The 56,444-nt window shown below is 61.9% G+C and carries 60 protein-coding genes and 1 riboswitch (2 of these 61 only partly in view); of the genes, 35 read left to right on the top strand and 25 right to left on the bottom strand.

Going from position 1 to position 56,444, the window contains the following annotated elements:
* The 5 genes from H6979_08340 to H6979_08320 form a co-directional block, all read right to left on the bottom strand.
* Nucleotides 1–202 carry the 5' portion of a type IV pilus secretin PilQ gene (locus tag H6979_08340; GenBank protein MCP5139851.1) on the bottom strand. Its footprint begins 1,985 nt before the window's first position, so only the first 202 of its 2,187 coding nucleotides appear in the window; it begins with the start codon at nt 200–202; its stop codon lies beyond the left edge, outside the window.
* 102 nt (nt 203–304) lie between these two features.
* A complete protein-coding gene (locus H6979_08335; protein ID MCP5139850.1) occupies nt 305–826 on the bottom strand; it encodes a pilus assembly protein PilP in 522 nt (173 codons plus the stop codon).
* Between the two features lie 18 nt (nt 827–844).
* A complete protein-coding gene (locus H6979_08330) occupies nt 845–1,564 on the bottom strand; it encodes a type 4a pilus biogenesis protein PilO (protein ID MCP5139849.1) in 720 nt (239 codons plus the stop codon).
* Nucleotides 1,561–2,169 carry a PilN domain-containing protein gene (locus tag H6979_08325; protein ID MCP5139848.1) on the bottom strand — a complete coding sequence of 203 codons (609 nt, stop codon included), beginning with the start codon at nt 2,167–2,169 and terminating at the stop codon, nt 1,561–1,563. Before H6979_08325 ends, H6979_08330 begins: the two co-directional genes overlap by 4 nt.
* 1 nt (nt 2,170) lies before the next feature.
* Nucleotides 2,171–3,205 carry a pilus assembly protein PilM gene (locus tag H6979_08320; protein MCP5139847.1) on the bottom strand — a complete coding sequence of 345 codons (1,035 nt, stop codon included), beginning with the start codon at nt 3,203–3,205 and terminating at the stop codon, nt 2,171–2,173.
* Between the two features lie 338 nt (nt 3,206–3,543).
* Nucleotides 3,544–3,671, bottom strand: a riboswitch (cyclic di-GMP riboswitch).
* 53 nt (nt 3,672–3,724) lie between these two features.
* On the opposite strand from H6979_08320, the gene H6979_08315 reads away from it, so the two are divergent.
* Both H6979_08315 and H6979_08310 read left to right on the top strand, forming a co-directional pair.
* Complete coding sequence (locus H6979_08315) at nt 3,725–6,265, top strand: penicillin-binding protein 1A (protein MCP5139846.1); 2,541 nt, start codon at nt 3,725–3,727, stop codon at nt 6,263–6,265.
* On the top strand, nt 6,252–6,890 hold the full coding sequence (locus H6979_08310; GenBank protein MCP5139845.1) for a hypothetical protein: 639 nt from the start codon (nt 6,252–6,254) through the stop codon (nt 6,888–6,890). Before H6979_08315 ends, H6979_08310 begins: the two co-directional genes overlap by 14 nt.
* A 9-nt stretch (nt 6,891–6,899) precedes the next feature.
* On the opposite strand, the gene H6979_08305 is transcribed toward H6979_08310, so the two are convergent.
* From H6979_08305 to H6979_08285, 5 genes are all read right to left on the bottom strand, one after another.
* Nucleotides 6,900–8,207 (bottom strand): citrate synthase, encoded by a 1,308-nt coding sequence (locus tag H6979_08305; protein ID MCP5139844.1) that lies wholly within the window; start codon nt 8,205–8,207, stop codon nt 6,900–6,902.
* Nucleotides 8,208–8,391: 184 nt separating this feature from the next.
* The gene (rpmE, locus tag H6979_08300) at nt 8,392–8,595 is read right to left on the bottom strand and encodes a 50S ribosomal protein L31 (protein MCP5139843.1); all 204 of its coding nucleotides are present in this window, start codon (nt 8,593–8,595) and stop codon (nt 8,392–8,394) included.
* A 329-nt stretch (nt 8,596–8,924) separates the two neighbouring features.
* Nucleotides 8,925–9,527, bottom strand: a complete 603-nt coding sequence (rdgB, locus tag H6979_08295) for an RdgB/HAM1 family non-canonical purine NTP pyrophosphatase (GenBank protein ID MCP5139842.1) — start codon at nt 9,525–9,527, stop codon at nt 8,925–8,927.
* Nucleotides 9,528–9,549: 22 nt separating this feature from the next.
* Nucleotides 9,550–10,329: a ribonuclease PH gene (gene rph / locus H6979_08290; GenBank protein ID MCP5139841.1), complete on the bottom strand. Its 780-nt coding sequence runs from the start codon at nt 10,327–10,329 to the stop codon at nt 9,550–9,552.
* 37 nt (nt 10,330–10,366) lie between these two features.
* Nucleotides 10,367–11,140: a serine/threonine-protein phosphatase gene (locus tag H6979_08285; GenBank protein ID MCP5139840.1), complete on the bottom strand. Its 774-nt coding sequence runs from the start codon at nt 11,138–11,140 to the stop codon at nt 10,367–10,369.
* Nucleotides 11,141–11,287: 147 nt separating this feature from the next.
* Between H6979_08285 and H6979_08280 the strand changes: the two genes are divergently transcribed.
* The 7 genes from H6979_08280 (at nt 11,288) to ubiA (ending at nt 18,903) form a co-directional block, all read left to right on the top strand.
* Nucleotides 11,288–12,154: a YicC family protein gene (locus H6979_08280; GenBank protein MCP5139839.1), complete on the top strand. Its 867-nt coding sequence runs from the start codon at nt 11,288–11,290 to the stop codon at nt 12,152–12,154.
* 5 nt (nt 12,155–12,159) lie between these two features.
* Nucleotides 12,160–12,816: a guanylate kinase gene (gmk, locus tag H6979_08275; protein ID MCP5139838.1), complete on the top strand. Its 657-nt coding sequence runs from the start codon at nt 12,160–12,162 to the stop codon at nt 12,814–12,816.
* A 110-nt stretch (nt 12,817–12,926) separates the two neighbouring features.
* Nucleotides 12,927–13,226 (top strand): DNA-directed RNA polymerase subunit omega, encoded by a 300-nt coding sequence (rpoZ, locus tag H6979_08270; GenBank protein ID MCP5139837.1) that lies wholly within the window; start codon nt 12,927–12,929, stop codon nt 13,224–13,226.
* 68 nt (nt 13,227–13,294) lie between these two features.
* Nucleotides 13,295–15,469 carry a bifunctional (p)ppGpp synthetase/guanosine-3',5'-bis(diphosphate) 3'-pyrophosphohydrolase gene (locus H6979_08265; protein ID MCP5139836.1) on the top strand — a complete coding sequence of 725 codons (2,175 nt, stop codon included), beginning with the start codon at nt 13,295–13,297 and terminating at the stop codon, nt 15,467–15,469.
* Nucleotides 15,470–15,493: 24 nt separating this feature from the next.
* Nucleotides 15,494–15,874 (top strand): RidA family protein, encoded by a 381-nt coding sequence (locus tag H6979_08260; protein MCP5139835.1) that lies wholly within the window; start codon nt 15,494–15,496, stop codon nt 15,872–15,874.
* Entirely contained in the window at nt 15,855–17,939 is a 2,085-nt protein-coding gene (gene recG, locus H6979_08255) for an ATP-dependent DNA helicase RecG (GenBank protein ID MCP5139834.1), read from the top strand. The genes H6979_08260 and recG overlap by 20 nt, the downstream gene beginning before the upstream one ends.
* A 52-nt stretch (nt 17,940–17,991) precedes the next feature.
* Nucleotides 17,992–18,903: a 4-hydroxybenzoate octaprenyltransferase gene (ubiA, locus tag H6979_08250; protein MCP5139833.1), complete on the top strand. Its 912-nt coding sequence runs from the start codon at nt 17,992–17,994 to the stop codon at nt 18,901–18,903.
* A 47-nt stretch (nt 18,904–18,950) separates the two neighbouring features.
* Here the strand turns inward: ubiA and H6979_08245 are convergent, their stop codons facing one another.
* A complete protein-coding gene (locus tag H6979_08245; GenBank protein MCP5139832.1) occupies nt 18,951–19,592 on the bottom strand; it encodes a ComF family protein in 642 nt (213 codons plus the stop codon).
* A 98-nt stretch (nt 19,593–19,690) separates the two neighbouring features.
* Here H6979_08245 and bioB point away from each other — a divergent pair, with 98 nt between their 5' ends.
* From bioB to H6979_08215, 6 genes are all read left to right on the top strand, one after another.
* Nucleotides 19,691–20,677: a biotin synthase BioB gene (gene bioB / locus H6979_08240; protein ID MCP5139831.1), complete on the top strand. Its 987-nt coding sequence runs from the start codon at nt 19,691–19,693 to the stop codon at nt 20,675–20,677.
* A 21-nt stretch (nt 20,678–20,698) separates the two neighbouring features.
* A complete protein-coding gene (locus tag H6979_08235; protein ID MCP5139830.1) occupies nt 20,699–21,604 on the top strand; it encodes a methyltransferase domain-containing protein in 906 nt (301 codons plus the stop codon).
* 135 nt (nt 21,605–21,739) lie between these two features.
* Nucleotides 21,740–22,555, top strand: a complete 816-nt coding sequence (coxB, locus tag H6979_08230) for a cytochrome c oxidase subunit II (GenBank protein MCP5139829.1) — start codon at nt 21,740–21,742, stop codon at nt 22,553–22,555.
* Nucleotides 22,556–22,582: 27 nt separating this feature from the next.
* Nucleotides 22,583–24,175: a cytochrome c oxidase subunit I gene (ctaD, locus tag H6979_08225; GenBank protein MCP5139828.1), complete on the top strand. Its 1,593-nt coding sequence runs from the start codon at nt 22,583–22,585 to the stop codon at nt 24,173–24,175.
* 124 nt (nt 24,176–24,299) lie between these two features.
* The gene (locus tag H6979_08220) at nt 24,300–24,878 is read left to right on the top strand and encodes a cytochrome c oxidase assembly protein (protein ID MCP5139827.1); all 579 of its coding nucleotides are present in this window, start codon (nt 24,300–24,302) and stop codon (nt 24,876–24,878) included.
* A gap of 28 nt (nt 24,879–24,906) precedes the next feature.
* Nucleotides 24,907–25,770, top strand: coding sequence for a cytochrome c oxidase subunit 3 (locus tag H6979_08215; protein MCP5139826.1), 864 nt, complete (start codon nt 24,907–24,909; stop codon nt 25,768–25,770).
* Nucleotides 25,771–25,791: 21 nt separating this feature from the next.
* Here the strand turns inward: H6979_08215 and H6979_08210 are convergent, their stop codons facing one another.
* Entirely contained in the window at nt 25,792–26,001 is a 210-nt protein-coding gene (locus H6979_08210) for a twin transmembrane helix small protein (protein MCP5139825.1), read from the bottom strand.
* Between H6979_08210 and H6979_08205 the strand changes: the two genes are divergently transcribed.
* From H6979_08205 to H6979_08180, 6 genes are all read left to right on the top strand, one after another.
* Entirely contained in the window at nt 25,985–26,734 is a 750-nt protein-coding gene (locus tag H6979_08205; protein MCP5139824.1) for an SURF1 family protein, read from the top strand. The two genes, H6979_08210 and H6979_08205, sit on opposite strands and share 17 nt — an antisense overlap.
* A 2-nt stretch (nt 26,735–26,736) precedes the next feature.
* Nucleotides 26,737–27,318, top strand: a complete 582-nt coding sequence (locus H6979_08200; GenBank protein MCP5139823.1) for an SCO family protein — start codon at nt 26,737–26,739, stop codon at nt 27,316–27,318.
* Nucleotides 27,319–27,327: 9 nt separating this feature from the next.
* Nucleotides 27,328–28,347: a COX15/CtaA family protein gene (locus H6979_08195; GenBank protein ID MCP5139822.1), complete on the top strand. Its 1,020-nt coding sequence runs from the start codon at nt 27,328–27,330 to the stop codon at nt 28,345–28,347.
* Between the two features lie 3 nt (nt 28,348–28,350).
* Nucleotides 28,351–30,528, top strand: coding sequence for a DNA helicase II (gene uvrD, locus H6979_08190; protein MCP5139821.1), 2,178 nt, complete (start codon nt 28,351–28,353; stop codon nt 30,526–30,528).
* Between the two features lie 64 nt (nt 30,529–30,592).
* A complete protein-coding gene (gene trkA / locus H6979_08185; protein ID MCP5139820.1) occupies nt 30,593–31,954 on the top strand; it encodes a Trk system potassium transporter TrkA in 1,362 nt (453 codons plus the stop codon).
* Between the two features lie 34 nt (nt 31,955–31,988).
* Nucleotides 31,989–33,440: a potassium transporter gene (locus H6979_08180; protein MCP5139819.1), complete on the top strand. Its 1,452-nt coding sequence runs from the start codon at nt 31,989–31,991 to the stop codon at nt 33,438–33,440.
* Between the two features lie 7 nt (nt 33,441–33,447).
* On the opposite strand, the gene H6979_08175 is transcribed toward H6979_08180, so the two are convergent.
* The 5 genes from H6979_08175 to H6979_08155 are packed head-to-tail and all read right to left on the bottom strand — an operon-like array spanning nt 33,448 to nt 39,042.
* On the bottom strand, nt 33,448–34,422 hold the full coding sequence (locus tag H6979_08175; protein ID MCP5139818.1) for a dipeptide ABC transporter ATP-binding protein: 975 nt from the start codon (nt 34,420–34,422) through the stop codon (nt 33,448–33,450).
* The gene (locus tag H6979_08170; protein ID MCP5139817.1) at nt 34,419–35,417 is read right to left on the bottom strand and encodes an ABC transporter ATP-binding protein; all 999 of its coding nucleotides are present in this window, start codon (nt 35,415–35,417) and stop codon (nt 34,419–34,421) included. Before H6979_08170 ends, H6979_08175 begins: the two co-directional genes overlap by 4 nt.
* A complete protein-coding gene (locus tag H6979_08165) occupies nt 35,414–36,304 on the bottom strand; it encodes an ABC transporter permease (protein ID MCP5139816.1) in 891 nt (296 codons plus the stop codon). The genes H6979_08170 and H6979_08165 overlap by 4 nt, the downstream gene beginning before the upstream one ends.
* A complete protein-coding gene (locus tag H6979_08160; GenBank protein MCP5139815.1) occupies nt 36,301–37,251 on the bottom strand; it encodes an ABC transporter permease in 951 nt (316 codons plus the stop codon). Before H6979_08160 ends, H6979_08165 begins: the two co-directional genes overlap by 4 nt.
* 3 nt (nt 37,252–37,254) lie before the next feature.
* Nucleotides 37,255–39,042, bottom strand: coding sequence for a hypothetical protein (locus tag H6979_08155; GenBank protein ID MCP5139814.1), 1,788 nt, complete (start codon nt 39,040–39,042; stop codon nt 37,255–37,257).
* Between the two features lie 180 nt (nt 39,043–39,222).
* Here H6979_08155 and H6979_08150 point away from each other — a divergent pair, with 180 nt between their 5' ends.
* From H6979_08150 to H6979_08125, 6 genes are all read left to right on the top strand, one after another.
* On the top strand, nt 39,223–39,669 hold the full coding sequence (locus H6979_08150; protein MCP5139813.1) for a D-tyrosyl-tRNA(Tyr) deacylase: 447 nt from the start codon (nt 39,223–39,225) through the stop codon (nt 39,667–39,669).
* A 125-nt stretch (nt 39,670–39,794) separates the two neighbouring features.
* A complete protein-coding gene (gene tatA, locus H6979_08145; GenBank protein MCP5139812.1) occupies nt 39,795–40,040 on the top strand; it encodes a Sec-independent protein translocase subunit TatA in 246 nt (81 codons plus the stop codon).
* Between the two features lie 24 nt (nt 40,041–40,064).
* A complete protein-coding gene (gene tatB / locus H6979_08140) occupies nt 40,065–40,433 on the top strand; it encodes a twin-arginine translocase subunit TatB (GenBank protein ID MCP5139811.1) in 369 nt (122 codons plus the stop codon).
* A complete protein-coding gene (gene tatC / locus H6979_08135) occupies nt 40,426–41,202 on the top strand; it encodes a twin-arginine translocase subunit TatC (GenBank protein MCP5139810.1) in 777 nt (258 codons plus the stop codon). The genes tatB and tatC overlap by 8 nt, the downstream gene beginning before the upstream one ends.
* A 22-nt stretch (nt 41,203–41,224) precedes the next feature.
* Nucleotides 41,225–42,748, top strand: a complete 1,524-nt coding sequence (locus H6979_08130; protein ID MCP5139809.1) for a peptide MFS transporter — start codon at nt 41,225–41,227, stop codon at nt 42,746–42,748.
* Nucleotides 42,749–42,809: 61 nt separating this feature from the next.
* Nucleotides 42,810–43,121, top strand: a complete 312-nt coding sequence (locus H6979_08125) for a DUF1330 domain-containing protein (protein MCP5139808.1) — start codon at nt 42,810–42,812, stop codon at nt 43,119–43,121.
* Between the two features lie 32 nt (nt 43,122–43,153).
* On the opposite strand, the gene H6979_08120 is transcribed toward H6979_08125, so the two are convergent.
* Complete coding sequence (locus H6979_08120) at nt 43,154–43,570, bottom strand: PaaI family thioesterase (protein MCP5139807.1); 417 nt, start codon at nt 43,568–43,570, stop codon at nt 43,154–43,156.
* 62 nt (nt 43,571–43,632) lie between these two features.
* On the opposite strand from H6979_08120, the gene H6979_08115 reads away from it, so the two are divergent.
* On the top strand, nt 43,633–44,121 hold the full coding sequence (locus H6979_08115) for an HIT family protein (GenBank protein ID MCP5139806.1): 489 nt from the start codon (nt 43,633–43,635) through the stop codon (nt 44,119–44,121).
* Nucleotides 44,122–44,154: 33 nt separating this feature from the next.
* Here H6979_08115 and crcB read toward each other — a convergent pair whose 3' ends face one another.
* Both crcB and H6979_08105 read right to left on the bottom strand, forming a co-directional pair.
* A complete protein-coding gene (crcB, locus tag H6979_08110; protein ID MCP5139805.1) occupies nt 44,155–44,538 on the bottom strand; it encodes a fluoride efflux transporter CrcB in 384 nt (127 codons plus the stop codon).
* Nucleotides 44,539–44,540: 2 nt separating this feature from the next.
* Nucleotides 44,541–45,680 carry a peptidoglycan DD-metalloendopeptidase family protein gene (locus tag H6979_08105; GenBank protein ID MCP5139804.1) on the bottom strand — a complete coding sequence of 380 codons (1,140 nt, stop codon included), beginning with the start codon at nt 45,678–45,680 and terminating at the stop codon, nt 44,541–44,543.
* 164 nt (nt 45,681–45,844) lie between these two features.
* On the opposite strand from H6979_08105, the gene H6979_08100 reads away from it, so the two are divergent.
* From H6979_08100 to H6979_08085, 4 genes are read left to right on the top strand one after another with little or no spacing between them, the layout of a single operon-like run.
* Nucleotides 45,845–46,210, top strand: coding sequence for a rhodanese-like domain-containing protein (locus tag H6979_08100; protein ID MCP5139803.1), 366 nt, complete (start codon nt 45,845–45,847; stop codon nt 46,208–46,210).
* Between the two features lie 16 nt (nt 46,211–46,226).
* The gene (grxC, locus tag H6979_08095; GenBank protein ID MCP5139802.1) at nt 46,227–46,487 is read left to right on the top strand and encodes a glutaredoxin 3; all 261 of its coding nucleotides are present in this window, start codon (nt 46,227–46,229) and stop codon (nt 46,485–46,487) included.
* A gap of 20 nt (nt 46,488–46,507) precedes the next feature.
* Nucleotides 46,508–46,990 (top strand): protein-export chaperone SecB, encoded by a 483-nt coding sequence (gene secB / locus H6979_08090; GenBank protein MCP5139801.1) that lies wholly within the window; start codon nt 46,508–46,510, stop codon nt 46,988–46,990.
* Between the two features lie 17 nt (nt 46,991–47,007).
* Entirely contained in the window at nt 47,008–48,075 is a 1,068-nt protein-coding gene (locus H6979_08085) for an NAD(P)-dependent glycerol-3-phosphate dehydrogenase (GenBank protein MCP5139800.1), read from the top strand.
* 9 nt (nt 48,076–48,084) lie between these two features.
* On the opposite strand, the gene H6979_08080 is transcribed toward H6979_08085, so the two are convergent.
* A complete protein-coding gene (locus H6979_08080; protein ID MCP5139799.1) occupies nt 48,085–48,549 on the bottom strand; it encodes a tRNA (cytidine(34)-2'-O)-methyltransferase in 465 nt (154 codons plus the stop codon).
* On the opposite strand from H6979_08080, the gene H6979_08075 reads away from it, so the two are divergent.
* Nucleotides 48,497–49,528 carry a dihydroorotate dehydrogenase gene (locus tag H6979_08075; protein MCP5139798.1) on the top strand — a complete coding sequence of 344 codons (1,032 nt, stop codon included), beginning with the start codon at nt 48,497–48,499 and terminating at the stop codon, nt 49,526–49,528. The two genes, H6979_08080 and H6979_08075, sit on opposite strands and share 53 nt — an antisense overlap.
* Here H6979_08075 and ntrC read toward each other — a convergent pair.
* The 4 genes from ntrC to glnA all read right to left on the bottom strand — a co-directional run bounded on the left by ntrC (nt 49,525) and on the right by glnA (nt 54,060).
* On the bottom strand, nt 49,525–50,931 hold the full coding sequence (gene ntrC, locus H6979_08070) for a nitrogen regulation protein NR(I) (protein MCP5139797.1): 1,407 nt from the start codon (nt 50,929–50,931) through the stop codon (nt 49,525–49,527). The genes H6979_08075 and ntrC overlap by 4 nt on opposite strands.
* Nucleotides 50,928–51,998: a PAS domain-containing protein gene (locus H6979_08065; protein ID MCP5139796.1), complete on the bottom strand. Its 1,071-nt coding sequence runs from the start codon at nt 51,996–51,998 to the stop codon at nt 50,928–50,930. The genes ntrC and H6979_08065 overlap by 4 nt, the downstream gene beginning before the upstream one ends.
* Nucleotides 51,999–52,024: 26 nt before the next feature.
* A complete protein-coding gene (locus H6979_08060) occupies nt 52,025–52,558 on the bottom strand; it encodes a DUF4124 domain-containing protein (GenBank protein MCP5139795.1) in 534 nt (177 codons plus the stop codon).
* Nucleotides 52,559–52,650: 92 nt separating this feature from the next.
* Nucleotides 52,651–54,060 (bottom strand): glutamate--ammonia ligase, encoded by a 1,410-nt coding sequence (gene glnA, locus H6979_08055; protein MCP5139794.1) that lies wholly within the window; start codon nt 54,058–54,060, stop codon nt 52,651–52,653.
* 326 nt (nt 54,061–54,386) lie between these two features.
* On the opposite strand from glnA, the gene glyQ reads away from it, so the two are divergent.
* Both glyQ and H6979_08045 read left to right on the top strand, forming a co-directional pair.
* Entirely contained in the window at nt 54,387–55,310 is a 924-nt protein-coding gene (gene glyQ, locus H6979_08050; GenBank protein ID MCP5139793.1) for a glycine--tRNA ligase subunit alpha, read from the top strand.
* Nucleotides 55,311–55,328: 18 nt separating this feature from the next.
* Nucleotides 55,329–56,444, top strand: partial view of a glycine--tRNA ligase subunit beta gene (locus H6979_08045; protein MCP5139792.1) — the 5' portion only. The gene runs 990 nt beyond the window's last position; only the first 1,116 of its 2,106 coding nucleotides appear in the window; it begins with the start codon at nt 55,329–55,331; its stop codon lies off the right edge, out of view.

The following is a 56,444-nucleotide window of genomic DNA, read 5'->3' as shown; positions in this document are numbered from 1 at the left end:
CGGACGCGGCGCCGGATGTCAGCAGGCGCAGTTCGAGGCGATTGCCTGACAGCGACTGGACCTCGATGTCCTTCAGCTGGTTTGCTGCCGGCGCAGCCTGGGCCAGCGCGACAGACACTCCGGTCAACGCGATTGCCAGCGCGCCGATCCATGCGGCAAGGACGCGACTGACGGTATGCCGCCTGCCGGTTGGTCCTGCCATCTCAATGCCCCTGGTCGTGCTCATCATCCCGTACTCCCAACCATATTCTTGCGTCGGCAACTCAAATTCCGTGGCCCGCCGTGCGGGCACGGAAACCCCGCCTCAATTTCCAAGCGCGATAGAGGCCGACCGTTTGTAGAAGCCACCCATGCCATCCGGCACCAATTCCTCAACCTGGATCTCTGCTTGCGTCACGGCAACGACGCGGCCGTCGTACTGGCCGATATAGTTGCCGGGCAGAACCTTGTGCAGCAAACCGTCTCTGGTCTGCACCAAGCCGTAAGTAGCCTTGCCCTGACTCAGCGTGCCTGCCATTGAAAGCGTATCGAGCGGGAACTGCTCCAGATACTCCTTGGGGCGGGCCGAATCCGGACGCGGACCCGTTATACCTGCGCGACCCTGCGGCTGGTCCGGGACGAACGGCGAACGCAGCGACTCGGCCGCGTAGCTGAAGGTCTCGTATGGCTTGACCTGCGGCAAGGCTTCAATGCGGCCACCCGGCCGCGCCTTGACCGTGTCGATGTACTTTTCAAGATCCGACTTGCTGCCACCGCAGCCGGTGAGCAGTGCGGATGCGAGCAGGATCCCGGCACCGGCCTGCCGGAAGCGAAAGCTGTACAGCATGGATAGAACCCTGATCATCTAGCCTTTCTTCCCCGACTTCGCCTTGGCCGGCTTTATGCCCTTGCTGTTCTCGCGGGTCGTTCGGGATTTCTTGCCGCGCGGCCCCTTGGCTGCAGCCTCGGCATCCGCCGCAGCCTGCAACTCCTCCTCATCCAGATAGCGATAGGTTTTCGCGGTGACGTTGAGGACCAGCTCGTCAAAGCCAGGGTTCTTGCCCTTGGGTGTGATCTCGATATCGTGCAGCGTCACGATACGGGGTAGCGCAGCGATGTCGCTCACGAAGCGGCCGAACTCATGATATGAGCCTGACAGGCGGATCTTGATGGGCTTTTCCGCGTAGAAATCCTTGCGGACTTCTTCTGCCGGCTGGAACAGCTCTTCCTGCAGGCCGGCACCGCGGCCGGTCTGGGAGATGTCCACCAGCAGATTGGGGATTTCAGTCTTGCCGGGCAACTGCCGGAGCATCGTGCCGAAGGAGCGCTCAATTTCGGCAAGCTGCGCCTTGTACGCAGTGAAATTGGCTGCCTTGCGTTGCTTGCTCTCGAAGGTACTGCGCAGCTCACGCTCTTCGGCCTGCGCTTTTTCGAGTCTCGGCATCTGGTTTTGCCAGACAAAGGTCCAGAAACCGCCGGCACCGGCAATCACGAACAGCAGCGCGATGAAGAATGCCTGGATCGGGAACGGCCAGCGGCCGATGTCGTTGATATCCAGGTTGCGGAGATCGTCAAGGAAGTTCATTTTGCGACCCCCTCATCATCCGCCTTGGACACCTGGCTGGCCGTCACCACAAACTGCGATGAGCGACCGGCAAACTCGCCGGTCTCCTGCGGCACGCCCTTCTTGTTTTTCGCTCCTGCCTCACGCACCTCAACGACCTCAAGGTCAGGCTGCGTGAACCATGGTGACTTGTCGAGATTGCGCATGAAGGCGGATACACGGGTATTCGATTCGGCATCACCGCGGATTTCCACGCGCTTGCCGGACTGCTTCACCGAGGTCAGGCGCACACCGTCAGGCAACGTCCTCACCAGCTCCTCGAAGACATGCACGATTTCCGGCCGGCTGCGCTGGAGCTGCTCGATGATTTCCATGCGCGCCAGCAGCCGCTCTTTCTTGGCTTCAAGATCGAGGATCTCGGCTATGCGTCCATCGAGCAGCTTGATCTCGTCTTCGAGCAGCTTGTTGCGGGCCTGCTGGTTGCTGACCACCCCGTCCATGACGAGGTTCGAGACGAGAATCACCAGGCCGGCAGCGGCGACGGCCGCACCCAGGCCGATAAAGAACTGGTTGCGCCGCTTGGTGCGCAGTTCATCGCGCCAGGGCAATAGGTTTATGCGTGGCATATCAGTCGAAACTCCGAAGCGCGAGCCCACATGCGGTCAGCAGTGCAGTGGAGTCCTTGCGGATACCCTGTGATTTGGCCCGGCTGGAGATCTTCATCTGGCCGAGTGGATCACCGATCTCGGTTGGTATGCCGACCTTGCTTGAGATGACGTCTGCAACACCCGGTATGTTTGCGCAGCCACCGCAGACCAGAATCTGGTCAGGCTGCTCGCGACCGCCGCCGGACGCGAGGAAGAACTGCAGCGAACGGCTGACCTGCTGGGTCATGTCATCCATGAACGGGTCCAGCACTTCGGGCTGGTAGTTCCCCGGCAGTCCGCCCTCTTTCTTGGCGCGCCCTGCATCTTCGAGGCTGAGGCCATAGGTGCGCATGATTTCCTCGGTGAGCTGCTGCCCGCCGAAGGAGAAGTCGCGCGTGTATATGACCCGCATGTCCTGCAGGACGCTGAAGGTTGTGTTGCTGGCACCGAAATCGACGATGGCGATCTGATGCTGCATGCCTCCGTCCGGCATCTGGTGCATGAGCAGGTGGCAGGCGTTCTCGAGCGCAAAAGGCTCCACGTCGACGACGCGGGCCACAAGACCCGCTGCTTCGACTGCGGCTTTTCGCTGATCGACATTCTCGGTACGGGTTGCGACCAGCAGGATGTCGAGCATTTCGGGATCCGTTGCCGAAGGCCCCATCACCTCGAAATCAAAACTGACCTCTTCCATCGGGAAGGGAATGTACTGATCGGCCTGGATCTCCACCTGGCCTTCGAGCTCACGCGCGGTGAAGCGCCGTGGCATCTGGATGATCTTGGTGATGGCGGCATCGCCGCCGATCGCGATGGCCGCATCTTTCGAGCTGGTGCCCGCACGCTTGACCGCGCGGCGAATGGCCTCGCCCACGGCCGGCGCATCGACGATCGTTTTCTCGTTGATCGAGTTAGGTGGCGTTGGCTCCGCAGCATAGCTCTCCGCACGGAAAGTCTTGCCGCTCTGAGACAACTCAACGAGCTTGATCGATGAAGTTGTTATGTCAAGGCCAATCAGAGGCCTGGAACGTGAACCGAAAAGCACAGCTTTTCCCTTCTAAACCCGGAAGTTGCGCGAACAAAGTCTTCGGCACGTCACGAATTGCATTTAACCATATATCACTGCCGATAGAAACGCGATGTGACGACCGTCACCTGTTCAGAAACACCGCTGCCATCAACCGGCGAAGGCAGACTGCGACGCTTCCGATCCAGAAGCCCGATCAGCGGATAAGCAATGCATGGGGAACAGCGCGCTCTGGCCGCGGGTCACGATCTGGATCGCACCCGAACCGGCAAGCACAGAAGAGTCGTACGCAGAGGGTACAGATGACGGATACAGCAGAAAATCCGTAATCTGGCGGCCCCGCTGTCGTAGGATCCTGCGCTTGCGGCGGCGCCCAAACACGGCGCAATTCCTCAAGCAGTCCCGTAGACCGGTAGCTTTGCGTCCCCACCTTTCAGTAGGTTTGCCCAAAAACCGCGGCCAATATGCATAATCGTTACCGGCCGCGCAAGGTACCTTTCCCGCTTCTCAATGAAATTTCTGATTCGAGTCCTGCTGGCACTGCTCGGCATCGTGCTTACCGGTGCCATCGCCGGTGGCGTAACCGCCGGTACAGCCTGGTATTTTCTTTCGCCAGGCCTGCCTTCTGTCGAGCACATGCAGGACGTTCCACTGCAGGTACCACTGCGCATCTATTCCCGTGACGCACGTCTCATTGCGCAGCTCGGAGAGTACCGCCGCATTCCGGTCCGCTACAGCGAGATTCCGGCGGTGGTCGTGCAGGCCGTGCTTGCCGCAGAAGACGACCGCTTCTTTGAACATCCGGGTTTTGACTATGAAGGTCTGATGCGTGCGGGCAGCCACCTCGTACTGACCGGCAGCCGGACGCAGGGCGGAAGCACCATCACCCAGCAACTTGCGCGGGCCTATTTTTTGAGTCCCGAACGCACCTTCGTACGCAAGGCCAAGGAACTTCTGCTGGCGCTGAAGATCGAGCAGGCCTTCAGCAAGGAAGAGATCCTCGCCCTTTACCTCAACAAGATTTTCTTCGGCCAGCGCGCTTACGGTATCGCGGCGGCAGCTGAAGTCTATTTTGGCAAACCGCTCGATCAGCTGTCTGTGGCGGAAGCTGCAACCATCGCCGGCATACCCAAGGCACCCTCGTTGCTGAACCCGGTGTCTGACCCGGTACGTGCAGGGGAACGCCGAGCCTATGTGTTGCGCCGGATGCTGGAACTTGAGTTCATCGACGAGATTGCATACCGGAAAGCGCTCGCCACACCGGTCGAGTCGCAGCTGCACGTACCCGCGGCCGAGCTCGATGCGCCCTATATCGCGGAAATGGTGCGAGCTGAAATGGTGACCCGTTTCGGCACGGACATCACCAGCCAGGGCTACCGGGTAACCACGACCATCGACAGCCATCTGCAGAACAGCGCGGACCGCGCACTGCGCACTGCCTTGCTGGAGTACGACCGGCGACACGGGTACCGCGGTCCCATTGCCCATGTGGACAAGGCCCTGCCGACAGACGATGCGGGACGACAGCAGCTGCTGGACGCATACCCGGTGCATCCGGATCTTTACCCGGCCCTGGTGACGCGCCTGCACCCGGACAACTCGGCAACACTGTACATACACGACGTGGGCCTGGTCACCATACCGTGGGCCAACCTGAAGTGGCGACGCTATGTGGATGACGCGAGCGTCGGCCCGGCCCAGAACGCCGTTGCGGAGATCGTGTCGACCGGCGATATCGTCTATCTGCTGCGTACCGTCAGCCGTGGCTGGCTGCTCGCACAATTGCCGGAGGTACAGGGTGCGCTGGTTGCGCTGGACCCGATGGATGGCGCGATCGTGGCACTGGCTGGCGGCTACGATTTCTTTGCCAGCAAGTTCAACCGGGCAGTGCAGGCAAAACGCCAGCCAGGCTCGTCATTCAAGCCATTTGTCTACTCCGCTGCGCTGGAGAACGGTTTCACGCCGGCGACGATCGTCAACGATGCACCAGTGGTGTTTGAGAACACCGGCACCGATGCCGACGAATGGCGGCCACAGAATAATTCCGGGCAGTTTTACGGCCCTACCCGGCTACGCGAAGGGCTGGTCAAATCCCTGAATCTGGTCACCATCCGCGTTCTGCTGAGTGTCGGCGTTGCCAGGGCAATCAATTACATCCGGCCATTCGGCCTGCCGGACAGCGCCATGCCGCCAAACCCGACCATGGCACTCGGCAGTGGTGAAGCCACACCACGGGACATGGCCGCCGGCTTCGCAGTCTTCGCGAATGGCGGCTATCGCGTCGAGCCCTACCTGATCGAGCGGATCGAGGATGCCTACGGGACGGTGATTTTCCAGGCGCCCACCCGAATGGTCTGCGCGAGCTGTGCGCCACGCTGGTTCGGCCCGAACAGGCCGCAGGCTGAAACCAGTGTCGACGCAACGCCCGTGCAGACCAGGACAGGTCCGGAGATTCCCGCTTACCTGGATGCGGAAGAGATGATCGCGCATGCCGGGACCTGGCACCCGACGGCAATCGAAGCGCCGGAGTTCATGTCGGCCGCCCGCCGGGCACCACGGATCATCACCGCCGAGAATGCCTACCTGGTCTACGACATGATGCGCGACGTGATCAGGCGCGGCACCGGCGTACGCGCTCGCGCGCTTGGCCGTGAAGATATCGCAGGAAAGACCGGAACCTCGAATGACCGCCGCGATGCGTGGTTCAGCGGCTTCAACGGCCAGCTGGTCGCCACTGCCTGGGTGGGCTTTGATCAGGAGCGAAGCCTTGGACCTCGTGAGGAAGGCGGCCGGACCGCACTGCCCATGTGGTTGTACTTCATGGCCGATGCCTTGCACGGCGTACCGGAGACACCGCTACCGCGACCGCCAGGCATCGTGACCGCACGCATTTCCGCCGAAACCGGAATGCTGGCGTCCTCAGGCGAGCCCGGCAGCATGTTTGAACTGTTTCGCGAATCCGACCTCGAAATACTGGATGCTGCCAGCAGCCTGGCAACAGGCCGCGGGCAGCAGGCTGCGCCAGCGGGAAACGAGAATGAGATTTTCTGACCGTGACCGTCCGGATCATCAGCGCCTGGCTCTCGCCGTTGAAGCGGCGCGGATAATCCAGGAAGAAGGCCTGCTCGATTTTCGCAGCGCCAAGGCCAAGGCAGCGGCGCGCCTCGGGCTGGGACGACGGGCCCACCTGCCAGACAATACCGAGATAGAGGCTGCGCTCGCCGAGCGCAACCGGATCTTTCACGGCGAAACACTTCCGGAGCTGCTCTCGACACTGCGCCAGGCAGCCTTTGAACTGATGCGCGACCTCGACAGTTACCGGCCGCGACTCGTAGGCGATGTACTGAGCGGCAACGCCACGATTCATAGCAGCGTTGATCTGCATCTGTTCAGCGATACCACCGAAGCAGTCGGTACCAGCCTGGAGTCACTGGGGCTCGGCTACCGGATAACCGCCCGGCGTCATCGGCTCCGCCACGACAAGGTGGAACAGTTTCCCGGCTATCGCTTCAGCGCACATGGCTGCGATTTCAGCAGCACGGTATTCCCGGTGCGTCTGCGAGGCCATGCGCCGCTGAGCCCCGTAGACGGGCACCCCATGCGACGGGCAGGTATCCGCGAACTGGCGGCGCTGCTGGAACCGCCGGCGGAACCGGGTGCATCAACCTCAGGCTGAGCAGCGTACTCAGCGCTTGCTGACGTCCAGATAGTCGCGGCGCGTAGGGCCCGTATAGAGCTGGCGCGGCCGGCCAATACGCCCATCCGGATCGGTGATCATTTCCCGCCAGTGCGCCACCCAGCCAACGGTCCGCGCGATGGCAAACATCACGGTGAACATGGACTTGGGTATACCCAGCGCCCGATAGATGACGCCGGAGTAGAAGTCGACGTTCGGGTAGAGCTTCTTTTCGATGAAGTAGGGATCCTTCAGCGCGATCTCTTCCAGCTGCAGGGCCAGATCGAAGAGCGGCTGGTTCCGGCCCAGACGCGCAAGCACCTTGTGACAGGTCTCACGGATGATCGTCGCCCGCGGGTCATGGTTCTTGTACACGCGATGACCGAAACCCATCAGACGGAACGGATCGTCCTTGTCCTTCGCCCTGGCGATGTACTTCGGGATATTGGCAACCGTACCGATCTCTTCGAGCATCTTGAGTACGGCTTCATTGGCCCCGCCATGCGCAGGCCCCCAAAGCGCCGAGATACCGGCCGCTATAGCAGAGTAGGGATTGGCGCCCGAACTGCCCGCCATGCGCACCGTCGAGGTGCTGCAATTCTGTTCATGGTCAGCATGCAGGATAAACAGCAGGTCGAGGGCTTCCGCGGCGACGGGATCGATGTGATAGTCCTCTGCCGGCACCGCAAAGAACATGTGCAGCAGGTTCGAGCAGTAGTTCAGGTCGTTGCGCGGATAGGTAAAGGGCTGGCCCAGGGAATGCTTGTAGGCAGCCGCCGCAATCGTCGGCAACTTGGCGATGATCCGGTGCGCGAAGATATCGCGATGGCGCGGATCGTGGATGTCCGTGGTGTCATGGTAGAAAGCAGACATCGATCCGACCACGCCGGTAACCATGGCCATCGGATGTGCGTCGTAGTGAAAGCCGTTGAAGAGACGCAGGATGGTCTCGTTCAGCATCGTATGGGTGCGAATGGAGCGATCAAATTCAGCCAGCTGGGTCCGCGTAGGCAGATCGCCATACAACAGCAGCCATGCCACTTCAATGAAGGAACTCTTGCTGGCCAGCTGCTCGACCGGGTATCCCCGGTACATGAGGATGCCCTTGTCGCCGTCGATATAGGTGATCTTGCTTTCGCAACTGGCAGTTGAGCCGTAACCGGGATCGTATGTAAACAGGCCCTGGGAGGTGAACAGGCTGCGGATATCGACGACATCCGGGCCCGTGGTTCCGGAACGCGCTGCGAGTTCAAACTCCTTGCCCGAGCTGGTCTCCCTGACGATATAGCTTCGTCCGTTCTGGTTAGCGTCGCTCATGTGATTTATCCGGCTCCCAGGTTTGTATTGCGACGACGAAGTTCAGCCGCCGTACCGCCTAGACAGCACCGGGACCAAACAGCGCCACATTATAGGGAACGAGACCAGACCATGCACGAGCCGGTGCAGGTCATCGCGGGATGTCAGCGTTTGAGGGTGCTGAAAAAAAACGGCGCGGCTGAAATCAGGCGCGAGCGTATTTGCGGCGGAACTTGTCAACCCGTCCGGCGGTATCCAGCATTTTCTGCTTGCCGGTATAGAACGGATGACAGGCAGAACAAACCTCGATACTCAGATCGCGTCCAAGCGTGGACCGGGTAAGGAATTCGTTGCCGCAGCTGCAGGCTACTTTGATTTCCGCGTAGGCGGGATGTATGTCGGCTTTCATGATCGCTGGCACCGCTGGTGGGGATTCGCCCGAAGACCGGTACGGCCAAAGGGCGCCGAAGAATAGCGACTAGCCTTCCCCATGGCAAGCCGGGATGTTATCCACAAAAGCTGTGGATAACTCTGTGGAGACATTGATTTCATGCGGCTGCGGCTGATGCGACCCGCGGAAAGCTGTTGTTTTGGCGAAGAAATAGCCAAAACAACAAGTCTTTTGAAAACAATGGCCTAACGCGCATTGATAGGTACCGAACTTAATACCACGACTCTATCCCCATGATATTTGACCCCTCCCGCCGCCTTGTGCATAAGAGCTGCCGCGGCAGCGACTCAGTCCAGCTTTGACAGCACCTCCTGCAGCCGTCGCAGCGCCGCCCGGCGATGGCTGCGCCGGTTCTTTTCGGCCGGATCCATGCTGGCGGCGTGTTTTCCGCTCTCAAGATCGATGAACACCGGGTCGTAACCGAAGCCTTCCGTGCCGCGACAGCTTTCGGCAACTCTTCCCTCCCAGACGCCTTCCGCAACCAAGGGTGATTCATCATCCGCATCGCGCACGAAAACCAGGCAGCAGCGATACCGCGCCGTGCGCTGTGCGACGGGTACGCCAGCCAGTTCGGCAAGCAGCTTTTCATTGTTGGCCGTATCGAGGGCGTCGGCACCAGCGTACCTGGCGGAATAGACGCCGGGTGCGCCGTTCAGGGCATCGACTTCAATACCTGAATCATCCGCGAGAGCCGGCAGCCCTGTTACCGCGGAGGCATGCCGGGCCTTCAGCAACGCATTTGCGCAGAAGCTCGTGCCGGTCTCCGCAGCCGGATCAACGCCGAGCGCGGATTGCGCGATCAGCTGCCAGCCGGAACCGAGTAGCTGCTGGAACTCACGGATCTTGCCGGGATTGCCACTGGCCAGTACCAGCTTGCGTGGCGCTGACATGTTTCACCCGCCGGACTCGACCTCAGCCGGTCCGCCCCTGGTTGCCGGGCTTCTGCCGGACGCGCCAGTCATCGATCGCAGCCGTCTGCGCCACCATGATCTCGCGGATGCCGGTCGCTGCAAGGTCGAGCAGCGTGTTGAGTTCATCGCGGCGGAAAGCATGCCCCTCGGCGGTACCCTGCACCTCGATGAAACTTCCGGCTTCATTCATCACGACGTTCATATCGGTTTCGGCGGCAGCATCTTCGGCGTAGTCGAGATCCAGAACCGGCTGGCCACGGAAGATTCCGACCGACACGGCGGCGACCTGGCCGTGCAGCGGGCTGGTCGCGATGGCACGATTGCGCAGCAGCGATTCGATCGCAATCGACAGCGCCAGAAAGCTGCCCGAGATCGCGGCGGTTCGCGTACCACCATCGGCCTGCAAGACATCGCAATCGAGAGTGATCGTCCGCTCACCGAGCGCTTCGAGATTGGCTGCCGCACGCAGCGAGCGGCCGATAAGGCGCTGGATTTCGAGGGTTCTGCCACTCTGCTTGCCCTGCGCTGATTCGCGACGCATGCGGCTGTGTGTCGAGCGCGGCAGCATGCCGTATTCGGCGGTAATCCAGCCACGCCCCGTATTGCGCAGAAAGGCTGGTACGCCGGATTCGACGCTGGCGGTACAGAGCACGCGCGTGTCGCCGAAACTCGCCAGCACGGAACCCTCGGCGTGGCGGGTAAAGCCGGTCGTAAAACTGACCGGGCGCATTTCGGCAGCCAGACGGCGACTCGGCCGCGGCGATATATCCGTCTCAGGCATCTGATCCAGTCCTCGTGTGCCCCTTGCGGGCTTCAGCTCATTCCAGAAAACGCAGCGCAACTGCAGATGTGTTGTCGCTGTGCGGGCTGCTGATGCGTACCGACTGTTCGCCGATGCGGCGCAGACCGGCAGCGAGCGCCTCGCCATCCGTACCCAGGCTGGCCAGCCGCTCATCGCCGAGTCCGGACCACAGCCCGTCAGAACAGGCGACCAGAATATCGCCACGCTCAAGGCGCTTCTGGCGCGTGATCGTCATGCCCGGCAACCAGGTATCGCCGCCCAGACAGCACTCCACGTAGTTGCGCATCGGATGTGCCGCGATATCCGCCTCTGTGATGACGCCGTCCTGGAGCAGGAGCTCCACATGGCTGTGATCCCGGGTACGCTCCAGCACCTTGCCTTCGCGGAGGTGATAAACCCGGCTGTCGCCGACGTGGGCAAAAAATGCGGTGCCGTCCTGCACGAGGCATAGTGCACAGGTCGCGCGCGGACGCGCCTCCATGGACAGGCTCGCGCCCAGCAGCACGAGATTGGCATGTGCCCGTCCGATGGCCAGATGCAGAAAACCGATCGGATCGAAAACCGGATGCCGGATACGGCCAAAGGCATCCCGGATGGTTTCGGCGGCGAGCTTTGCTGCGCCGGCCCCGTCGGAATGGCCGCCCATGCCGTCTATGGCGATGAGCAATACCGACTTCTCTCCCGCAATAACCAGAACCCGGTCCTGATTTTCTTCCCGATTACCGATCAGGCTCAGATCTGCATACTCGACTCGCAAGGCGACCTCACCCGGAAAAGCCCATGTGTACAAGAAAACTGGGGTGCGGAACTACAATGTACCGCTGCGCATGACAGTCTAAGCGCCGCCCCACGGCGATGCACACAATCTTTGCCATAAAGCAGAGGCACAGCCATAGCCCATATACTGGGCCAGCCATTTTCAGCCGGAGTACCGCACTTGATCCGCAGCATGACGGGTTTCGCACAGTCCGATACCGCTACCCCTCAGGGTGTCCTGCTCTGGGAGCTGCGCTCGGTAAATAACCGCTACCTCGAAGTCCAGCTCAGGCTGCCTGAGCTGTTCCGGCCCATCGAGAACGAAGTGCGGCAGCTGGCGGCTGCGCGGCTGGGACGCGGCCGCATCGAAGCCAGCCTCACCCTGCGGAATCCCCAGGGACAGCAGGCGGCCAGTCAGCTCAACCTCGCGCTGGCACGGCAGATCATCGGTCACGCGCGGGCCCTGGCCGATGAGATCCGGAATACGGCGGCGCTGAACCCGCTCGAACTGTTGCGCTGGCCCGGGATCCTCGAGCAGGAAGAACAGGATTTTTCCGCCCTGTTGCCGAAGGCGATCGCCGGGTTTGACGCGGCATTGACCGACCTCGACGATGCCCGCGCGCGGGAAGGCGCGCGCATCGGGGAAATGTTCGAGAGACGGCTGGCCGAAATCGAAAGTAGTGTCGCGGCTGTCGTCGCTCGCCTGCCCGCCGTGCTGGCGCGCATCCGCGAACGGCTGGCCGAACGTATCGAGGCACTGGGCATCCCCGCCGACCGCGAGCGCCTGGAGCAGGAGATCGCGTTGCTCGCGCAGAAACTTGATGTCAGCGAAGAACTGGACAGACTGACCGCCCATATCGCGGAGTTCCGCAGCAATCTGCGCTCCGGCATCCCGGTCGGGCGCCGACTCGATTTCCTGGTGCAGGAATTCAACCGTGAGGCCAATACCCTGGCCTCCAAGTCTGCCGACGCAGATACGACCAGGCAGGCCGTGGATATCAAGGTGCTGATCGAGCAGATTCGCGAGCAGGTTCAAAACGTCGAGTAAGGCTGATGTCTGTGCCGGATTTGCCGCAAACGGAAAACAGCGGGCCGACGACCGGCACGCTGTTCGTGCTCTCTGCGCCCTCCGGCGCGGGAAAGACCACGCTGGTCAAGGCGCTGATGGCGCGCGACCCGGCACTCTGCTTCTCGGTGTCATTCACCACGCGCAAGCCACGCCCCGGCGAAGTACCGGAGCGCGACTATTTCTTCGTCGATGCGGCACGCTTCGGGGAGATGGTCGCGGCCGGCGAGTTTCTGGAACATGCCCGCGTGTTCGGCAACCTCTATGGCACCAGCCGCGCACAGGTCAATGCGATACTCGCCGAGGGGCGGAACGTGCTGCTCGAGATCGACTGGCAGGGTGCGCGGCAGATCCGGAAGAACGCGCCGCACTGCTGTTCGATCTTCATCATGCCGCCCAGCGCAAACGAACTCGAACGCCGCTTGCGCAGCCGGGCGACAGATTCTGACGACGTGATCCGGCAGCGCCTCAACCAGGCCTTCGACGATATGGCGCACTGGCACGAGTTTGACTACGTCGTGATCAATGCCGACCAGCGGCAGGCCTGCGATGACCTTACCGCGATCATCGAGGGCCATGGACAGCACCTGTCCACGAAGTCTCCTGAACGCGCCGCAGCGGTCCGGGCGATTCTCGCCAGCTGAGCAGGTCCGCCCACACACTTAGACCAAGTTGGTATAAGCGATTGCGGCGCGTCTTGTGCCGCGGCTAGAGTCTGCATCCAGTCATCCGCAGCGCAACCCAGGAACACCAAATGGCCCGCATTACCGTCGAAGACAGCCTGCAGAACGTATCCAATCTGTTCGAACTGGTGCTGGTGGCCGCCAAGCGCGCCCGCCGCATTGCGAACGGTGCCGAGCCGCTGGTCGAGCGGGAGAACGACAAGCCCACGGTCATCGCGCTGCGCGAAATCGCTGAAGGCCTCATAACCCGGGATCTGCTCGCCGAAGCAGACCAGACACCGGAAGACCGTCTGGCCATCGAGCAGGCCGAGATGGCACTGGCCGAAGTGCCGCTGCGGCTGGACCAGCTGGATGATGATATGCCGGACTGATACGGCGATTTTCAGGAATTGCCGTTGAGGCCACGCCGGCCGGCAGGGAGGGCGCTAGAATCCCTGCCATGGACTACGCTGCCACCATTCTCAATCACCTGCCGCTGACGCGTCGCACCAGCGGGCTGGCCGGTCTGCTCGCCAAGACCTCCTACCTGACCCGCCAGCAGCTCAAGCTGATTTCCGAAGCACATGCCTTCAGCGCCAGCCGCCATGAAGGACAAAAGCGGCAGTCCGGCGACGCCTACATCACGCATCCGCTCGCTGTGGCCGGCATCCTTGCCGACCTCCATCTGGACTACCCGAGCATCGCGGCCGCGCTTCTGCACGATGTCATCGAAGACACGCCAACAGCCAAGGATGAAATCGCCCAGAAGTTCGGCGCCGAGATCGCCTCGCTGGTCGATGGCGTCAGCAAACTCGAGAAGCTGAACTTCAACAGCCGCAGCGAAATGCAGGTCGAGAGCTTCCGCAAGATGATGCTCGCGATGGTGCAGGACATCCGGGTGATCCTGCTCAAGCTCGCCGACCGCCTGCACAACATGCAGACCCTGGACTCGGTGTCGCCGGAGAAGCAGAGCCGTATCGCCCGCGAAACCCTGGAAATCTACGCGCCGATCGCCAACCGCCTCGGCATGAACTCGCTCAAGACGGAGCTGGAGGATCTGGGCTTCCGGTATGCGCACCCGTTCCGCTATCGCGTACTCGACAAGGCCGTACGCCGGGCCGAGGGCAACCAGCGCCAGTTCGTCAAGAATATTTCCGAGAAGCTCAATCGGGCGCTGCGCGAAGCGGGTCTGAACGCGACCGTGACCGGGCGCAAGAAACATCTTTACAGCATCTACCGGAAGATGGAGACCAAGAAGCGCTCGATGGCCGACATCGCGGATGTCTTCGGCTTTCGCGTCGTCGTCGACTCAGTGGATGAGTGCTACCGCGTGCTGGGCGTTGTACACCAGATCTTCAAGCCGATGCCCGGGCGGTTCAAGGATTACATTGCGATTCCGCGCATCAATGGCTATCAGTCCCTGCACACCAGCCTGTTCGGCCCCAGCGGTACGCCGATCGAGGTGCAGATACGTACCACCGAGATGGCGCGCGTTGCCGAAACAGGTGTTGCGGCCCACTGGCATTACAAGGAAACCGACCAGGAAGTACCGCCGCCGCAGGCGCGTGCCCGCGAGTGGCTGGCCAGCATCAACGAGATGCAGTCTTCGGCCAACTCCGAAGAATTCATGGAGCACGTCAAGGTCGACCTGTTCCCTGATGCCGTCTACATCTTCACGCCCAAGGGCGAAATCATGCGTCTGCCGCGCGGCGCAACCTGTGTGGACTTTGCCTATGCGGTGCACACGGATGTGGGCAACCGGTGTGTTGCCGCCAAGATCGACCGGCGACTGGTGCCCTTGCGCACCCAGATCGAAAATGGCCAGACCGTCGAGATCATCACGGCCAAGACGGCCCGACCGAATCCGAGCTGGGTCAATTTTGTGGTCACCGCGAAAGCGCGTACCGCCGTGCGCCAGTACCTGAAGAACCTGCGCCAGAACGAAGCCCAGGATCTGGGTCGCCGGTTGCTCGATCAGGCCATGCGTGACGCCGGTACACCCTTGCGGAAGATAAGCAGTGAACGAATGCAGGCGCTGCTGACCGAACTAAAGTTGAAGAGCGCCGACGAACTGTTCAGGCAGCTCGGACTGGGGGAGCGTCTGGCACCGCTGGTCGCCAAGACCATCCTGCAACCCGCCGCCGTCGCGGGCAGCAGCACCGGGGCGACTCCGGCGCCGGCTTCGGCACCGACACCGATTGCCATTGCCGGCACCGAAGGGCTGGTGGTGTCGTATGCGCGCTGCTGTCACCCGATCCCGGGCGACGCGATCATGGGCTATCTGAGCGCCGGCCGCGGCGTGGTGATACACCGCAACGTCTGCGGCAACCTCAGCGAATACCGGAAGCAGCCGAACAAGTGGATAACGGTGAGCTGGCAGCCCGGCATAGACCGGGAGTTTTCTGCGGAAATACGCATCGATGTGGACAACCGGCCCGGTGTGCTCGCTGAAGTTGCCAGCCGGATCGCGGATGCGGGCTCGAACATCGAACAGGTTTCCATCGACGAGCGCCACGATGATTCGGCGGCGATGCTGTTTTCGATCCTGGTCCGCGACCGCAAGCAGCTGGCGCAGGTCATCCGCAGCATACGGCGCATGAAAGTCGTGAAGAAACTGAGTCGCACCTGTACCTGATCCTGTTCCGGAGTCTTATTTGTCATGCCCAGACAAGCCATCAACAGCCAGAATGCACCTGCTGCAATCGGCACCTATTCGCAGGCGATCCGCGCCGGAGACGCCGTGTACCTCTCGGGTCAGTTACCGCTTGATCCTGCTACCGGGCAACTCGTCGAAGGCGATATGCGCGCGCATGTCCGCCAGGTCTTCACCAACCTGGCCGCCGTCGCCGCAGAGGCCTGCACCTCGCTGGACAGCGCCGTAAAGGTCACGGTATTCCTGACCGATCTGACGCACTTTGGCATCGTCAACGAAGTGATGGCCGAGTTCTTCACGCAGCCCTATCCTGCCCGTGCGGCCATCGGTGTCGCCTCCCTGCCGCGCGGCGCTGCTGTCGAGGCGGATGCAATCCTCGTCCCCTGAACTCCGCTCGCTGCGCGGGGTCGGACCAGCCGCAGAAGAACGTCTGCTCCGGCTCGGCATCAGCCGGCCGCTGGACCTGCTGTTCCTGCTCCCGCAACGCTATGAAGACCGCACGCGACTGACGGCCCTGGGCGCGCTCCGGCCCGGCCAGCGGGCGGTTGTCGAAGGTGTGATCGCCGTGGCCGACGTCGCCTTTCGGGGACGACGCAGCCTGCTGGTGCGCATTACGGACCGCACCGGTCAGCTGACGCTGAGGTTCTTTCATTTTTCACGCGCCCAGCAAAACAGTCTCGTCGCCGGCACCCGATTGCTCTGTTTTGCTGAAGTACGGTCCGGCCCGCTGGGCCCGGAAATGGTGCATCCCGAGTACCGGGTACTGCAGCCCGGCCAATCCGCACCGCTTGAAGACCGTCTGACACCCGTATATCCCACGGTCGAGGGCCTGGCCCAGTTCCGGATCCGCGACCTTACCGACCAGGCGCTGAGCCGGTATCTCGATACGCTGCCAGATGCGCTGCCGGAGGCGGAGACTGCAGGCCTGCACATGCCTGCACTGCGCGATGCACTGCAATTCGTCCATCGGCCACCCGCGGGCGCCGATCTGCAGTTGCTCGGCGCTGGCATGCATCCGTGCCAGCGCCGCCTCGCGCTGGAAGAAATGCTGGCGCATCACCTGAGCCTGCGACAGATCCGTGAACGCGCGCGCGAGGATCGCAGCATCGCCCTGCCGGCAACACTGCCGGCTGCCGTCAGCCTGCGAGAGCGCTTCGTGCAAAGCCTCGGTTTCGCACTGACCGGCGGACAGCGGGCCGCACTTGCGGATATCGATACCGATCTCGCCCAGCCCCATCCGATGATGCGCCTGGTTCAGGGTGACGTGGGCTGCGGCAAGACGGTGCTCGCGGCAGCAGCGGCGCTCACGGCCATCGCGCACGGCCACCAGGTTGCCATCATGGCGCCCACTGAGTTGCTGGCCGAGCAGCACCGCAATACCTTCCGGCGCTGGCTGGAGCCGCTCGGCCTCGCTGTGGTCTGGCTGTCGGGCAGCCTGCGCAAACGTGCGCGCGAGCAGGCCCATGCAGCGGCGGCCGATGGCTCGGCACAGCTGATAGTCGGTACGCATGCGCTGTTCCAGTCGGACCTCAGCTATCGCAGCCTGGCGCTGGTGATCGTCGATGAGCAGCACCGCTTTGGCGTCCATCAGCGGCTGCAGCTGATGGACAAGGGCGCCAGCGATGTGGCGCGCCCGCACCAGCTGGTGATGACCGCGACACCGATTCCGCGCACGCTGGCCATGACCATCTACGCCGATCTCGACACCTCGGTCATCCGCGAACTGCCGCCCGGTCGGCAACCGGTCACGACCATCGCCTTGCCTGACAAGCGACGTGCCGAAGTGGTGACTCGCGTACGCGACGCCTGCCTCGCCGGCGCACAGGCCTACTGGGTCTGTCCGCTGATAGAGGAATCGGAACATCTCGAATCGCAGGCCGCCGAGCCAACCGCAGCGGCGCTCGCCGAAGCGCTGCCTGAAATCCGCATCGGCCTGATTCACGGGCGGATGAGCGGGACAGAAAAGGAGCGGGTGATGAAGGCCTTTGTGGCCGGCGAGCTCCAGCTTCTGGTCGCAACCACCGTCATAGAGGTCGGCGTGGATGTACCCGGTGCCAGCCTGATGATCATCGAGAACGCCGAGCGCCTCGGTCTGTCACAACTGCATCAGCTGCGCGGGCGGGTCGGGCGAGGACGCGACTCCAGTACCTGCGTCCTGCTATACAAAAGCCCGCTGGCCGAAATGGCGCGCGCCCGACTGGAGGTATTGCGCGCCACCAACGACGGCTTTGAGGTGGCACAGCGCGATCTGGAGCTGCGCGGACCCGGTGAGGTGCTTGGCACGCGGCAGACGGGGCTGATGCAGTTGCGGGTCGCCGATCTGGTCCGCGATGCTGACCTCGCGCCGGCGGTGCAACGGATCGCGCGCGCACTGCTGGCTACAGGAGCGCCAGCCGTGGAAGAACTCGGACATCGCTGGATCGGTACGGGCGACCGATACGGCGCGGTCTGATTTCCTTGCCGGCGGCGAACCAGGCTCGGCTAGACTTGGCCCGGGAGTTCCTATGACCTCAGATTCATTGCACGGCATCACCCGACTGGGCACAGGGCTTATCGATCAGGCCCGGCAATATGCGCGGCTCATGCGCCTCGACCGGCCGATCGGTATCTGGCTTTTGCTGTGGCCAACGCTCTGGGGGCTCTGGATTGCGGGCAGCGGACGCCCGCAGGCACGCGACTTCATCGTCTTCGTGAGCGGCGTGATCGTGATGCGTTCAGCCGGCTGCGTGATCAACGACTTTGCCGACCGGCGGATAGACGGCAAGGTGCAGCGCACCCGCGACCGGCCGCTCGCCGCCGGCAAGGTCGCGCCCGTCGAGGCACTCGCGCTGTTTGCGGTGCTCGGGCTGATCGCGCTGGCGCTATTGCTGTTGCTCAATCCACTGGCGCGCCTGCTGGCACTCGGGGCTGCGGCGCTGACCGTCATCTATCCCTTCAGCAAACGCTGGCTGGCCGCACCGCAATTCCTGCTTGGCGCGGCTTTTGGCTGGGGTATCCCGATGGCTTTTGCCGCCGAGACCGAGGCGGTGCCGCGCCTCGCCTGGCTGCTGTGGCTGAGCGTGGTGGTCTGGGCAGTGATCTACGACACCATGTATGCGATGGCCGACAGGGAGGACGATTTGCGTATCGGCGTGAAGTCCACGGCCATCCTGTTCGGCAGCGCCGATCTATTCATCATCGGACTGCTTCAGCTGGTGCTGATCACCGGTCTGCTGCTCACCGGGCGTGAGGCCGGGCTGGGCATCTGGTATCAGGCCGGCGTGCTGGCCGGTGCCATCCAGCTCATCACGCAGCTCTGGCTGATCCGGGAGCGCGATCCAGCTGCGTGCATACGGGCATTTCGTGCCAATAACATGTTCGGCGCGACCATCTTTGCGGGCATCGTGCTCGACTACACCTTCAGCCTGCCGGCCTGAGCCACCTCCTCCGGTCTGAAAGCGGCGCTCCGCGTCAGCTGGCGGGGTCAAAGAGCATGGGCGACAGTCCAGACCTCCAGGCTCGCGGCACCCGCCCGACGCAGCGCCCCGGCCACAGCCTCGGCAGTCGCACCGGTAGTCAGTACATCATCGATCACCAGAACATGGAGACCTGGCGCCAGCGGGCGAGCAGCGAAGGCAGCATGCAGGTTCGTACGACGTGCGGTCGCGCTGAGCGCTGATTGCGCCGGCGTGGCGCGTACCCGCTGACAGACGCCGGGAGCCAGTCGCCAGTCCAGATGCCGACACAGGCCGCGGGCGATTTCCTCAGCCTGATTGAAGCCGCGCTCCGCCTGGCGACGCCAGTGCAGCGGTACGGGCACAACCAGATCCGGAGGCCGGAGCATTACCGGCGGACGCATGGCCAGCAGTTCACCGAGGGCCCGCGCCGCCGCCAGCTGCTTGCCGAACTTGGCCTCGGCGATCAGGCGATCGACCGGGTACTCATAGGCGAGTGCCGACCACGCCCGATCGAAGCCCCGCAGGGCTGGCACACGATATGGCGGCAACCAGGGCAGATCGGCAAGACATCCGGCGCACAACGGCCGGCGTGCGATCGACTGCCCGCACAGGGCGCAGTGCGGGGGCAGGAACACGTCCAGAATCTCGTCAACCTTGACCCAGCCCATGAGTTGACAGACCCCGCAAGCTGTCCAGATACTGCCGCCCTGATTAACACGCCATGCAGCCGGTCGGCTGCAGGCATTACCGGGAACTTCGACTGGAAATGAGTGATTCAGCGCCGACGACTGTCCGTAACGACTGGAGCATCGCCGAAGTCGCCGAACTGTTTCAGCTGCCCTTTCATGAGCTTTTGTTTCGCGCACATTCGGTGCATCGGCAGCACTTCGATCCGGCCGAGGTCCAGGTCAGCACATTGATGAGCATCAAGACCGGCGGCTGCCCCGAAGACTGCGGCTATTGCTCGCAGAGCGTGCATCACAGCACCGGCCTCGCCGCCTCGGCGCTCGCGCCAGTCGAGGAGGTAATCCGCACCGCACGAGCGGCACGCGACCGGGGCGCCACCCGCTTTTGCATGGGCGCTGCCTACCGCAACCCCAAACCCAGCCAGATCGGAAAGATCGCTGAAATGATCCGCGGCGTACACGATCTCGGCATGGAAACCTGCGCCACGCTCGGCATGCTGAGCGCGGATCAGGCCGAAACCCTGCGCGAAGCCGGACTCGACTATTACAACCATAACCTCGATACCTCCGCGGCTTATTACCCGCAGATCACTTCGACGCGCAGCTACGCGGACCGGCTCGATACACTGAAGACCGTGCGCGATGCCGGCATGAAGGTTTGCTGCGGCGGCATCATCGGCCTTGGCGAAGGCGAGCAGGACCGGGTGGAACTCCTGCATACGCTGGCCACACTCGCACAACATCCCGACAGCGTACCCATCAATCAGCTCGTGCAGGTCGAGGGCACTCCACTCGCGACCGCGTTGCAGGCATCCAGCCAGAGCGTCGATCCGCTGGCCTTCGTGCGGGTCATCGCGGTGGCGCGGATCCTGATGCCGGCCTCGCGGGTCCGACTCTCGGCCGGCCGCTCGGAAATGTCCGACGAATTGCAGGCACTGTGCTTTTTCGCCGGCGCCAACTCGATCTTCTACGGCGACAGCCTGCTGACCACGCCCAACCCCGCCACCGACCGGGATTTGAGCCTGCTCGACCGGCTGGGCATGCGGCCGGAGGCGCACGCAAGCTGACAGCGGCTGCAGGCGCACCCCATGCCAGTTCCTCCCACATCAGGTCGGGCCATTCCAGACCCGGGCAATAACATCCGGCTACTGCCGTCGGGCATCGACGCGCACAAGGTCAAGCGCTCCTTTGCCCGTGCCGCTGGCAGCTTTGACGGTGCCGACTTCCTGCAAACCGAGGTCCGCAACCGTTTGCTGGACCGCCTGAAGTGGCTGCGGCTTGAACCGCAGCGCGTACTCGACCTTGGCGCCGGCACCGGCAAGGCACTGCCGGCGCTGGCCGCGCGCTTCCCCGCCGCCGAACTGATCGCCCTCGATCTGACCGAAGACATGCTCAGGGTAGCCGCCCGGCGGGAGGGCGCATCACCGCTGGTGGTCTGCGGCAATGCCGGCCGGCTGCCGCTAGCCGATGCTTCGGTCGACGTGGTGTTTTCCAGCCTGATGATCCACTGGTGTACCTCCCTGGACAGCCTGTTCGCGGAAATCCGGCGCGTGCTGCGCTATCCGGGGGTGTTCAGTTTCGCCACGCTCGGACCCGGCTCCTTCCGTGAATTGCGCGAGGCCTGGCAGGCGGTCGACGATGGCGCTCACGTGATGCGCTTCCCGGAGATGGCAGCGCTGGGCACCGGGCTGCTCCAGGCAGGGCTCGCCGAACCGGTGATCGATGTGGAAACCCTGACTATTTGCTATCCGGATCTGCGCCACCTCACCAGTGACCTGCGCGGCACCGGCACCACCAATCCGAACAGCGGCAGGAACCAGGGGCTCACCGGGCGCCGGACCTGGGAGCGACTTGAGGCAGCTTATGGCAAGCAGCGCGATGCCGATGGCGCTCTGCCCGTAACGCTGGAAATAGTCTTCGGTTCGGTCTGGGCAAAGCCCCCTGGCCGGAATGCTTCTCAATTGCGTGATGAAAAATCATCACGTAGCATTTAGAATTGATACAACAACTTGCCGGCCTGCCTTCGAAGACCGGCATAAACCCTCGCTGACTGCCCGCACAGAAACCCGGTTGTAGCCGGTGATCCTCGCGGTCGCAGATCGGGCGCGCACGAACAAGGGAAGCATTGCATGCCGTTTATTACCCGGAAGTTGGCCCGGCAAACAGCCCGGATAGCCGCCGCACTGCTGCTGGTCGCCACCTTGCCGGCGCACGCGGCCTGGAAGCTGAACCTGCCGCGTGGTGTTACACCGATCAGTCGGGATGCCTACGATCTGCACATGCTGGCACTATGGGTCTGCACGGCGATCGGCGTCATCGTTTTTGCTGTAATCATCTACGCACTGATCAACTTCCGGAAATCGAAAGGCGCTGTTGCAGCGAAGTTCACGCACAGTACGAAAGCCGAGATCATCTGGACCATCCTGCCGACGCTGGTGCTGATCTTTCTGGCCTATGAGTCGGCCCCGGCACTGATTCGCATCGAGGACACCCGCAATTCGGAGATGACGATCAAGATCACCGGCTATCAGTGGAAGTGGCAATACGAATACGTCGGCCAGAACGTTTCCTTCTTCAGTACGCTGGCGCAGACCAGCAACACGGCACGCCAGCTGGACTCGGGGCAAGACCCGTTCAAAGTCGAGCACTACCTGCTGGAGGTGGACAAACCGCTGGTCGTGCCGGTGGGCACGAAAATCCGCTATTTGCTGACGTCCAATGACGTCAACCATGCCTGGTGGGTGATCAGTCTCGCGGTCAAGCGCGACGCGATTCCCGGCTACATCAACGAAGGCTGGTTCCTGATTGACGAACCCGGCACCTATCGCGGGCAGTGCGCCGAACTGTGCGGCAAGGACCACGGATTCATGCCGATTGTTGTCGAGGCCCTGCCGAAGGCGGAATTCGACGCGTGGCTGGCCAGCCAGCAGGCACCGGCCACTTGAAACAGAACTGATACGGAGCAACCAGCAATGACCACCATCACCGAGAGCCACGGCGCGCTGGACCATGCGCATGACAGTCATGGCCCGGCCCACGGCCTGAGCCGCTGGCTGTTTACCACCAATCACAAGGACATCGGCACCCTCTATCTGCTGTTCGCTCTGGTGATGCTGTTCGTCGGTGGCGCAATGGCGCTGGTGATTCGCGCCGAACTGTTTCAGCCCGGATTGCAGTTCGTCAATCCGGAATTCTTCAACCAGATGACCACAATGCATGCGCTGATCATGGTCTTTGGCATGATCATGCCGGCCTTCGTCGGCTTCGCGAACTGGATGATCCCGATGATGATCGGCGCGCCGGACATGGCGCTGCCGCGGCTGAACAACTGGTCGTTCTGGATTCTGCCCTTTGCCGGAACGATCCTGCTGTCCACACTGTTCATGGACGGCGGCGGCCCGGCCGCCGGCTGGACGCTCTATCCGCCGCTGGTACTGCAGACAGGCAATGCACTGGCCTTCGCGATTTTTGCCGTACACCTGCTCGGCATGTCGTCAATCCTCGGCGCCATCAACATCATCGTGACCGTCATGAACATGCGCGCACCGGGCATGACCCTGCTCAAGATGCCGATGTTCGTCTGGACCTGGCTGATCACGGCCTATCTGCTGATTCTGGTCATGCCGGTACTGGCTGGCGGCGTGACCATGCTGCTGACCGACCGCTTCTTCGGTACCAGCTTCTTCCAGGCAGCGGGCGGCGGCGACCCGGTCCTGTTCCAGCATATCTTCTGGTTCTTCGGACATCCCGAGGTCTACATCATCATCCTGCCGTCCTTCGGCATCATCTCGCAGATCATTCCGGCGTTTTCACGCAAACCGCTGTTTGGCTACTCGTCGATGGTCTACGCCACGGCGGCTATCGCGTTCCTGTCCTGCATCGTCTGGGCCCATCACATGTTTACCGTCGGCATGCCGCTGGCCGGCGAGATGTTCTTCATGATGTCCACGATGCTGATCGCCATTCCGACAGCGGTCAAGATTTTCAACTGGACTGCAACCATGTGGCGCGGCTCATTGAGCTTCGAAACGCCGATGCTGTTCGCCGTCGCCTTTCTGTTCCTGTTCGCGATCGGCGGTTTTTCCGGCGTGATGATGGCCATGGCGCCGGTAGACTTCCAGTACCACGACACCTACTTCATCGTGGCGCATTTCCATTACGTGCTGGTACCCGGCGCACTGTTTGCGGCCATCGGCGGCGCCTATTTCTGGCTGCCGAAATGGACCGGCCACATGTATGACGAGAAGCTCGGCAAGATCCACTTCTGGCTGTCGGCCATCAGCGTGAACATCCTCTTTTTCCCGCAACACTTTCTGGGTCTCGCCGGGATGCCGCGCCGGATACCCGATTACGCCACCCAGTTTGCCGACTGGAATGCGGTGTCCAGCATCGGTGCTTTCCTGTTCGGGTTTTCACAGCTGTTGTTCGTCTACATCGTCGTGAAGTGCATCCGTGGCGGCGAGAAGGCGACTGCGGAAGTCTGGGATCATCCGGAGGGCCTGGAGTGGACGGTGCCGTCGCCTGCGCCCTATCACACCTTTGACGAACCACCGCTGATCAAGTGACCGGACGAAATCAAACGGACCCGGAGCTGCAACGGCGGATCCGCCGCAACGCGCTGATGGTGGGTGGTTTTGCCCTGCTGGTGTTCGTGCTCTATATCGTCGCGGTAGCGCTGAAGGTTGCCGCATGAGTTCGCGAGACCCGGGTACCGTGGGCAGCAACAGGGGGCTGGTGACCCGGCTCGCCATCATGGCGGTATGCATGTTTGGCTTTGGCTTTCTGCTGGTACCGATCTACAACGTCTTGTGCGCGATCACCGGTATCGGCGGACGCACCAATGCCACGGCCGCGGTCATTCCGGCCGAGATACGGGTTGATGCCGGGCGGACGGTCACAGTTGAATTTGTTGCAACACTGAATCAGCAGGCACCATGGGAATTTCACCCGAATGTGTCCTCCATGCAGATCCACCCCGGCCAGCTGTACGACACGAGCTTCTATGCCCGCAACCTGACCGATCACGAGCTGATTGGCCAGGCCGTACCCAGCGTGGCGCCGGGCACAGCAGCGAAGCACTTTCACAAGACCCAGTGCTTCTGTTTTACGTCCCAGAAGTTTCTCGCCCGGGAGGGCCGGGACATGGGCGTGCAATTCATGGTCGACCCCGATCTGCCTGAATATGTCGACCGCATAACTCTTTCCTACACTTTCTTTGTACAACGGCAGCCTGTTGATTCACCTGCTGCTGCCAAAACCGCAACCTGACCGGATACTGCCCGAGGAAGTTATCGCCATGGCCCATACCCAGGACAAGTACTACGTTCCCCACGGCACCCGCTGGCCGGTCTTCGCATCGATGGGACTGGCCATCACCTTCATCGGGGTCGCGCTGCTGCTGAACGGAAACTCGACACTGCCGGTCATCCTGACCGGTACCGCAATCGTCCTGGTGGTGGTGTTCCGCTGGTTTGCCGACGTGGTCAATGAGAGCGAGGCCGGCACCTATGGCGCGCAGGTGGACCGGTCGTTCCGGATGGGCATGATCTGGTTCATCCTTTCTGAAGTCATGTTTTTCGCCTGTTTCTTTGGCGCACTGTATTACGCGCGTCAGCTGGCATTGCCGTGGCTGGGTGGCATCGGGTCCGACCCGCTGACCAACAGCATCCTGTGGCCGGGTTTCGATCCCACCTGGCCCTCCAACGGACCAGGGCATATCGGCGGTGAATATGAGTCGATGCCCGCCTGGGGCATTCCTGCATTGAATACCGCCATCCTGCTGAGCAGCGGTGTCACACTCACCATTGCCCATCACGCGCTGAAGGACAGCCGCCGCGGCCTGCTGGCCGTATTTCTTGCCCTCACCGTCCTGCTGGGCTTCGCCTTTCTGGGCTTTCAGGTATACGAATACAGTCATGCCTATTCAGAGCTCAACCTCAAGCTGAGCAGCGGCATCTACGGCAGCACATTCTTCATGCTGACCGGATTTCACGGTTTGCACGTCACGATCGGCGCCATCATGCTGTCCGTGATGCTGCTGCGCGTGCTGCGCGGACACTTCACGCCGACGCGACATTTCGCCTTCGAGGCGACCGCCTGGTACTGGCACTTTGTAGATGTGGTCTGGCTCGGCCTGTTTATTTTCGTCTATTGGCTGTAGTCAGGGACCGGCGGCAGGGCTTCAGCCCGGCCCCAGTCCATGGGGCTGAATCAGCCCGTTGAACCAGGCATAGATCAGCACCAGAAACAGGATCACCGACAAGGTGATACGCACCGTCAGCGCCCGTACCATACGACGCGAACCACCCTGATCCTGATTGAGGAAAAACAGGCCCGAGAAAAGGCTCAGGATGATCCCGGCGAGCAGCAACAGTATGAGGGCTTTGATCATCGATCCGGGTCGGCAGCAAAAGTCCGGGGCCAGAAGCATACCGGTTTGGGCAATCCTGCTCACGCTGATCTCGACTGCCCTTTTCGGCAGTCTTGGCGTCTGGCAGCTTGGACGCGCTGAAGAAAAGCGAATTCTCTTTGCTGCATACACGCAGGGCACAGCCGAAGCGGCACGCGAAGGGCTGAGCGGAGTCGACCCCGCAGAGCAGCGCTATCAGCTGCTCCGGCTGCAGGGGCACTACGACGCGGACCATCAGCTGCTGCTCGACAACATGAGCCACGCAGGGCAGCCCGGCTACCACGTACTCACACCTTTCATCACCGCCGGGGGCAGCGTGCTGGTGAACCGGGGCTGGGTACCAGCCGACGGCGACCGCAGACTGTTGCCGAACATCAAGGTGTCCAGCCAACCGCGAATACTCACTGGCCGGATTGACCGCCTGCCGCAGCCCGCATTGCGACTGGCACCAGCGACGGACTACACCGGCTTGCCCTGGCCACGACGGCTGTTGTTCCCGACGACGGAAGAAATTTCCGCCCAGACCGGCTACCCCTTGCGTGACTTTCAGCTGCTGTTGAACCCCGGTGAGGCTGACGGCTTTCTGCGTGAGTGGCAGCCCGCATTGATGACACCGGAAACGCACCTCGGCTACGCCATACAATGGTTTGGTCTGGCGACAACTGTCGTCCTTGTCTTTGTCATTCTGGCCTGGCGCCACCTCAGGACACCTTAGCTATGCCCGAAATCCGATCACGCAGCAAGAGGCTGATTCCGGTGTTGCTGGCGCTGCTGTTTGTCGGGCCGTTTGCCACGGCCATGTATATGTACTACTACGGCGGTGACAGCTGGCGGCCGCAGGGATCGGTCGCGCACGGCATCCTGATCGGGAACCCGCCATCGTTGGCCGGTGAAACGATACCGCTGGCTGGCGGTACGACGGCTGTGTTCACCGGCAAATGGTCGCTCCTCTACGTCGGCAACGGCAACTGTGCTGACGATTGCCAGCGTGCCCTCTATCAGCTCCGCCAGGTACGTCAGGCGTTGGGCAGGGACATGTCGCGTATCCAGCGCTACTTCATCAGCACCGGCGGCACGCCCGATACTGAATTGATGCGCGGCGCGCACCCGGACCTGATCGTGATCGACGGTAACGTGACGGGAAGCAAGGTGCTGGCGGCACTCGGCGGCTACGGCGAAGCAGATGTGTTTGTCGTCGACCCGCTGGGCAATATCATGATGCGTTTTCCTGCCGGCACATCGATGAAAGACATGCACAAGGACCTGAGCCTGCTGCTCAAGGCCTCCACGATTGGCTGAGACCGCACCATGAATTTTTCCACCTGGTATCGCCGTTGTCTGTGGCTCGGCGCCGGTCTCGGTCTGATCGTCGTCGTACTGGGCGCCTATGTGCGGCTTTCGGATGCCGGCCTCGGCTGCCCCGACTGGCCCGGCTGTTATGGCCATCTGGTGCTGCCGGCAGATGAAGCCGTGCGCAGTTCAGCGCAGACGGCCTGGCCGGAGCGACCGATCGAAGCTGGCAAGGCCTGGCGGGAAATGGTTCACCGCTATGCCGCCAGCAGCCTGGGACTGGTCATCGTGCTGGCCAACCTCTTCGCCTGGCTGAACCGGCGCGACTCGCGGCAGCCGCTGGTGCTGCCGGCCGTACTGCTCGGCGTCGTGGTATTCCAGGGGCTGCTCGGCATGTGGACCGTAACGCTGCTGCTCAAACCGCTGATCGTGATGGGTCACCTGCTGGGCGGTCTTGCGACCCTCGGCCTGCTGAGCTGGCTGCTGCTGGAGACTGGCCGCAGCGAAATTGCCGGCGCGCCGTCTGCCCGCCGGGTGTCGCTGCTGGCTGTCAGCGGTCTCGCAATCCTGATCGCGCAGATCGCCCTCGGTGGCTGGACGAGTTCAAACTACGCGGCGCTGGCATGTCCGGACATCCCCACCTGTCAGGGCGAGTGGTGGCCGGAAGAAAGCAATTTTGCCGAAGCCTTCGTGCTGTGGCGCGGACTCGGCATCAACTACGAATTCGGCGTGCTGGATGCGCCGTCACGCGTTGCCATCCATTTCGCCCACCGGCTGGGCGCCATGGCAACCTTCGCTGCGCTGCTGCTGATCGGCCTGCGCTTTCGTGCGCGCAGCCTGGCGTCGCCGGTGCGACGGGCCGCCACACTGGTGCTCTTGGCCGTAACCCTGCAGGTACTTATCGGTACCGGCATCGTCTGGTTCGGGTTGCCGCTGCCGCTCGCAACCGCGCACAACGGCGTGGCTGCCTTGCTGCTGCTCGCGGTGATCAACCTGAACCACGCCGCCTCTTTTCGCGCGAACTGGCGCCTGGCATAGCTCGTGGACGTCACTCCGATCCTCGACCAGCTCAACGATGCGCAACGCGACGCCGTCACCGCGTCGCAGTCGCCGCTGCTGGTCGTGGCCGGTGCCGGCAGCGGCAAGACGCGCGTGCTGGTACACCGGATCGCGTGGCTGATCCGGGTCGAGCAGGTATCGCCGCTCGGCATACTCGCCGTCACCTTTACCAACAAGGCCGCCGCCGAGATGCGCAGCCGGATCCACGATCTGCTGGACATGCCAGTCAACCATCTCTGGATCGGCACCTTTCACGGCCTGGCCCATCGCCTGCTGCGCCGTCACTGGCGCGAGGCCGGGCTGGCGGAGGCCTTCCAGATCCTCGATGCAGAGGACCAGCAGCGGGTGATTCGCCGGCTGATCAAGGGACTGGATCTGGACGAGACGACCTGGGTACCGCGCGAGATCCAGTGGTTCATCAATCACAACAAGGATGAGGGGTTGCGCCCTGGCCAGCTCAGCGACAACGGTGACACCACCCGCAGGCAGCTCATCCACCTGTACCGGCTTTATGAGGAAGCCTGCGACAAGGCCGGCGTGGTGGATTTCGCCGAACTGCTGCTCAGGGCGTTCGAACTGTGGAAGAACAACCCGGCAATACTCGAGCAGTACCGGCGGCGTTTCCAGCATGTCCTGGTGGACGAGTTTCAGGACACCAATACGATTCAGTACGCCTGGCTGCGACTGCTGACCGGCACCACGGGCATCCCCTTTGCGGTGGGTGACGACGATCAGTCAATCTATCGCTGGCGGGGCGCGCGCCAGGAACACATGCACAGGTTCCAGCGGGATTTTCCGTCTTCGCGCGTCATCAAGCTCGAGCAGAATTACCGCTCGACCAAGACCATCCTCAGTGCTGCCAACGCGATCATCGCCCACAATACCGGGCGCCTCGGCAAGGAACTCTGGACCGCCGGCAGCGACGGCGCACCGATCCGCCTTTACCGCGCCTACAACGAGCGGGATGAGGCAGAGTTCGTCGTCGGCCGGATCCAGGATCGCGTCCAGCAGGGCAGCGCGCGCAGCGAGATCGCCGTGCTGTACCGCTCCAATGCGCAGTCGCGCAGCTTTGAAGAAATGCTGATGCGGGCCGGGATGCCGTACCGCGTCTACGGTGGCCAGCGCTTCTTCGAACGCGCCGAGATCAAGGACGCGCTGGCCTATCTGCGCCTGCTCGCCAACCACGATGACGACTCTTCCTTCGAGCGGGTGGTCAACGTCCCGACGCGCGGCATCGGCGCGCGCTCAGTCGATACCATCCGCGAGTATGCCAAAGCGAACGCGCTGTCCATGTGGCGTGCGGCGCAGGTCGTCGCGGCGGGAGACGGCCGCAGCGGGCGAGCCATCACGGCCTTCCTGATGCTCATCGACGGCATGGCCAGGGACACCGCCGATCTGGCGCTCCACGAGCAGGTGGATCATGTCATTCAGCACAGCGGAATCATCGGCCACTACAAAAAAGAGCCGCGCGATCGTGCCGAGGGCCGGCTGGAGAACCTCGACGAGCTGGTCAGCGCGGCGCGCAGCTTCGAAAGCGAGGAGCGGTCCGCAGGCGAAGCGGTCGAGGATGGCGATGCCGACCTGCCACCGCTGCTGGACTTTCTCTCTCATGCGGCACTCGAGTCCGGCGATGCACAGGCCGACAGCGGTACAGACTGTGTGCAGCTGATGACGCTGCACTCCGCCAAGGGTCTGGAGTTTCCTGTCGTCTTTCTCACCGGCCTCGAAGACGGGCTGTTCCCGCATCAGCGCTCGCTGAATGACGGCGACGGCCTCGAAGAAGAGCGTCGCTTGTGCTACGTGGGCGCTACCCGGGCGATGAGCGAGCTCTATCTGACCCATGCAGAACAGCGGCGACTGCACGGCATGGACAGTTTTCGCCAGGCGTCGCGCTTCATCAGCGAGATTCCGCCTGAGCTGATCGAGGAAGTGCGGCCGCGGCGGCATGTGTCGCAGCCTGTTTATCAGCGCGGCAGCATGCCGCCGGCAGACCCCGGCTTCGGCATCCGCCTTGGTCAGCGTGTGCGCCATGGAACCTTCGGCGATGGCGTGGTGCTGGGCTTCGAGGGCGCCGGGGCGCATGCCCGGATCCAGGTCAACTTCGAGGCGGCCGGGGCCAAATGGCTGGTGATGTCATACGCCAACCTGGAAACGCTGTGAGCCCGGCAGGGAAGCGGCGAAAACGGTTAAACTCGCAGCCGCGCACAGCATCGCGAGCTCACCCATGAAGATCCTCATTCTCGGCGCCGGACAGGTTGGCTCGACAGCCGCCTACCATCTCGCCCGCGAAGAGGCAAACGAAGTCACCATCGTCGATTCCAACCCGACTGTGCTGCGGGATCTGCAGGATCGTCTCGACGTCCGTACCGTGCTCGGGCATGCCGCTTCACCGGCGACACTGGAACGTGCCGGCTGCGCGAGCATGGACATGGTTATCGCGCTGACCAGCAGCGATGAAGTCAACATGATTGCCTGCCAGGTTGCTCACACGCTGTTCAGCACGCCGACGAAAATCGCCCGGGTGCGTTCCGCCGAGTACATCAACAAGCCGGACCTGTTTGGTGCTGACCGGATACCCGTGGACCTCTGCATCAGCCCTGAACAGCTGGTCACGCGCCATATCGAGCAGCTGATCCACTATCCGGGTGCTTTCCAGGTGCTCGACTTCGCCGATGGCAAAGTGCGGCTGGTGGGCGCGCGCGCGCACCGCGACGGGCCTCTCGTCGGTCAGGAGATCCGCAGGCTTCATGACCATATTCCGGGTATCGAAACCCGCATTGCGGCGATTTACCGCGAGGGCGAGGCCATCGTGCCAGACGGCAAGACCCGGCTGCTTGAGGGTGATGAGGTCTTCTTCATTGCCGCCCGGCAGGACATCGGGACCGTGATGCGGGAGCTGCGCAAGCTCGAGGACCCGGTGCGCAAGATCATCATCGCGGGTGCCGGCAACATCGGCTTCCGCGTCGCTCAGTCCCTGGAAAAGACCAACCAGGTGAAGATCATCGAACGGTCGCGGGATCGCGCCCGCATCGCCTCCGAGGGTCTTGCCAAGGCCATCGTGCTGCGGGGCGATGCGGCGGATGAGAGCCTGCTGCTGGAGGAAAACATCGACGGCACCGATGTATTCGTCTCGCTGACCAATGCCGAGGAAGTAAACATCCTGTCGGCCATGCTTGCCAAGCGCCTGGGCTGCAGAAAGGTCATGGCGCTCATCAACCGTCCGTCCTACGCCGAACTGGTGGAAGGACCGCGCATCGACGTCGGTATCTCTCCGCCACAGATCACGATCGGCGCGCTGCTGGCCTACGTGCGCCAGGCCGGCATGGTGCGTATCCACTCCCTGCGGCGCGGCCGGGCCGAGGCCATCGAAGCCATCGCCCGCGGTGACCGGAAGGACTCACGCGTCGTGGGCCGCAGGATCGAGGATATCGCCCTGCCCAAAGGCGCCACGATCAACGTGATCGTGCGCGGCAAAGAAGTACTTGAGGCCCATCACGATACGATCGTTCAGTCTGAAGACCACCTGATCCTCTTTGTGACCGACCGCCGGCAGATCCAGCAGGTCGAGCGGTTGTTCCGGACCTGAACCGGAAGCAGCAGTACAGCCGGCAGATCAAGGCATGCACTTTCGGGTAGTTCAGCGGATTCTCGGCTTGTTGCTGATGCTCTACAGCGTCACCATGATGCCGCCCGTTGCGGTCTCGGTGCACTTCGCCGATGGCCAGACCGGTGCCTTCTTCAACTCCTTTGCCATCACTTTTGTATTCGGGCTGCTGGCCTGGCTACCGGCGCGCAATGACCGCCGGGAATTGCGGCTGCGCGACGGCTTCATCGTGGCGGCAATCTTCTGGCTGGGACTCGGCAGCTTCGGTGCGCTGCCACTGTTGCTCACCCATTTCCCCGAGATGTCACTGACCGACGCGGTTTTCGAAGCCGTATCCGGCCTCACGACAACCGGCGCGACGGCGCTCACTGGCCTTGATTCGCTGCCGCGGTCGATACTCTATTACCGGGCCCAGCTGCACTGGCTCGGTGGCATGGGCATCATCGTTCTGGCCGTGGCCATCCTGCCCATGCTCGGCGTCGGCGGCATGCAGCTGTACCGCGCCGAGACGCCGGGTCCGATGAAAGACAGCAAGCTCACGCCCAGAATTACCGAGACGGCCAAAGCCCTGTGGCTCATCTACGTTGGCCTGACGGCAATCTGCGCCCTCGCATACTGGTATGCCGGCATGAGTGCCTTTGATGCCGTTTGCCACAGTTTTGCAACACTGTCGACAGGTGGTTTTTCAACGCACGATGCCAGCATTGGCTACTTCAACAGCCCGCTGATTGAACTCATTGCCGTAGTCTTCATGTTTCTGGCCGGGATCAATTTCTCCCTGCATTTCGTCGCCTGGCGCAGCCGCAGTCTGCGCGCCTACCTGGGTGATCCGGAGTTTCGTGCCTATGTGCTGATTCTCTGCACCCTCATCATCGCCGGTACCTGCTACCTGGCCGTCACCCGACATTACGCCACGGTTGGTGAGTCGGCGCGGTATGCGCTTTTTCACTTCGTTTCTTTCATGACGAGTTCCGGCTTTGTGGCCAGCGGCTTTGACCAGTGGCCGGGCGCGCTGCCGCTCTCTCTGGTTCTGGTCGGCTTTATCGGCGGCTGCGCAGGGTCAACCGGTGGTGGCATGAAGGTCATACGCTGGCTGCTGCTGTTCAATCAGGGCAGTCGTGAAGTCCAGCGACTGGTGCATCCGGCCGCGGAAATTCCCGTCCGCCTGGGCCGATCTGTTGTACCGCCGCGGGTGATCGAAGCGGTATGGGGTTTTTGTGTCGTCTACATCATCCTGTTCGGGCTGATGTTGCTGGTGCTGGTCGGCACCGGCCTCGACCAGATCACCGCGTTTTCCGCGCTGGCAAGTTCGATCAACAACATCGGCCCGGGGCTCGGGCTGGTCGTTGCGGATTTCACGCATATTGGCGCGGCAGCCAAGTGGGTTTGCATTCTCGCGATGCTGTTCGGCCGACTCGAGGTATTCACGCTGCTGGTGCTTTTCTCGCCCTCATTCTGGCGCTCGTGATCCGCAGCTACGGGTACAGATGGCAGGCCACAGAGCCGCTCCCCTCACTCCCGATCGGCTTCAGCACCGGCCTCACCGACCGGCACTCCGCCATGACCCGCGGGCACCGGGTATGAAAGGCGCAGCCGGAAGGCGGGTTTCGCGCCGAAGGGACTTCACCACCCAGGACGATACGTGAATGCTTGCGTTGCCCGATCTGCGGTACCGCCGAAATGAGCGCCTCGGTATAGGGATGTCGGGGTGCTGTCAGGATCTGCCCGGCCGGTGCGATTTCCACCAGTCGACCCAGATACATCACACCGATGTCATCGCTGACGTGCTGCACGACCGCCAGATCGTGCGAAATGAACAGCAGGGCGATGTCCCGCTCGCGCTGCAGGCGAACGATGAGATTCAGCACCTGCGACTGCACGGATACATCGAGCGCCGATACAGGCTCATCAGCAACCAGAAACTGCGGATTCAGCGCCAGCGCCCGGGCAATGCCGATGCGCTGGCGCTGGCCACCGGAAAACTCATGGGGATAGCGATGCGCAGCCTGCGCACTCAGGCCCACGAAAGCCAGTAGTTCATCCACACGCTGCTGGCGTTGGCCGGGCGTGCCGACCCGGTGCACATCCAGCGGCTCGCGCACCGTCTGCCCGACAGTGCGCCGCGGACTCAGGGAGCCGTAGGGGTCCTGGAAGACAGCCTGTATCCGTTGCCGGTATGCCAGCATCTGGTGCCGGTCGAGCCGCGTGAGATCCTCACCCGCAAACAGGACCTGGCCGGCCGTGGGTTCCTGCAGGCGCAACAGCATCCGCCCAAGCGTCGACTTGCCACAGCCGGACTCACCCACCAGTCCCAGCGTGCGTCCCGCATGAATCACGAAGCTCACATCATCGACCGCTTTCAGGCCGGCAACGACGCGCCGAAAGAGTCCGCCATGGATCGGGAAGTGCTTGCTCAGGCCCCGGACCTCGACCAATGGCTGAGCGTTCATGTGGCAGCGCCCAGCGGATAGTGACAGGCGACAGCGCCGCCGTTGGTATCGCCGCGCAGGGTCGGCCGCTCCTGATGACAGCGCGGCTGTACATGGGTGCAGCGGCCGGCAAAGCGGCAGCCCGCGGGGAGATCGCCGGGATCAGGCACGCGGCCGGGAATCACCGGCAACTCCGCGATGCGTTCGACGCGTATGCGCGGTATCGAGGCCAACAGCCCCGCTGTATAGGGATGGCGCGGGGACGAAAAAAGCTGCTCCGTCCGGCCTGCTTCAACGATGCTCCCGCAATACATCACCAACGCCCGCCGGCAGGTTTCGGCGACCACGCCGAGATCATGCGTGACCAGTATCACCGCCATGCGAAACTCGTTCTGCAGTTCGCGCATCTGCTCCAGCACCTGGGCCTGGGTGGTGACATCAAGTGCCGTCGTGGGTTCATCGGCAACCAGCAGCTTCGGGTTGCAGGACAGCGCCATCGCGATCATCACGCGTTGGCGCATGCCGCCGGAGAGCTGGTGCGGATAGTCATCGAGGCGACGCCCGGCATCCGGAATGCTGACCTTTGCCAGCAGCGCTGCCGCCAGTTCGCGCGCCTGCCGCTGTGTGAGCCGCCGGTGCCGCCGCAGCACTTCGGTAATCTGACTGCCGATGGTGAATACCGGGTTCAGCGAGGTCATGGGTTCCTGGAAGATCATGGCGATCTCACTGCCTCTCCGCTTCTCCATCTCGCCGGCATCGAGGGAGAGCAGATCCATGCCTTCCAGTTCGATGCTCCCGGCGACGATCTGGCCGGGGGGCGACGGGATCAGACGCAGCAGCGACAGGCCGGTGACGGTCTTGCCACAGCCGGACTCGCCGACCAGGCCCACGGTCTCATTCGGCCAGATATCGAAACTCACTGCATCGACTGCCCGCACGGTGCCATCCGGGGTTCGAAACTCCACGGTGAGATTCTTCACATGGAGCAGCGGCGCCGGCTGATCCGGAGCGCTCACGCCACTTTCCTCGGATCCATGGCGTCCTGCAGGGCATCGGCGAGCGCATTGAAAGCCATGACCAGCCCGAACATCAGCAGCGAGGCGGCGATGAAATTGTTGTAGAAGCCTGCCAGTACTTCCTTGGTGCTCTCCTCGATCATCAGGCCCCAGCTCATGCCGTCGCGGATACCGATGCCGAGAAAGCTCAGGATGACTTCGGCCTTGATCGCACTGACAAATGCGATCGAGCCCTGCACGAGCAGGATATGCGAGGTGTTCGGCAATATATGCCGGAAGATGATCATGAATCGCGACAGACCGATGGCATAGGCTGCCTCGATGTACTCCATATTGCGAAGCTTGATGACCTCACCCCGGACCAGCCGGCCGGTGCCGATCCAGAATGAGGTGATCATGGCGACATGCATGGCATACGGACTGCCGGCGAGCGAATACGCAACCGCAGCGACAAAGAGGTAGAAGGGGATCGCGTCGAGTACGTTCATTACCCACAGCAGCAGCTCGTCGATCCAGCTGCCGGCAAAGAAGCCGGCGAAGGCACCGAGTACGCCGCCGATGATCGTGGCCAGCACCGCCACGACCACACCGACTTCAAAAGCGGTCGATGTCGCGTAGATGGCACGCGAAAAAATATCCTGGCCGATGATGTTCGTGCCGAACCAGTGCGCTGCCGAGACCGGCTCCCACTTGCTGCCGCCGAGATCCGCCCAGTCCGTACCCCACCAGCCGCACCAGACCCCCAGCGCCGCAAGAAAATAGACGAGGACCGCGGCAAGCCCGGCGACCCCGGTCCGGTCCGCGAGGAATTTGCGCAACACCTTGCGCCATATGCTGTTGCGCCGGATCACGGCGCGCGCCACGGCGACGGAAGCGGATTCGTTCACTTCAGCGACACGCGCGGATCGACGGCCCGGTACAGGATGTCGTTGAGCGTCATGACAAACACGAACAGGATCGCTGTCAGGCTGATTACCGCCTTCAGGACAGGCTGGTCGCCGGTGATGATCGCCTCGTAGGTCGCCTTGCCGATGCCGGGAATACCGAAATAGCTTTCGATCAGCAGGCTGCCGCCGATCGCAACCTGCGGTATCGAAAACATCACGCGCGTGATGATTGGTATCAGGCAGTTCTTGAAGATGCTGCGAAAGAAGATACGCCTGGAAGACAGTCCGAATGCCCTCGCAGTGCGCACATAGTCGCGCGTCATCTCTTCGACGAAAACCGAACGGTAAAAGCGCGTCTCGTAGCCCAGTGCGACAAAGGTGGTCGCCAGGGTCGGTACGGCCACGTAGCCGAGATATGTCGAAAAGGACTCCGCGTTCCAGCCACGCACCGGGAACAGGTCGAGGCCGTCGCTTGAGCAGAACACGATCTGGAAAGCGATGATGACGATCAGGAAGCTCACGCTCATGCCGATGACGGCAATCGCCATGATCAGCTTGTCGGGCCAGCGCCCCCGCCAGAACGCCGCCGCCAGGGCCAGCAATACACCGACGAGATGCCCGAGCAGGAAACCCGGCAGGATCAGGATCAGCGATACCGGTATGGTCTTGGCGAGCAGTGCCGTGACCGGCTCCCCGCTGGACGAGTTGCCGAAGTCCAGCCGGACGAGTTCGCCCAGATAGGCGGTATAGCGCTGGAGGAAGGACTGGTCATAGCCCAGCTGATGCCGGACCTCGATGATCTGCGCCGCGGTCGGATTCTTGCCGAGCAGCTGCCAGGTCATGTCCGGGCCGAAGTAGACCATCAGCGCAAAGCTGACCAGCGTGACGCCCAGGATCAGCGGGATGCCGGCCAGCATCTTTCGAAGCACGTACTGCATCAATTCCACGAATCAGCCTTCGGGTTGGGAGGCGGGCAGTACGTCAACGTACTTCAGAAAAAAGCCGCCGACAATTTCCCGGTCAGGTACGGCGATGACATTCTTGTGCCACAGATAGATCCGGGTACGCGAGAGGCCCGTTATCGCCACACAGTCGTCGATGACCATCTGGTTCATGCGTCGGTAAATTGCCGTCCGCTCTGGTGACGCAAGCATGACCGAAGACGCCTCGTACAGGCGGTCGTATTCCGGATTGCGATAGTTTGCATCGTTCGAGCCGGGCGAGCCGTTTGGACCGTAAAATAGCTGCAGGGTATTTTCCGCATCCGGATAGTCGAGGCCCCAGCCTTTGGCGATCAGGGGCAGCTCGCCACGCTTCCAGGCGCGCGAAATATCACCGAAGGTCGCATAAGTCTTGCGCACGACCTTGTCGTGCGGGAAGCCGATCGCACGCATCCAGGCTCGAAACTGCTCGAAAAACAGTCGTTCGGTAACGCCAGCCGTGGTGCCGTACACGAGCGTCGGCAGGTTTTCGGGGGTCCAGCCATTGTCGCGCAACAGTCGGCGTGCGCCGGCCACGTCAAGCGTCACGCTGTCGCGGGAGAGATCGGGATCGTATTCCGGACTCACCGGCACGATGATGCCGGGAAAATAGGTCGCCAGACCGAAGTACCAGCTCTGATTGCGCGCTTCCCAGTCGTAGGCCTTGATGATCGCGCAGCGCAGCGCCTTGTTGCGCCGGTTTCGTTCCGGATCCGGGTTGTAGCCCAGCTCGGGAAAATCCATGTTGAAGGCGGTAAACACGAAACCGGCCTCGAGGCCGGAATACATGTGAAAGCGGGCGGCGTATTCCGGTTGCAGGCGTATCGGGTTCTTGTCGGCCAGTACACGGTCGATCTGCTCGATGGGCACCGTGGTGAATTGAACCTCATTGCCCTTGTTGAAGGAGGTCCATGCGGCACTCGATTCCGTAATGAAGTCGATCTCGAGACGGTCGATAAACGGGGGTGAGCGGCCCTCGATCGCTTCGATACCGGTATAGGCCTGTTTTACGGGATCGTAACCCTCAGCCTGCAGATCGACCGGCTCCTGTCGAAAGGAGGGGTTGCGCTCCATGACCACGCGCGAAGAGTCGTAGCTCACCAGCCGGAAGGGCCCCGAACCCACGGGATGCACGCCCAGCGCCTTGCCATACTTTTCGGCGGCTTCGCGCGGGACGATCGCCGAATAGCCCTGGGCGAAGGTATCAACCAGTTGCGGATAGGGGCGGGTCAGCCGGATCTCCAGCGTGTAGCGGTCGATCGCACGCAGCCCGGACACCGGCTGGTCGTAATCGGACCCGGCTGTCTTCCACTCATCGAGTCCCTCGATGCGCCCTTGCCACAGCCAGGCACCCTGCGGCTGATTCTTCGGATCGAATTGCCGCTTGATCGAATAGACGAAATCCTCGGCAACCAGCTCACGGCCGCGTCCATCCGGAAAGCAGGGATCATCGATGAAGCGGACGCCCGGTTTGATGCGGACGGTGTAGCTCAGACCGTCGGCGGAAACGGCCGGGAAATCCGCAGCCAGATTCGGCTTCAGTTGATAGGGACGCGCGAGGTACTTGTAGGCGTAGAGCGTATCGTAGGCATTGACGACCACATGGTTCGCATAAACATTTGCGGCCTGTGTGGGATCAAGGCTCGTGGGCGCCTGATCCATGGCATGGCGGTAGGTTTTCAGTCCCGGTGAGGGCGGCGGCTGCCGGATCGATGTATCGGGCCCGCAGCTGGCCGTCAGGGTGATTACTGTGGCCAAAACCAGGGCCGATATGGATTGTAGCGACAAATACTGCATTAAATGCTCTATGAATCCCACTTATATTCTTTTATTGCGATATCAATGCAGGTATAAAACCACTTTATGTATTTATCAAATAAAGTGGGGCAGAGATTTATAAAATTGCGAATTTCAGCATGACTTGGGGAATGACGACTAATGATTGCTCTGGTGCAAAGGGTCAAACAGGCCACTGTCAGGGTCGATGGGCAGAAAATTGCCGGGATCGGGCCCGGTCTGCTGGTCCTGGTGGGTGTCGAGCGAGCCGATGGCCAGGCACAGGCGGTCCGCATGGCCGAACGCCTGTTTGCATACCGGGTTTTTGCTGATTCGACCAATCGCATGAACCTGAGCCTCCGGGATACAGGCGGCGAGTTGCTGCTCGTACCGCAGTTCACGCTGGTTGCGGACACCTCGCGGGGCAACCGGCCCGGTTTTGAGCCCGCTGCCAGCCCCGAACTGGGCCAGACGCTATTCAGACAGCTTGCGGCAAGCACCAAAAGCCTCGGCTGTCCCACCCAGACCGGGGAATTTGGCGCAAATATGGATATCGAGCTGATCAATACCGGTCCGGCGACGTTCTTGCTGCATGTTCCACATGGCTGAACCGGCGTCATCGCGCGCCAAGCTGTGACGTTTGTCACCCGGCAGCGCGACGATCCGGCTATTCTAAGCGTATAGGGTATCCTGCAATTCTGCGCACGCGCTTTGTTTTCACGGGAGAAGCCATCATGGGTCTCGGCGGCATCAGCATCTGGCAACTACTGATTATTCTGGTCATCGTCATTGCCATTTTCGGGACCAAGCGCCTCAAGGACATCGGCACTGATCTCGGCGGCGCGGTGAAGGGCTTTCGCAAGGCCATGAACGATGCTGAACAGGGGTCCAGCGATCCCAAGCAGCTCGGTCAGACCGATGCCGAGTTTTCGGAATCAGCCAATCACAAGCACGAAGCAGATCGCCACGGCAAAGCCTGAGTCTCGCCGTACTGACTCACGATCATGTTTGAAATCGGTTTCTGGGAACTGGCATTGCTGTTTGCCCTTGGACTGGTTGTCCTCGGCCCTGAAAAACTGCCAAAAGTAGCGGATCAGCTTGGGCGATATGCCGGCCAGGCGCGCCGGATGGCGCGCACCTTTACTGATCAGATTCGCGATGAAATCGAAGCCGAAGAACGCAGGGCCGCAAACAGCAACTCCGGGCCTGCGGCATCAGCGGTTGCCCAGAACGTACCGGCATTCAGCCGGCCTGGTGCTGAAGACCTGATCCCGAAGGCAGCTGAAGCGCCTGCCACCGCTGAGGCTGCGGAGGTGCTGGCCGCAGAGTCACCGGATCAGCCGCCGACGGATCAGCTGCCCCCGCATGGCTGACGACAACCACGCCGAATCTCCGGAAGAATTGCCTGAAGCCAGCCTGATGTCGCATCTGCTGGAGTTGCGCTCACGCCTGCTGAAAGCGGGCGGTGCAGTGCTGGCTGTTTTCATCTGCCTGCTACCGTTCAGCCGGCAAATCTTCAGCGCGGTATCCAGGCCGCTGATGTCGAAGCTGCCGGCAGGCTCGACCATGATCGCCACGGAGGTGGCCTCACCGTTCCTCACACCCTTCAAGACAAGTTTCTATGTGGCCATCATGCTGGCCATCCCTGTCGTGATCTATCAAGTCTGGGCTTTCGTTGCGCCCGGACTGTACCGGCGGGAAAAGCGGCTCGCCGTGCCACTGCTCGTTTCAAGCGTGGTGCTTTTTTATCTGGGCGTCCTGTTTGCCTATTTCGTGATTTTTCCGGTGATGTTCGGCTTCTTTGCGTCTGCGGCCCCGGAGAATGTTCAGGTGATGACGGATATCAACAGCTATCTGGATTTCGTACTGGTGCTGTTTATCGCTTTTGGCATGGCTTTCGAGGTGCCAGTCGTTACCGTACTTCTGGTCTTGATCGGCATGGTGAGGATCGAAACCCTGACCGGGAACCGACAGTACGTTTTTCTCGGTGCCTTCGTACTGGGCATGGTATTGACGCCACCAGACGTGTTTTCACAGACGCTGCTTGCCATTCCGATGTACCTGCTCTACGAGTGCGGCATCCTGATGGCCCGCTTTCTTTCGCGACCCGCGAAAGAGAACGTCAGCGACAAGCCGGCCTGAGCCAGGCTGTGCGCGATCGCAAATGAACAGCACTTCAGCTTCAACGGCAGCGGCGCGCAGTGGAAGCCTGAACGGTGCGCATCACCCCGCCGGTCTGCGCACCCTGTTCTTCACCGAGCTGTGGGAGCGCTTCAGCTACTACGGGATGCGCGCCTTGCTGGTGCTGTTCATGGTTGCGGCCATCGAGGACGGTGGTCTGGGGCTGACGGATGCAACGGCAACAGCGATCTATGGCCTTTATACCGCCGCGGTTTACATGGTGTGTTTGCCCGGCGGCTGGATCGCCGACCGGCTGCTCGGTGCCCGGCGCGCCATCTGGTATGGCGGTATCGTCATCATGCTCGGGCATTTCACGCTGGCGATCCCCTCCATTTATGCCTTCTTTGTCGGGCTGCTGCTGGTCACGCTGGGCACCGGATTGCTGAAGCCCAATATCAGTGCGGTTGTCGGCGAACTCTATCCGCCCGGCGACGCAAGGCGTGACGCCGGCTTTACGCTTTTCTACATGGGCATCAATCTCGGCGCTGCGATCGGGCCACTGATCTGCAGCACGCTGGGCGAAAGCGCGCTTTTCGGCTGGCACTGGGGATTTGCTGCTGCCGGGATCGGCATGTTTTTCGGGCTCGTCTATTTTCATTTCAGCCAGCCACTGCTCGGCGAGGCAGGCAGATACCCGTCGCTGCGCACCGAGAACCCGGCAGACCGACCGGCCCTGCGCAGCGCCTGGCGGCGCGTGGGGATTGGTCTCGCCATCGTGCTGGGTTTGGCCGGGCTGCTGCTGGCGGGCGTCGTTGAAGTCGATGCCGTCACGCTGGCTGGCCGTGCCACCGTCGGTATCGTCCTGTTTGGCGCACTCTACCTGGCCTATCTGTTGCGATTCGGCAGCCTTGACCAGGGCGAGCGCAACCGGGTGATCGCGATATTCATGCTCAGCATGGCAGCGGCCATGTTCTGGGCCGGTTTCGAGCAGGCCGGATCGACCCTCAATCTGTTTGCAGAGCGCTTTACCGAGCGGAACTTCGGCGGTTTTGAAATTCCCACCGGCTGGTTTCAGACCCTGAACCCGGTTTTCATCATCACCCTGGCGCCGGTCTTCGCGACGCTCTGGATCCGGCTCGCAGCGCGTGGGCTTGAACCGCGAACACCGGTGAAATTTGCCTGCGGCCTGCTGATACTGGGTGCGGGCTTTGGCGTGATGATTGTGGCAGCCGGCCTGGTCGGCAACGGCGCAAAGGTGTTGCCCACCTGGCTGATGATGACCTATCTGCTGCACACCATCGCTGAACTGACCCTGAGTCCCGTCGGACTCAGCATCACGACCAAACTCGCGCCTCGTCGCTATGTCGGGCAGATGATGGGCGTCTGGTTCCTGACCTCGGCGATCGGCAACCTGATTGCCGGCCTTGCTGCAGGACGCTTCAGCACCGATGCCATCGATGCGATGCCGGCACTCTATACGCAGATCGTGCTCATGACCGGCGGTAGCGGTATCCTGCTGCTTCTGCTGTTGCGACCACTGCGCAGACTCATGGGCGAGGTCAGATAGCCGACCGTTCAGGCTGCGCGGATAATGGCGGCCCTGCACATCGATCAGGGAGAGAAGCCCGATGCCCGCTTACATCGTCTCAGTGGTGGAAGTGACCAATCCAGGTCCCAACTTCAGGAAGTACACCGAAGAATCTGCGCGACTCGCGCACTCGCATGGCGGCAAGTATCTGATCAGGGGCAAGTCGCCCAGCGTCGTTTCGGGCACCCTGCTCGAGAAGAAGGCGCTCATCATCCTGGAGTTTCCGGGCATGGAGAATCTCCGTGCGTTCTACGACAGCGATGAGTACCAGAAGGACTGCAAGCCGCTACGTGAGGGTACCGGCATCTACGACATCGCCTTTTTCGAGTCGCCGGCACCGGCCAAGGCCTGAGGCCGGTCCGTGGCGCTGTTCATGCAGCGGCGTCATTCCTCGCCGACAATCATGAAGCTCGCATCGGCCTCGGCGACGACGCTCAGGTCGCTCGCCTTCAGTGCCCGACCCTGCATGAAGGCAACCTTGCCTTTGCGTCGTATCAGCCGGCCTTCCAGCAGCACCGTCGTGCCGGTTTTCAGCGGCTGACGGTAGCGAACCTCGCATCGTGCCGTATGTGCCCGCGAGCCCTTGAGAAACAGCCAGTTCGCCATCACGTCGTCCAGCGCGCTGTAGAGAATGCCGCCGTGGGTCATCGTGTCATAGCCGACATGATCCGGTCCCGGCGTGAATTCGGCACGGCAGGTGTCCGTGTCATCGATACGGAACAGCAGCTGCAGGCCTCGTGGATTGCCCGGACCACAGACGAAACAGCGGTTGGCATCGGAACGTATGCGTTGTTCGTTCAAGTCCTGCACCTCTTTCAGGCAGCACGACAAACCTGACTTGTCACTCGCCCCGCCAGGCTCTTATGCTAGCCCGCACCGTGCCCGAAAGCACTTGTGCAACCCCGAACCGCCCGCGGGAGCATGCCGTGACCTACGACCAGAACAATATTTTCGCAAGAATATTGCGCGGCGAGCTGCCGGCACAGAAGTTCTTCGAGGATGAGCGGACCGTCGCAATACTCGATGCGATGCCACAATCGGAGGGCCATTCGCTCGTCCTCCCGAAATGTGCGGCGCAGAACATTTTCGAACTCGATGCGGAGTTTGCCGGCGCTGTGATTCGCACCGGACAGAAAATCGCGCGTGCGGTACGGGATGTCTTCCAGGCAGACGGCATCACACTGATGCAGTTCAACGGTGCTGAAGCCGGGCAAACGGTATTTCACTTCCACCTGCATGTGATTCCGCGCTACGTGGGCCGCCCCCTGCGCAGTCACGGGCGGAGCTTTGCTGATCCGGAGGTGCTTGCCGAACAGGCGGCCCGGCTCCGCGCGGCTCTCGAGAACCGATAGCTGCACCATCCATCATCGGGCGCGAGGCGTGCTTCAGAATGCTCGGGCAGCTGCGAAACCGGCAGTGGCCGCTGCAACGCCCACGGTCACCTGCAGAAACACATTGATCAGCGCAGTCATCGCCTGCCCGGAGCGCAACAGCACCAGTGTTTCCAGGGAAAAGGCGGAAAATGTCGTATAACCGCCCAGCAGGCCGACCACGAGCAGCAGCCGCGCACCGGATCCGAACAGTTCCCGATACTCGACCAGACCCGCAAACAGCCCGATCAGCAGCGAGCCGGTGGCATTCACTGCAAAGGTACCGATCGGCAGCATGACGGCGGGGAACAGATGCTGGACCCTGTCGCTCACCAGGTAGCGCAGTGCGGAACCAAAGGCGCCACCGGAAGCAACCAGCAGCAGATCACGAAAATTCATCGCTATTTCACCCACTGGTGCGGATTCAGCGGCTGGCCGTTGCGCCGTACCTCAAAGTACAGCGCGGGCCGGGGTTGACCGCCCGTATCACCCACATGTGCGATCACCTCGCCGGCGGCAACCTGCTCGCCGACCTGATGTACCAGATCCTGATTGTGACCATAGAGACTAAGGTAGCCTCCGCCGTGATCGATCACCAGTAACTGGCCCAGGCCGGGCAACCAGTCCGCATACACGACCCGGCCGTTGCGCACGGCGATGACATCGCTGCCTGCAGGTGCCGAAATCAGCACGCCATCCCAGCGCATCTGACCGCCGGCGCGCGACTGGCCAAAATCAGCCAGCAGGCTGCCCTTCACCGGCCAGCGTCCCTTGCCGAGCGGTTTTCCTGGCACCACCGCGGGGCCTTTCTGGTTGCGGGCAATCTGACGCTCGATCTCGCGGAGCAGGTTCTCAAGCGTGCGGGCTTCGCTGCGTGCACGGCGGAGCTGCTGATTGCTGCTGCGGAGCTGCTGGTCAAGATCACTGATGACGGCAGCGCGCGTACTGCGTGCCTTTTCGAGTTCCGCCAGCTGCTGCCTGCGTTTGCCTTCGAGGCTGGCGAGTGCAGCCTGCTGCTGTTCGACCTCAACCCGGTCACGATTGAGCATCTCGAGACTGGCCTGCACCGAGGCCAGCAATTCACCGCGCTGACGGGCAAGGTAGCCGAGCCAGGTCAGATGCCGGCCGAGCGCACGCGCATCCTGCTGATTCAGTGTCACCCGGAGCATCTCATTGCCTTCGCTGATATGGGCGAGCCGCAGCTGGGCAGCCAGATTCTCCCGCTGACGATCAAGCTCTGCGCGGGTCTGTTCCATCTGACGGTTGAGCTCCGCAAGCTTCTTGCTGACCACGGCCAGCTCGCGCCGGGTGGCGGCCAGCTGCCCACGCAAGCGGCTGGCCTCATCTTCGGCTGCACGCAGCTGCTTATCCAGATCCTTCCGTTTCGCCTGGTCACGACGGGTCTGTGTTTCAAGACTGCGGATCTGCTCACGGACCCGGGCCAGTTCATCCTCGGTCTTGCCGGGATCACGCGCAGCCGCAACCGGCTGCGCGACGAGCAGCAGAAGGCTGAGGCCCACACAGTGCAGCAACCGGCTCATGGGGCGGGAGTGTAGGGGATGGCGTGTGTGTTGACGACGGCCCCAATCCGGCCATGCTCCGCCGTCCACGTGGTTATAATGCGGCCCCGGCAAGGTCAGGCACTATGGACAGACTTCTTCAATTTATAGCCGCTAACCCGCTTCTGGTGGGGGCGACGCTGCTCATGGCCATTGCGGTAATAGCCACAGAAATACAGCTGCGCGCCCGCATCCTGCTGGAGATCTCGACAGCCGAGGCGGTGCGCATGATCAACCGGGGGGCGACGGTAGTCGATATTCGCGACAAGGCCCGCTTTGAAGCCGGACACGTCGTCGATGCAGTGCTGATGGCGCCGGCCGATCTGGCCAAAGGCGAAGAAGGGCGTATCAAGAAAAAGCGCGGGATTGTCGTCGTTTGCGAGAATGGCAGCCAGAGTTACCGCGCGGTAAAAGCGCTGCGTGCGGCGGGTTTCGACGGCGCATTCAGCCTCAAGGGTGGCATCGGCAGCTGGCAGCGTGACAACCAGCTGCTCGTCACCGGGCAGCGTTGATACGCCGGAGCAGGACGTGAAGGTCACCATCTACACGACGTCCGTCTGTCCCTACTGTGCAGCCGCCAAGACCTTGCTGAGCAACAGACAGGTGAATTTCACGGAAATTGATGTCAGCACACGGCCGGATCTGCGCGAGGAAATGATCAGGCGCAGTGGTCGGCGTACCGTGCCACAGATCTTCATAGGCGAGACACATGTGGGCGGTTACGATGACCTGGCAGCGCTGGACGGGGCAGGCAGGCTCAATGCCCTGCTGCAAGAGAACCGGGTTTGAGCGATCAGAGGAACGGGAATATGGCTGAGGGACCGGTTAACGGCAGTGGTTCAACTGTGGACATCGAGCGTACCTTCAGCTTGAGGAAGCTCTATATCAAGGACTTTTCCTTCGAGGCGCCAAATTCGCCGGCCTTTTTTTTCGAGCAGCACCAGCCGGAAATGAACCTGAACATACGCACAGCCCACAGCGACCTGGGCAACGGCAGCCTGGAAGTCGTACTGCATATGACCGCCCAGTCGGTCATCGGTGAGCGGACGGTATTCCTGATCGAGATTGCCCAGGCAGGGATGTTCCAGATCAGCGGATTCAACAAGGAAGAGACCCGTACAATCATCGGCGTACACTGCCCGAATGCGCTCTATCCCTATGCGCGTGAGGCCATCTCGTCCATGGTGCAACGGGGTGGCTACCCGCCGCTGGTGCTCCAGCCCATGGATTTCGCCGCGCTGTTTGCACAGGCAAGTCAGGATACGGCAGCCGCACAGGCCAGCCAGGGCTGACCGTGGCCTCATCCGGTGTGACTTCCGGCACTGATACCTCAGACATCGCCGTTTTCGGGGCCGGCTCCTGGGGCACGGCACTCGCTGTCCAGTTCGCACGGGCCGGCCATCAGGTCACCCTGTGGGGCCGCAATGCCGCAGAGCTGCGCAAGCTGGACGAGCAGCGCTGCAACGCGCGCTATCTGCCTGGCATCGCTTTTCCCGAAAAGCTGCACCCTGATCCCGATCTCCACGCGGTGATACGCAAACATCAGGATCTCCTGATCTGCGTGCCCAGCAATGGTTTTCGTGAAATTCTCCTGGCGATCCGCCCCCATCTGCAGCCGGGAGCCCGGATTGCCTGGGCGACAAAGGGCTTCGAACATGATTCGGGGCAATTGCCACATCAGGTCGTCAGGGAGGTACTGGGCGGTGCGATTCCCGTCGCTGTGCTGTCAGGGCCGACTTTCGCCAGCGAGGTCGGCGCAGGATTGCCCACCGCAATGACGATCGCAGCCAGCGCGCCGGGTTTTGCGGCAGAGCTCGCGGTCCGTCTGTCGGGTTTGAATTTCCGCGCCTACACCTCCGACGATATGGTCGGCGTCGAGGTCGGCGGTGCGGTCAAGAACGTGCTTGCCATTGCCGCCGGTATTTCTGACGGTCTGGGCTTCGGCGCGAATACGCGCATTGCGCTGATCACCCGCGGCCTGCTTGAAATGACCCGGCTCGGTGCGGCGCTCGGCGCACAACCAGCCACATTCATGGGTCTGTCTGGCATGGGCGATCTGGTCCTCAGCTGTACCGACGACCAGTCGCGTAACCGGCGTCTCGGGCTGATGGTCGCAGCCGGAAAGAGCCCTGCCGAGGCAGCCACCGCGATCGGCCAGGTGGTTGAGGGCCTGTTTGCTGCGGTATCGGTCAGGACCGTCGCCGCACGCCTGGGACTGGAAATGCCGATCTGTGAACAGGTCTATCAGGTACTGCACGAGCGACAACCGGCCAGGGATGCGGTGATGGCCCTGATGGCGCGCTCGCTGAAGCCCGAAACCGATATGGAACTGCGCAATCTCTTCAGCCGGAGCGCGAATACCCTGCCCCTCGACTGAGTGCGCCTCTCAGCCGGCACCGGCGAATTCCAGCTGCCGCCAGGCCTCATAAGCGACTATCGCCGCCGCATTCGACAGATTGAGGCTGCGACTTCCATTGCGCATCGGAATGCGCAGCTGCTGTTCGACCGGCAAGTCGCGGAGAACCCCGGCCGGCAGGCCGCGATGTTCCGGCCCGAACAGCAAGGCATCGCCCGCCCTGAACCGCGCCTCCGTGTAGAGCGTCCTGCCGCGAGTCGAGAGGGCAAACACGCGCGGCCGGCCCAAGGACTCCAGGCATTCAGGCAACCCGGCATGCTGCCGTACAGACGCCCATTCATGATAATCCAGTCCGGCCCGGCGAAGCCTTGCATCGGCGAGCGTAAAGCCCAGCCGCCCGACCAGATGCAGGCCGATTCCCGTGTTGGCACACAGGCGTATGATGTTGCCCGTATTCGGCGGGATCTCCGGCTCAAACAGAATCAAGTCAAGCATTCCTGTGCCCTCTCCAGACACTGAACAAGTTCATCCGCGCGCAGCACCCGATGCGCGACTCTCCAGCACCTTTTGCGGCCTGGCATTCGACTCGCCGATCGTGCTGCTCTCGGGCTGTGTCGGCTTTGGCGAAGAGTACACACGGGTGGCAGGCTTCTCTAACCGCGATGCCGGTGCGGTGGTACTGAAGGGCACGACTCTCCATGCCCGGCTCGGCAATGAACCACACCGGATTTTCGAGACGCCCATGGGCATGCTCAATGCCATCGGCCTGCAGAATCCGGGCGTCGATACCGTTGTAAACAGTATTTTGCCCACACTCGATTTCAGCGAGACCCGCTTTATCGCCAATGCCTGTGGTTCCACTCTTGAGGAATATATCGAGGTTTGCCGGCGCTTCGACGACTCACCAATTGACGCCATCGAGATCAACATCTCCTGTCCGAACATCAAGCAGGGTGGCGTGGCCTTCGGCAATTCACCGGATATGTCCGCGCGAGTGGTCGCGGCCTGCCGGGCGGTGACCAGCAAGCCGATCATCACCAAGCTGTCCCCCAACCAGACCGATATTCGCGAAAATGCACGGCGCTGCATCGAAGCCGGCACGGACGCGCTGGCCGTAATCAACACGCTGGTCGGTATGGCCATCGATGCGGAGAAGCGGCAACCGGTCATCGCGAACATACAGGCCGGACTTTCAGGCCCTGCGATAAAGCCCATTGCACTGCTTAAAGTACACCAGGTTTATCAGGAAGCCAGGCGGCACCGGGTACCGATCATCGGCCAGGGCGGGATCGCGAGCGCTACCGACGCGCTTGAATTCCTGATTGCCGGCGCCAGCGCTGTCGGCATCGGCACGGCGCTGTTTTACAACCCGCTGATCTGCCGCGAGATCAATGCCGGCATCGTTGATTATCTTGAGCGACACGGGATCGCCGAAGTGGCCGACCTGGTCGGCAGCCTGCAGACCGGCTGCTAGCCGTCGATCTTCCGCTCGCGAATTTTCCGCGTCAGGGTATTCCTGCCCCAGCCGAGCAACCGCGCAGCTTCCTGGCGATGACCCTGTGCATGGGCCAGCGCTGCGCGGATCAGGGTTCGTTCGAATTCCGGAAGCGCCGTGCTCAGCAAGGGCTCGGCATCAGCATCCTGCAGGGTTGATTCGGCCCACTGGCCGAGACGCTGGGACCAATCTGTGAACCCGCCGCGGAGACTGGCCTTCCCGCCGAACTCTGGCGGAATATCCTCGACACGTATCTCGGCACCGGGCGCCGTAACCATCATGCGCCGGCAGGCATTTACCAGCTGACGGACATTTCCTGGCCAGTCGAAGGCGCAGAGGCAAGCGACCGCATCCGGAGCAATCCGCTTTGTTTCGACACTCAACTCCCGCGCTGCTTCACGCAGATAGTAGTCAAGCAGCAGCGGCACGTCTTCGCGCCGCTCACGCAGCGGCGGCGTGATGATGCGGATCACATTGAGACGATGGAGCAAGTCCTCGCGAAAGCGACCGGTCTCGACAGCCGCCTCCAGATCCTGGTTGGTTGCGGCGATCACCCGGACATCGACGCGGATCGGTGTCTGGCCGCCAACGCGATAGAACTCGCCTTCTGCCAGCACGCGCAGCAGCCGTGTCTGCAGTGCCGCAGACATGTCACCGATCTCGTCGAGGAACAGCGTTCCCCCGTCGGCCTGCTCGAATCGTCCGGTCCGGCGGCTGTCGGCGCCGGTGAACGCACCACGCTCATGGCCGAATAATTCAGTCTCGAGGAGTTCCGATGCGATTGCGGTTGTATTCAGTGCGATAAAGGGTTGCTGGGCGCGAGGACTGTGCTCATGCAATGCACGGGCAACCAGCTCCTTGCCGGTGCCCGATTCACCGGTAATCAGCACCGTCATGCTCGAACGCGACAGGCGGCCAATCGTGCGGAATACCTCCTGCATGGCTGGTGCACGGCCAATAATGGCGGACATGGGGCGCTCAGACTCGACGTGACCACCCGTCGTCTGCATTCCAACCCGCGCTGCACGCCGCACCAGTGCGATCGCGTCATCTACATCGAAGGGCTTGGGCAGATATTCAAAAGCCCCGCCCTGATAGGCGGCAACGGCACTGTCGAGATCAGCGTGCGCGGTAATCACGATGACGGGGAAGCTGTAGCCCTCGCGGCTGAGGCGGCGCATGGCCTGAAGGCCATCGGTACCCGGCATGCGGACATCCGAAATCAGCACGTCCGGTCTGGCCTCGCGCAGCGCGTCGAAGAAAGCATCAGCAGAGTCGAAAACCCGCGTATTGATACCTTCGTTGGTCAGGGCGCGATCCAGAACCCAACGCACGGAGGCATCGTCGTCGACCACCCAGACCGAAATATCCTTGCCGGTCATGTCTTGTGTGTCACTTCACTGTGGATCGGCAGCCTGACCATGAATACGGTCTTGCCCGGGCGTGACTGGAACTCGATCAGGCCACCATGACGACTGACCAGGTCCTGGGAAATCGGCAAGCCGAGCCCCGTGCCATCGGGACGGCCGGTGACCAGCGGATAGAAAATGGAATCGGCAATCTCGGCCGGTATGCCCGGCCCGTCATCCTCGATCTCGATGCTTGCCACCAGCTTGTGCCGGATCTGGCCGATGGCAAAGTTGCCGAGCACTCGCGTACGAAACACGATGTGACCATCAGGCCCTGCTGCCTGCATGGCGTTGCGTGCGACGTTGAGCAGGGACTGGATCAACTGGTCTGGATCAGCAGAGAGCGGCGGCAGACTCGGATCGTAGTCGCGTACCAGTCGCACCGCATCGCGTTGTTCGCTGGCGATGAGGACGATCACGCGCTCGAGGATCTCATGGAGGTTCAGCAGCTGGCGCTGCGGGCTGCGTATCGGACCAAGCAGGCTGTCAGTCAGTGAAGTGAGCCGGTCTGCTTCGCCGATGATGATCCGGGTGTATTCACGAAGCTCAGGCGTGGGTAACTCACGCTCCAGAAGCTGGGCGGCACCACGCAGACCACCCAGCGGATTGCGGATCTCGTGTGCGAGCTGGCGGATCATTCGGCGACTGGCGTCATGCTGGCTGATCAACGCGTGCTCCCGGTCAATCTGTCGCCACTGGGTCGCATCGAACAGTTCGATGATCAGCTTGCCATCGCCAGTGCGGCAAGGGCTGACCCGCACAGCCAGGTCATTGGCCGCGGGACCCTGTCGGAACGTCGCGACACTCAGCAGCTGACCGAAGCTGCGGCCTTCAGCCCCTGCTCGCTGAATCAGTTCATGGAGGTCGCGTAGCTGCGGAACCAGTGCCTGAAGCGGGCGCCCGAGCCCGTGACGCGCACTGAGGCCAAGCAGATCTTCGGCGCCAGGATTGAGGTAGTTCACGGTGCCGTCGGCATTTATGCCGACGACAGCTGTCGTAATGCTGCCCAGGATGTCAGCAGGCGGTGGTGCCGAATCCAGAGCCGGGTCGACCGGGAAACGACTGCCTACGGATTGACCACCGGGTTCGTTCCCAGCGCAGACTGCTGAACGTAGAAGGTCACCGGAGCGCTCTGCATCAGCGTTGCACCCGACTCGTCCTGGATCGTTCCCTGCAGTGTGTGCTGACCCCGGTACACGTCCGAGAGTCGGGTCCGCGTGCTCCCGGGCTCCAGCTCCGCTACTGGTCGGCCGTCCAGGAGCAGCTGTACCCTGTGTCCCGCCTGCAAGGGTGGTTGCAGAGCTACAGCGACGTCCAGCTGGCCCGCGATGTTCCACAGTGTCTCGTCCTGTCCTGGTACCTGGATAGTCAGTGAATCGTATGCAGTCGCGACAGGTTGGTTCGGGGCTGCCGGCGGCGTACGTCTTGGTGATGTACCGCCTGCAACTGGTGTGGAACCCGGTGGGGTGACATCAATGGCAACCCGATCAGCGCCCGGACTCGGGCGGTCCGAATAATGGACCTGGCCCTCATCGTCTACCCATCGATATACCTCTACTCCAGCTGATGCAGCAGCGGAGAGTGCGAGGCACAGGATCATGACTAAAGCCTGCATGCGCCAAGCATAACTCCAAGCCAGCTGAACCGACCAGCATCCGGTCCTGAAACCGGATGCTGGTCAGAGGCATATTGTCAAAGGCTGTAGTACAGCTGGAACTCAAGCGGGTGCACCGCCATGCGAACACGCATCATGTCTGCATACTTCAGGTTGATGTATGCATCGATGAGGTCGTCGCTGAATACGTTGCCCGCCTTCAGGAAGTCGCGATCCTTGTCGAGCGCCTCAAGCGCCTGCTCGAGAGAGAAGCAGACCTTCGGGATCTTCTTGTCTTCCTCGGGCTCGAGATCGTAGAGATCCTTGTCCATCGCATCGCCCGGATTGATCTTGTTCTGGATGCCATCGAGACCGGCCATCAGCATCGCGGTAAATGCGAAATACGGATTGGCGGTACTGTCCGGGAAGCGCACCTCGATACGCCGGCCCTTCGGGTTGGCAATAAAGGGAATGCGAATTGACGCGGAGCGGTTACGTGCCGAGTACGCGAGCATGACCGGCGCTTCGAAGCCCGGTACCAGGCGCTTGTAGCTGTTGGTACTCGGATTGGTCAGCGCATTAATGGCACGCGCATGCTTGAGAATGCCGCCGATGTAATACAGCGCGGTCTGCGACAGGCCACCATAGGCATCACCCGTGAACAGGTTCTTGCCACCTTTGGCCAGCGACTGATGCACATGCATGCCACTGCCGTTGTCGCCGACGAGCGGCTTCGGCATGAAGGTCGCGGTCTTGCCGAAAGCGTGCGCCACATTCTGAACGACATACTTCAGCATCTGGACCTGGTCGCCTTTCTGCACCAGGCTGCCGAACTTGACACCTATTTCACCCTGGCCGGCGGTCGCGACCTCGTGATGGTGCACCTCGACTTCAATGCCCATCTCCTCGAGCACCAGGCACATCTCGGAGCGGATATCCTGCTGTGAATCGACCGGTGGCACGGGGAAGTAGCCGCCCTTGATACCAGGACGATGACCCGTGTTGCCGCCTTCATACTCCTTGCGCGAGTTCCACGCGCCTTCCGTCGAGTCGATGTAGTGATAGGCGCTGTTGGTGTCGGCGCCGTAACGCACATCGTCGAAGATGAAAAATTCGTTTTCCGGGCCGAAAAAGGCCGTGTCTGCAATACCGGTGGATTTCAGGTATTCCTCGGCACGCCGTGCGGTCATGCGCGGGCAACGCGTATAACCCTGCATGGTGGAAGGTTCATAGACATCGCAGCGCAGGTTGATCGTGGGGTGTTCGGTGAATGGATCGACTACTGCCGACGAAGGGTCAGGCATCAGCACCATGTCGGATTCCTGGATGCCCTTCCAGCCGGCAATCGAGGAACCGTCAAACATCTTGCCGTCTTCAAAAAAGCTGGCATCGACAGTCTTGGCGGGGATGGACAGATGCTGCTCTTTGCCGTGAGTATCGGTGAAGCGCAGGTCTACAAATTTGGCCTCTTTCTCTTTGATGAGGCTTAGAGCTTCGGCGGGGGTCATGACGGCTCCTTGGTTTTTCGGATAAGCATGTATTTCCTGATGCGGGGCGCCAGCTGAAACCGCCCAAGCTGTTTTTGTGTACCGGGGCAAGTTGCTTCTGAAGCGCCCTATCCTAATGCACGACCTATGCCAAGCGCGAGCCTTAGATAAGACATTGATTTATATAGTATTGAAAATTTCTCATCGCTCAGAACGCACCATAAGCGGGCGCCAAACTATCGGTGCGCTACATATTGGTGCGCACTGGTCTCCGAGACAGCCCCTTCTACCCGCTTTGTGGCTATGCATCCAATCGAAGCTATACTTCGGCGCCCATTTGCGCATGGATCCCTCGCTTGACTCAGGCTAGCCCTCCCCGGACATTCCAGGACCTTATCCTGTCCCTGCAGCGCTACTGGGCCGATCACGGCTGCGTGGTATTGCAGCCCTACGATATGCCGATGGGCGCGGGGACTTTTCATTCGGCGACTTTTCTTCGGTCGATCGGCCCGGAACCCTGGAGCGCGGCCTATGTGCAACCCAGCCGACGGCCTGCCGATGGCCGCTACGGCGATAACCCCAACCGCTTGCAGCACTACTACCAGTTCCAGGTCGTACTCAAGCCTTCGCCGATCGATATACAGGAGCTCTATCTGAACTCGCTGCGTGCACTGGGCATCGACCCGCTGACGCACGATATCCGTTTCGTCGAAGACAACTGGGAATCGCCGACCCTCGGGGCCTGGGGTCTGGGCTGGGAGGTCTGGCTGAACGGCATGGAAGTCACCCAGTTCACCTATTTCCAGCAGGTTGGCGGCCTCGATTGCCGACCGGTAACCGGAGAGATCACCTACGGACTGGAACGGATCGCCATGTACCTGCAGGGCGTCAGCAGCGTATATGACCTGGTCTGGACTGATGGCCCTTTTGGCCGCGTCACCTATGGCGACGTCTTCCATCAGAATGAAGTGGAAATGTCGCGCTACAACTTTGAAGCCGCCGATACGGACGTGCTGACGCCACGTTTCGATGCCGCCGAGCACGCCTGCCAGTCGCTGATTGAAAGGGGCCTGACGCTGCCCGCCTACGAGCAGGTGCTTGATGCCTCGCATACCTTCAACCTGCTGGATGCGCGCCGGGCAATCTCGGTAAGCGAGCGCCAGCGTTACATTTTACGCGTACGTGAAATGGCCCGTCTGGTTGCGCAGGCATACTACGACAGCCGTGCAGCCCTCGGTTTTCCGCTGGCTGCAAAGCGCGCTGCACACTGAGTGACGGTTCCGGATCCCATGGCGCAAACTGCTGACTTTCTCGTTGAGATCGGTACCGAAGAGCTGCCGCCCAAAGCTCTCCGCAACCTTGAACAGAGTTTTGCCGAACATATGCGCGCTGGTCTTGGCGCTGCGGGGCTGGGCTTCGGCACGCTGCGCTCCTTCGCGACACCGCGCCGGCTGGCCGTCAGCGTTGATGCGCTGGACTGCGCCCAGTCGCAGCAAAGCGTGGAAAAACGGGGTCCGCCGCTGGCAATAGCGTTTGATGCAGAGGGCAAACCAACACGTGCGGCTCAGGCCTTTGCCGAGGGCTGTGGCGTATCGGTGGAGAGCCTCGGCCGGACCGAGACCTCAAAAGGTGCATGGCTCCATTACCGTGCGGAAGTTGCCGGTCAGCCCGCGCAGGACCTGCTGCCAGGTATCGTGAGCGATGCATTGGCTGCGTTGCCAATACCGCGGCGGATGCGCTGGGGTGATGGCGATACGGAATTTGTACGGCCGGTGCATTGGGTGGTGATGCTGCTCGGCGCCGAAATCGTGCCCGGCAGCATACTGGGCGTCCCGGCATCGCGACACACGCGCGGACACCGCTTTCACGCACCGGAACCAGTCGAACTACAGTGCGCCGGCGACTACCTTCGGGTGCTCGCAACCAACAGGGTCATCGCCGACTTCTCTGAGCGCCGCGAGCGGGTCAAGCAGCTGGCCGAAGCCGCGGCCGGTTGCGTCAGCGGCCGGGCGATGATCGAAGCAGACCTGCTCGATGAGGTCACAGCGCTGGTTGAATGGCCGGTGGCATTGACGGGCCGCTTTGACGCGGCGTTTTTGCGCCTGCCGGAAGAGGTCCTGATCGCAACGCTGCAAGGCCATCAGCGGTATTTCCCGGTGCGCAGCGGAGACGGTTGCCTGCTGCCAAATTTCATCGCCACCGCAAATATCGAGAGTCGTGACCCGGACCAGATCCGGCAGGGCAATGAGCGGGTCATCCTGCCGCGGCTCTCGGATGCAGCGTTTTTCTGGGACCAGGACAGGCAGGCAAGCCTGGAATCACGCCTGGAGCGTCTTGATTCAGTCGTCTTCCAGAAGGGCCTCGGGAGTCTGCGCGAGCGGTCCGTTCGTGTGGCCCGGCTCGCA

It is taken from the genome of Chromatiales bacterium (assembly GCA_024234935.1).
GTDB lineage: Bacteria > Pseudomonadota > Gammaproteobacteria > Steroidobacterales.
The sequence above is the reverse complement of the archived record's forward strand: the minus strand, read 5'-3'. Positions and strand labels throughout refer to the sequence as shown.

What these genes read in the sequence shown, in the direction of transcription:
- H6979_08335 (MCP5139850.1), bottom strand. Translation starts at nt 826, where the DNA reads ATGCTGTACAGCTTTCGCTTCCGGCAGGCCGGTGCCGGGATCCTGCTC.
- H6979_08330 (MCP5139849.1), bottom strand. Translation starts at nt 1,564, where the DNA reads ATGAACTTCCTTGACGATCTCCGCAACCTGGATATCAACGACATCGGC.
- H6979_08325 (MCP5139848.1), bottom strand. Translation starts at nt 2,169, where the DNA reads ATGCCACGCATAAACCTATTGCCCTGGCGCGATGAACTGCGCACCAAG.
- H6979_08315 (MCP5139846.1), top strand. Translation starts at nt 3,725, where the DNA reads ATGAAATTTCTGATTCGAGTCCTGCTGGCACTGCTCGGCATCGTGCTT.
- H6979_08310 (MCP5139845.1), top strand. Translation starts at nt 6,252, where the DNA reads ATGAGATTTTCTGACCGTGACCGTCCGGATCATCAGCGCCTGGCTCTC.
- H6979_08305 (MCP5139844.1), bottom strand. Translation starts at nt 8,207, where the DNA reads ATGAGCGACGCTAACCAGAACGGACGAAGCTATATCGTCAGGGAGACC.
- rpmE (MCP5139843.1), bottom strand. Translation starts at nt 8,595, where the DNA reads ATGAAAGCCGACATACATCCCGCCTACGCGGAAATCAAAGTAGCCTGC.
- rdgB (MCP5139842.1), bottom strand. Translation starts at nt 9,527, where the DNA reads ATGTCAGCGCCACGCAAGCTGGTACTGGCCAGTGGCAATCCCGGCAAG.
- rph (MCP5139841.1), bottom strand. Translation starts at nt 10,329, where the DNA reads ATGCCTGAGACGGATATATCGCCGCGGCCGAGTCGCCGTCTGGCTGCC.
- gmk (MCP5139838.1), top strand. Translation starts at nt 12,160, where the DNA reads ATGTCTGTGCCGGATTTGCCGCAAACGGAAAACAGCGGGCCGACGACC.
- rpoZ (MCP5139837.1), top strand. Translation starts at nt 12,927, where the DNA reads ATGGCCCGCATTACCGTCGAAGACAGCCTGCAGAACGTATCCAATCTG.
- H6979_08265 (MCP5139836.1), top strand. Translation starts at nt 13,295, where the DNA reads ATGGACTACGCTGCCACCATTCTCAATCACCTGCCGCTGACGCGTCGC.
- H6979_08260 (MCP5139835.1), top strand. Translation starts at nt 15,494, where the DNA reads ATGCCCAGACAAGCCATCAACAGCCAGAATGCACCTGCTGCAATCGGC.
- recG (MCP5139834.1), top strand. Translation starts at nt 15,855, where the DNA reads ATGCAATCCTCGTCCCCTGAACTCCGCTCGCTGCGCGGGGTCGGACCA.
- ubiA (MCP5139833.1), top strand. Translation starts at nt 17,992, where the DNA reads ATGACCTCAGATTCATTGCACGGCATCACCCGACTGGGCACAGGGCTT.
- H6979_08245 (MCP5139832.1), bottom strand. Translation starts at nt 19,592, where the DNA reads ATGGGCTGGGTCAAGGTTGACGAGATTCTGGACGTGTTCCTGCCCCCG.
- bioB (MCP5139831.1), top strand. Translation starts at nt 19,691, where the DNA reads ATGAGTGATTCAGCGCCGACGACTGTCCGTAACGACTGGAGCATCGCC.
- H6979_08235 (MCP5139830.1), top strand. Translation starts at nt 20,699, where the DNA reads ATGCCAGTTCCTCCCACATCAGGTCGGGCCATTCCAGACCCGGGCAAT.
- coxB (MCP5139829.1), top strand. Translation starts at nt 21,740, where the DNA reads ATGCCGTTTATTACCCGGAAGTTGGCCCGGCAAACAGCCCGGATAGCC.
- ctaD (MCP5139828.1), top strand. Translation starts at nt 22,583, where the DNA reads ATGACCACCATCACCGAGAGCCACGGCGCGCTGGACCATGCGCATGAC.
- H6979_08220 (MCP5139827.1), top strand. Translation starts at nt 24,300, where the DNA reads ATGAGTTCGCGAGACCCGGGTACCGTGGGCAGCAACAGGGGGCTGGTG.
- H6979_08215 (MCP5139826.1), top strand. Translation starts at nt 24,907, where the DNA reads ATGGCCCATACCCAGGACAAGTACTACGTTCCCCACGGCACCCGCTGG.
- H6979_08205 (MCP5139824.1), top strand. Translation starts at nt 25,985, where the DNA reads ATGAGGGCTTTGATCATCGATCCGGGTCGGCAGCAAAAGTCCGGGGCC.
- H6979_08210 (MCP5139825.1), bottom strand. Translation starts at nt 26,001, where the DNA reads ATGATCAAAGCCCTCATACTGTTGCTGCTCGCCGGGATCATCCTGAGC.
- H6979_08200 (MCP5139823.1), top strand. Translation starts at nt 26,737, where the DNA reads ATGCCCGAAATCCGATCACGCAGCAAGAGGCTGATTCCGGTGTTGCTG.
- H6979_08195 (MCP5139822.1), top strand. Translation starts at nt 27,328, where the DNA reads ATGAATTTTTCCACCTGGTATCGCCGTTGTCTGTGGCTCGGCGCCGGT.
- trkA (MCP5139820.1), top strand. Translation starts at nt 30,593, where the DNA reads ATGAAGATCCTCATTCTCGGCGCCGGACAGGTTGGCTCGACAGCCGCC.
- H6979_08180 (MCP5139819.1), top strand. Translation starts at nt 31,989, where the DNA reads ATGCACTTTCGGGTAGTTCAGCGGATTCTCGGCTTGTTGCTGATGCTC.
- H6979_08175 (MCP5139818.1), bottom strand. Translation starts at nt 34,422, where the DNA reads ATGAACGCTCAGCCATTGGTCGAGGTCCGGGGCCTGAGCAAGCACTTC.
- H6979_08150 (MCP5139813.1), top strand. Translation starts at nt 39,223, where the DNA reads ATGATTGCTCTGGTGCAAAGGGTCAAACAGGCCACTGTCAGGGTCGAT.
- tatA (MCP5139812.1), top strand. Translation starts at nt 39,795, where the DNA reads ATGGGTCTCGGCGGCATCAGCATCTGGCAACTACTGATTATTCTGGTC.
- tatB (MCP5139811.1), top strand. Translation starts at nt 40,065, where the DNA reads ATGTTTGAAATCGGTTTCTGGGAACTGGCATTGCTGTTTGCCCTTGGA.
- tatC (MCP5139810.1), top strand. Translation starts at nt 40,426, where the DNA reads ATGGCTGACGACAACCACGCCGAATCTCCGGAAGAATTGCCTGAAGCC.
- H6979_08130 (MCP5139809.1), top strand. Translation starts at nt 41,225, where the DNA reads ATGAACAGCACTTCAGCTTCAACGGCAGCGGCGCGCAGTGGAAGCCTG.
- H6979_08125 (MCP5139808.1), top strand. Translation starts at nt 42,810, where the DNA reads ATGCCCGCTTACATCGTCTCAGTGGTGGAAGTGACCAATCCAGGTCCC.
- H6979_08115 (MCP5139806.1), top strand. Translation starts at nt 43,633, where the DNA reads ATGCTAGCCCGCACCGTGCCCGAAAGCACTTGTGCAACCCCGAACCGC.
- crcB (MCP5139805.1), bottom strand. Translation starts at nt 44,538, where the DNA reads ATGAATTTTCGTGATCTGCTGCTGGTTGCTTCCGGTGGCGCCTTTGGT.
- H6979_08105 (MCP5139804.1), bottom strand. Translation starts at nt 45,680, where the DNA reads ATGAGCCGGTTGCTGCACTGTGTGGGCCTCAGCCTTCTGCTGCTCGTC.
- H6979_08100 (MCP5139803.1), top strand. Translation starts at nt 45,845, where the DNA reads ATGGCCATTGCGGTAATAGCCACAGAAATACAGCTGCGCGCCCGCATC.
- secB (MCP5139801.1), top strand. Translation starts at nt 46,508, where the DNA reads ATGGCTGAGGGACCGGTTAACGGCAGTGGTTCAACTGTGGACATCGAG.
- H6979_08075 (MCP5139798.1), top strand. Translation starts at nt 48,497, where the DNA reads ATGTTGCCCGTATTCGGCGGGATCTCCGGCTCAAACAGAATCAAGTCA.
- H6979_08080 (MCP5139799.1), bottom strand. Translation starts at nt 48,549, where the DNA reads ATGCTTGACTTGATTCTGTTTGAGCCGGAGATCCCGCCGAATACGGGC.
- ntrC (MCP5139797.1), bottom strand. Translation starts at nt 50,931, where the DNA reads ATGACCGGCAAGGATATTTCGGTCTGGGTGGTCGACGACGATGCCTCC.
- H6979_08060 (MCP5139795.1), bottom strand. Translation starts at nt 52,558, where the DNA reads ATGATCCTGTGCCTCGCACTCTCCGCTGCTGCATCAGCTGGAGTAGAG.
- glnA (MCP5139794.1), bottom strand. Translation starts at nt 54,060, where the DNA reads ATGACCCCCGCCGAAGCTCTAAGCCTCATCAAAGAGAAAGAGGCCAAA.